This is a genomic window from Bradyrhizobium sp. (assembly GCF_035484855.1).
In the GTDB taxonomy this organism is placed as follows: domain Bacteria; phylum Pseudomonadota; class Alphaproteobacteria; order Rhizobiales; family Xanthobacteraceae; genus Bradyrhizobium.
Genome location: NZ_DATHOP010000113.1, coordinates 1 through 57033, shown reverse-complemented (window position 1 = coordinate 57033; position 57033 = coordinate 1). Strand labels below are relative to the sequence as shown.

Below are 57033 nucleotides of genomic sequence, written 5' to 3'. Positions count from 1 at the left end.
GAGGCGGAAAATTTTCCGGACTGTTTTGCGATCCTGCGCGCCGGCGACTTTCCCTGGCACGACCAGGATTTCGTCACGCCGGATTTTTCCGACATGATCGCCTACCAGCTGCATGTCGGGACCTTTGCGATCCGCAAGCCAGGGGTCTGCTCCAACTTCCTCGACGTGGCGCTGAAGATTCCCTACCTGGAAAATCTCGGCATCAACGTGCTGCAGCCGCTGCCGGTCGACGAGCAGGAAAACAATCCGAACATGGGCTATGGCGGCGCCGACCTGTTCTCGCCGGACTTCCCCTACGTCGCGGCCACGGATTTGCCGTTCTATCTCGAACAGCTCAACGCGCTCTACGCGGCGAAGCAGAAATCCGCCATCGCGCTTGCCGACATCGCTAGCGGACCCGGCCAGCTCAAGGCGCTGGTCGACCTTTGCCACGTCCACGGCATCGCCGTGATCTTCGACGTGGTCTACAATCACGCCGGCGGATTTTCGGTCGATGGGAAATTCGACGACAATTGCCTGTACTACATGGACCGCCGCGCCGATCGCGGCGACAACAATGACAGCCTGTATTTTACCGACCAGGATCGCGGCACCGGCGGGCTGGCGTTTGCGCTGTGGAACGACGACGTCTCGAAATTCCTGATCGGCAATGCGCGCTTCTTTCTCGAAGAGATTCATGCCGACGGCTTCCGCTATGACGAGATCTCGACCCTGATCTCCACCAGCCAGGGCAGCGGCTGGGAGTTCTGCCGCGCGCTGACATCGGAACTGCGAGCTTTGCGCGACCGCTGCCTGCAAAACGCGGAATTCTGGCCCGGGCGTTTTGCCGACATTCCGGCCACTGCCGCGCCCGTGGTCGCGCCGGCGGAAACCGGCGGCATGGGCTTTGACGTGGTGCAGCACGATTATCTGCGCAGCGTGCTGCGCGGCGCGGTAGGCGCCGCGTCGGGCGGAGCGAACGCGACCGTGCAGGTGTCGTCGATTGCGGCAGCACTTTATCCGCCGGGATTCGACCACGCCTGGCGCGCAGTGACCTGCGCCGAGAACCATGACCTGGTGATGGCCGGCCGCGAGCCGCGGCTGCCGGTGCTGGCCGACTCCTCGAACCCCCGCTCCTGGTACGCGCGAAGCCGCAGCCGGGTTGCGAGCGCGATCCTGTTGACCGCGCCCGGCATTCCCCAGCTCTTCATGGGTCAGGAATTTCTGCAAGCTCTGCCCTGGGACGTCCTTCCCAACGGGCCCAACCTGTTGTCATGGGACGGCCTCGATACGCCGGGGGACTCCAGCATGCGCGATCACCTGCGCTTCAGCCAGGACCTGATCCACCTGCGCCGCGAGCTGCCGGCGCTGCGCAGCGACAACGTCCGCGCCTTCTATTGTTCGGACCGTGACCGCGTGATCGCCTTTCATCGCTGGCGCGAGCAAACCGGCGACGACGTCATCGTGGTCGCCTCCTTCGCGGAGACGACATGGACCGGCTACGGAATTGGGTTTCCGTTCTCCGGCCGCTGGCAGGAGCGTTTTAACAGCGACGTCTACGACCATTTTCCCAATCCGCAGGTTTCGGGCAATGACGGCGGCATCGTCGCTTCGGGGAGCGGCCTTCACGGATTCGCGGCGTCGGCGGCAGTCGTGATTCCGGCGAACGGGGTGGTGGTGTTTACGAGGGGGTAGGGGAGGCTGCTGCACGGCCGGCACCAGGACAAAAGACGTTTTCAACAGTGTCGACCCGCAACGGACATAGTGACGCGAGTTAGATAGCCAATTAAGATCCTAGCACTGGACTTCAGGTGCCGATATTAAATACCTCAATCGGGTAACTGCATTTATAATCATTTAGCTTTGGAGCCGTCCCATGGCCGACATGACTGGAGCCCGCATTTTTGATTGCGACTGGAGCGTTGCGTCGACCGCCAATGCGATTAAAGCTGCTGGAATAAAATCCGTCATCCGGTACTACTCTGTCAGTGGCGCCCACCCGACAAAGATATTATCGAAGGATGAACTCGCCGCTTTAGACAATGCGGGTCTCTCGGTTGCGGTCGTATTCGAAAACGGCGGCCAAGCAGACCTTTTCTATGATCCTCAGAAAAAGATCGACGACATTTCGGCGGCGCTCTCTTGTGCGGACACCATCCATCAGCCAACGGGAACCCCAATCTATTTCGCCGCGGATTTCGACATTGCATATCGGAGAAAGAAGAACGCAGATGGCAATTATTACAAGGTTGGAGGCGATTGGGCGCTTGAAACTTCGGCCGATATAAGAGCGGAAAACGAGCAGGCTATTTACGAATATTTCCAGTACGCTTACGAACAGCTGACTCCGAAAAACTACAAGGTCGGCGTTTATGGCTGCGGGAGGACGGCTGACCTGGTCGGAGGCGCCGCGGAAGGAAGAGCCAAAGTCGCCGAATTTTTCTGGCTTTCCGCCTCGGTTTCTTACTCCGACACTGCCGGCGTCTACAATTCCGGCAAATGGCATCTGTTTCAGAACATGACTGAGGTCCCTAGTCATCTCATCCCGGCCAGTTACACAGATGAAGACGGCGTCGTCCACACGATCGATGAGAGTTCGCGCACGATTGATACTGACCTCCTCAACGATCTTTATGAGGACTTCGGTCAGTGGCGGAAGGATGGTTCAAGGCCACCGTATCCAAGCGCGGACTCAAAACTGGTTCTTGCAAATAGAGCTTTTTCCATTCAAAAGGTTGCTGCCGTATTCTCGACACCCGATCCCGGGTCAGCAACCATCACTAGCATTCCGTATGGCCGGAATGCTCGAATTCTGGAACGGCGCCAAGATGGAATTGTTGGTGTCGGCCTTCACGAAAGTAGCAATATCGTGGGTTACTGCAAAGCCTCCGACCTGACCGTGGATTTGACCAAAATGCCTGTGTGGCCCACCGTCGACGCTTGATTGCAAATTCCGCTCCGTAATGGACTTCTGGGGCGTCTTCAGTTTACAGGCGTTCGGCACCTCGTATCCAGGCAAGCCTGCTTCCGAATTCGGCTGCTCGCCGCCTTCACCAATACCTCGCCGGTTCAGCTCTCATCCTCGTCCTGTTCGGCCGCCGCCGCCATCGTCTCCCTGGCGTGGGCGACGAACCGGTCGGCGTCCTTCTTGGTCTCGCGAATGAGGCCCTCGATATCGCGACCAAAGCGGTCGAGATCGAGTTTGAGTCCGCCACCGGAGGGTTTGGCAGCATTCGCCATGTAGCCCACCATGCGCGTGGTCAGTGCGAGCCGGAGCAGCAGCGGCCACAGCATTTCCTCATCGATTTCTTCCTCGTCGGCGAACTCGAGGACGCGCTGATTCAGAATCTCGGTTAGCCGGTTGAAGTCGTCGACGGCTTCATTCCCGTCCTCGCTGAAAAGATCATCCTGGTCGTCGGGCATAGGACCCCACTCTGCCTGTCTGGATTGGTGCGGGCGGTGGGACTCGAACCCACACGACGTTGCCATCGAGGGATTTTAAGTCCCTTGCGTCTACCAGTTCCGCCACGTCCGCTTGTGTCACGAGATCAGATAGTTAGCGCGTTTTCCTGCGCGATGGAATTGGGGTAGGCTTGAAGGAAACGCTAGCGTTTCTTAGGCGAGCCTGCCGGCTTTGGCAAAGCCTCAATCCGGTCATGCCCGCCTGCTTTACGCAACTTCAAGCTTGTCGGTTTACCAAGGTCGCATGATCGTTCGAGTTTCCCAGGGCCATCCGCAGCGCGGCGCCGTCGTGGCGCTGGCGCTGCTCGTGCTCGGCCTGACGCTTGCCGGCTGCGCCGACATGAACGACACTATGCTCGCGGGTTTCGCCGATCCCGCCCAATTCGAGCTCTACGATTGCAAGCAGCTGGAGGGCCAGCGCAAATCGCTGGCCTCGCGCGCCGCGGAACTGGAAGGCCTGATGGCCAAGGCCAATACCGGCGTCGCCGGCCCCGTGGTGGCCGAGCTCGCCTATCGCAACGAATACATCTCGGTCCGCGCCCAGACACGGCTGGCCAATCAGGCCTGGGAACGCAACAAATGCCATCCCTCCACGCCCACGCCGGGCGTGCCGCCGGCACCGCCTCCCGCCGCAAAGAGCGTGCCGCCGTCGGCGTCGGGCAGCGCGGTCTATTGACGGCTCGCGGCCTCTGCCGCCGACTTGCCCGTCGTGCCAATATGCCGCAGGCGCGCTATGCTGAATTACGGAAAATAATTTCAAAATTACATAAATGACGCTTGCGGCCGACCCAAATCACTTTTATATTCCCCGCCGTCCCGCCCCACCAAAGGGGCGTTTCGCGGTCGTCACTAAACGCGGGGCGGGATGCGGTGGACGCCGAGGGTGCTCTTGACGAAGGCATTTGAGGCGGACGGCGAAGCCGTGTGGTCCTGGCACCTCGACGCTGGTGTCAAGTTCTTGAGAAGCAAGCTTCTCAGGGGTGACGGTGGCCAAAAAGCCCGAGCACCGGGGAGATCACGGAGTAAGCCGTAAACCATTGCGTGGGGAATGCCGGGTGATTCCGGTGTGACCTGACAACACGTGTGCGTTCTACCACTACCCGTTGCACACGTGGCTATTGGGCGCATCGGGCGCCCGGCATTCCCTGCGCCCTTTGTTTAAAGAGGGCGGGAAATAAACGAATACCTCGCGCGACGCTCGCGGCGAGATCGCGAACGTATGTCTGATCGTCATTGCGAGGAGCCCTTGCGACGAAGCAATCCACTCTTTCTTTTTGTTGCGCGATGGATTGCTTCGCTTGCGCTCGCAATGACGGTGTTTAGCCGTTCGCGATGCCCGGCTTACACCCGCCAATCGTAGATCCAGTTCTGCTGCGCCAGCACGCGTCTTGGACCCATCGCTCTGATCGCGAGGTCGCGCGCGAGCGCCGCGGGGCCGGTGAGGTGATAGATCGTGCCGTTCCGTCTTGCCGTGTGCTGTACGCGCGTCACGCGGGCGCGGCGCAGCCGGGCATAGCGCTTCAGCGCCGCCGTGATCGCCTCGCCGGAGTCGGCGGCGCCTGCGAGGCATTCGGCAAGCACCGCGGCATCCTCGATTGCCATCCCTGCGCCCTGCGCTGCGAACGGCAGCATGGCATGGGCGGCATCGCCGAGCAGCGCAATGGTGCCGCGGGTCCAGTCGCCGCCCTCGGGCAGCGTGAACATCGCAAATTTCATCCAGGCATCGACCGCGCCGATCACCATCCGCGCCGGGCCCGGCCATCGCGGCGAGCCAAAAATGTTCTTCAGTTCGTTGCCATCGCCGGGCGTGCTCCAGCCCGGCCGATTCCAGCTGCCGGGCACCACCGCAACGACATTGATCTGGCGACCGCCCGAAATCGGGTACACCACCAGATGGGCGTTCGGGCCCATCCAGAGCTGCACCCGCCGCGAGGCATATTCGCGGGGCAATTGGGTGGCCTCCAGCGTGCCGCGCCAGGCGATCAGGCCGGAGAAGACAGGCTTCACCTGCGGGAACAGATGCTGGCGCACCGTGGACCAGATGCCGTCGGCGCCGATCAGCGCCAGCGCCAGATCCGGCTGCCGTATCATGCCGCTGCGATGGACTACGGTCAGTCCCTTGGCATGGGGCGCCGCATCCTCGAACTGGCAGCCGAGCCGCAGCTCGATATCGGGATGGTCGGCGACCTCCGCCTGCAGCGCCGCCTGCAGGTCGCACCGATGCAGCACCCAATAGGGCGCGCCGGCGGCAAGGGTTGCGGCTTCGCCGAGCGGCAGGCGAGCCACCTCGCCGCCGCTGCGCGCGCTCATCAGGCTGACGGCGTCCGGCGTTACCGCGCGGGAAGAAAGCCGCTCCCGCAATCCCAATCCCACCAGCACGCGGCTGGCATTGGGCGACAGCTGCAGGCCGGCGCCGATCTCCTCCAGCCGCTCGGTCTTCTCGAGAACGACGACGCGAAACCCCTTTGCGGCGAGCGCCAGCGAGGCCGTCAGTCCCCCGATCCCGGCACCAGCGACGAAGATGGTGCGTGAGGTGGCCACCGCAGGATCAGGCGACCGTGTCCTTCACCACGCATTCCGGCGGCCGGGCTTCGCCGGCCTTCAGGTCGGCTGCGAATCGATAGAGCGTCGAGCAATAGGGGCAGATGATCTCGTTGTCGTTGCCGAGATCGAGGAACACATGGGGATGATCGAACGGCGGATTGGCGCCCACGCACATGAATTCCTGCGAGCCGATCTCGATCACGGAGACGCCGGCATCGTTGTGGAAGTGCGGAACGACATGATCGGACATAATATCTTCACCTTGGGTAGCAATCGAGGCGGGCGCAATCGATACGACGCGGCAAAGTCGAATTTGCTGCGCAACCTTACTGGCGGGTTCGGTCGATTCCTAGAGCCCCCCAGCCGCTGATTTGCTCATGGAAATTCGACACAATCTTGTCCTCCCAGAGAAGCCCTTCTTTCGTCGGGGCCGTTGTGTCTTAAAAGCGGCACACATGTTGAAGCAGGCGAGAACGCCGTGTTTCCAGGATGAAACAATTGAGAAGAGGCACCAATTGAGAAAAGTTTTCGCATTGGCTGCGATGGCGGCAAGCGCGGTTGCGCTGGCCGTGGTGTCGCCGCATGCGCGCGATGCGTTTGCCGTGCTGTCGGCACAGGACGATCCTGCAGAACTGTCGGATGTCCGACTCAATTCTGCCCTGCGAAATAGTCAGAAAATAGTCATCGAGAATATCGAGGCGGCGCTCGCCGCCGGTGACGCCGATCTCGCGCACAGCTTTGTCGAACTCGCCAGGGAAAGAAACGTCGCGCTCGACGAAGCGCTTTCGCGCCGGGTCAGCGATGCCGTCGCCGGCCGCGGCGCGCTATTGTTGGCCGCCGGCGCCTTTGATCTCTCGCTCTGGGTGTCCGGCGCGCTGTTCGCCCTGTTCAGCCTGCTCGCCTCGATCAAGGCCACCACCGAGCGCTTGACGCAGTCCTGGCTGATCCGCAAAAAGGCGCGGCGGCTGCGGCAGCAGCCGGCGGCGCAACCCGCGCTGGCGATATCAGGCGCAACCGGCTAGCGTTGGACAATCGCGCAATCTCCTCCAGGACATATGGAAAATACTTGATGCCGAGTTTCAACAACGGCGACGTTGAAATTGCCTATCTCGACCAGGGCGAGGGCGAGCCGATCGTGCTGGTGCACGGCTTTGCCTCGACCAAGAACGTGAACTGGATCTATCCGGCCTGGGTTTCCGAACTGACCAAGGCCGGCCGCCGCGTCATTGCGCTCGACAATCGCGGCCATGGCGAATCCGCAAAACTCTACGATCCCGCAGCCTACCGGATCCCAATCATGGCCGGCGACGTCGCCGCATTGATGGATCACCTCAAAATCGAGCGCGCCGACATCATGGGCTATTCGCTGGGCGGGCGGATGACGGCGTGGCTTGCGCGCTACCAGCCGCAACGGCTGCGCTCGGCGATTTTCGGGGGCATCGGGATCGGCCTGATCGAGGGCGGCGGCCCCGGCGAGAATGTCGCCGACGCACTGGAGGCGGCCTCGATCGATGAGGTGACCGATCCGGTCGGGCGGACGTTTCGCGCCTTCGCCGACCAGACCCACTCGGACCGGCTGGCGCTCGCCGCCTGCATGCGCGGCTCGCGCGGCCTGATGACGCGCGAGGAGGCCGGTGGCATCGCGGTTCCGGTGCTGATCGCGGTCGGCACGATGGATGAGATCGCGGGCTCGGCGGAAGCGCTCGGAAACATCATTCCGGGCTCGCAGGTGCTCGACATCCCCAACCGCGACCACATGCGCGCGGTCGGCGACCGGGTCTACAAATCAGGCGTGCTGGATTTCCTCGCGCAACGGCAATGAGTCTTCCTCCACCTCGTTGTCGTCGTCGAATTGCCTGAAGGCGGCGATCATCACCGTCAAGGTTGCGACCCAGACCATGCGTGCGCCATAGCGATCATGCGGCCCCGATATCACCCCGCAAATAAAGGCGTTGCCGAGCAGCGCGAACGACACGGTGGCGGCAAGCAGCCCGAGGTCGTCGAGCCGGCGGCGCCAGATCGCGGCCGCGAACAGGCCGAACACCGCGAGCATCGAGCCAAGGGCGACCGGAACATGGATCCAGTTGACGGGCGCAAAATCCAGCCCCCAATGCTGCTGGCGCGCCGCCTGCATCGGCTTGGTCTGCGCGGGGATGTAGCGCTCGATAATCCCGTAGGTATGGGGGATCCAGTCGCTGGAGCCTTCGCCGGTGGCGACGTCAGCCAGTTGCTGGGCGGTGGCGGCGAGGGCGGCCTCCGCCTGCCAGAGCGGATATTCGGCCAGCGAATGGGTGACGATGAAACCCATCTCGTCGTCCATGCCCTTGAAGCGGCCGAGCGTGTTGAACATGCTGTCGCCCCACAGGAAGGCGTCGGCGGTCGCAGGCAGTTCGTCGCGGTAGGGGCAGAGCTTGAGGCGGGCTTGCGGGCAATGATCGCGCAGATAGCGCGCGACAATGCCATCCTGCAGCATCCGCCCAAAGGCGACCCCGGTGCCGCCGGGCGTCCACGCCCATTGTCCCGACAGCGCGAAATTGGCGGCCAGCAGCATCAGGGCGCCGGCGGCGATCGTCAGCGTGCCACCCACGAGACACGAAATGTCGAACCGGCCGGGCAGCAGGAGCCGCGCGATCCAGCCGAGGCAGCACAGTCCAAACAATACGCCGAGCGTGGCGCTGTGGGTTGCCGCGGCGAAAGCGGTGAAGGCGAACAGCGCAAATTTCTCGACCGCCGAAATCCTGTCGCCATGCAGCACCAGCAGATACAGCGACAGCACCGCGAGTCCTGCAAAGATATCGGTCAGGAGCATGCTGGCGAGCCAGGGCAGCGCCGTGGTCAGGATCAGCGCAAGGCTCACGCCCAGCAGCCGCCATGGCCGTGCCATGCCGAATACCCGCAGCGTCAGCTGCAGGATCCAAAGCGTGGCCAGCGCCTGAATGCCGAGATCGAGCCAGAAGCCCGAATCCTCGCCATAGTGCAGATAGAGACCGAACACGGTGGATCGGCTCGGGACCAGATAGCCCTCGTACCAGCGCGCCAGATAGCCGCCGGTGTCCCATTGCAGCAGCGGGTAGCCGTTCCAGAACGCCGGCGCGAGCAACAGCAGGGGGATGGTGACGGCCGATACCCAGACCCGGGCCTGGTCGGTGACGCGTGCGCGTATGATCTGCGTAGAAATTGCGGCTTCCCCCAATGTCGGGCCACCATGCCCGGACCGGGCGCGGTTCGGAAATCCCCAAATAGTCGGACGCCGGACGGCTTGATTTCCTCAAATTGCAGACCATTTTGAGCCGACGCCGGTGGCGGAGATGGATTTCGGCTGTTTGAATAAATTGTGCCGCTTCAATGTCTTGGCGGGGCAATTCAAGCCAAAGCCTGAAATTCACCTTCGCTTGAGCCGGCGGGACAGAAGTGCGCTTGTCATGCTATATTACAGCGCAGAAACTCCAGAAAATCGCGGGAACAATCCATGGCCGTGCATCAGATCAACCCTCAGGGTGCAAAACTTTCGGCGCTCGATCCGATCTGGGATCGCATCCGCACCGAAGCGGAAGACATCGTTCGCCGCGAGCCGGAATTGGCCTCCTTCATCTATTCGACCGTGCTGCATCACGAGCGGCTGGAGGACTCGGTGGTGCATCGCCTCGCCGAGCGGCTCGACCATTCGGCGTTGTCGGGCGATCTGATCCGGCAGGCCTTTGACGAGGCGCTGCGCGACGAACCCGATCTCGGCAACGCCTTCCGCGCCGATCTGGTCGCCGTCTACGACCGCGATCCCGCGACCTCGCGCTTCATCGATCCCTTGCTCTATTTCAAGGGTTTTCACGCGCTGCAGACCCATCGGCTGGCGCACTGGCTCTACCAGAAGGGCCGCAAGGATTTCGCCTGGTACCTGCAGAGCCGCTCCTCGGCGGTGTTCCAGACCGACATCAATCCGGCAGCCCGGATCGGCCGCGGTATCTTCCTCGATCATGCGACCGGCTTCGTGGTCGGCGAGACCGCCGTCATCGAGGACGACGTCTCGATCCTGCACGGCGTCACGCTCGGCGGCACCGGCAAGGAGAACGAGGACCGCCATCCAAAAATCCGCCATGGCGTGTTGATCGGGGCGGGCGCTAAGATTCTCGGCAATATCGAGGTCGGCCATTGCGCCCGGATCGCCGCGGGCTCGGTGGTGGTGAAGCCGGTTCCGAATAATGTGACGGTGGCGGGCGTGCCGGCCAAGATCGTCGGCGAGGCCGGCTGCGCCGAGCCGTCGCGCACCATGGATCAGATGCTGAACGCGATCGGACTGTGATTTCCGCGCCCAGCTCGCCGCTACGATTTCTGCAAGTTGGGCTGGCGGTCGGCTGCGTCTCGTCCTAAAACTTCCTCGAAACCCGATCCGATTGGAGACTGCCGTGGACGTTCAGGAAGTCAGGAAGCTCGACGCCTATCTCAAGCGCCTGTTCGGCAATCCCAGGATTCGCGTCGTGCCGCGGCCGAAGAAAGACGACTCGGCCGAGGTCTACATCGGCGAGGAATTCATCGGCGTGCTGTTTGTCGACGACGAGGACGACGACCGCTCGTTCCAGTTCCAGATGGCGATCCTCGAGGACGATCTGGTCGAGCAGGGCTGAGGGCTCCCGGCCGCTACCCTTTCGGCCCGTGCAATTGCGCCGTCAATCGGTCCATCGCGCCGGCGACATCGCGCCATTGCGCCAGCCAGCTTCGCGGAAAACGGAACGTCAGGTCGGCATCGTCGATGCGGCGCTCGCTCAGGCACATCCCCGGGGTCGCGGCGTCGCGGGTGCAGCGCGCGGTGAGATCAGGGGTATTGGAGAAAAACAGATCCTCGCCGCTGTAAGGCGTGCCGTCGCGGAACGCGCGCATCGCCAGCCCGTCGTCACCGGGCGTCGAGGCCTGCTCGAGGTAGCGCGGGTAGATGGTGCGCACCAGGATATCCGGCGCCAGCGTATCGTGATGGGCTGAAATCGACAGGAAGAGGCGGTCGATCGGCTGCACCCCTTCCTCCACGACCTCCTCCGCGCTGACATGCTTCGGCGCCTCGGCGGGCTCCAGCGACGGATAGGCGAACGACAGGTCGATGCGTTCCTGCGATCCGGAGTGGCGCTGGATTTTCATGCGGATTGCCGCTGTCGGTACATTGAAGAGGGTGGCGCCGATGCTGACCGGCAGCCGCGCCGGACTGCTGGAGCCGTCGGCGCCCCAGGTCGGCCACAGCAAATAGGCGACGAGCGCCAGCGCGGCCGCCGCGACCGCACATCCCAGCGCGATCGGAATGAGGTGGCCGCCGCGGGCTCCGCGCGAACCCCGGGCGATCTGCTGGGCCGTCGAGAAGAATGTCATGAACGAGCTACCCAAAAGGCATCAGCCGAATCAGTTTTCGAATATGCCACGCGCCGTGGCTTTTTTTGCAGCATTCCGAACGGCTGGAACCTGCCCGCGCCATGTCCGAGAAGCGGTTCCGGCCTCGGCCATTAACCTTTCCTTAAGGATGATGTGGCGGCGGCCTGCCAATTCTGCGAAGCAATGGCAGTTGCCGTGTAGCGGAAGTGTGTTTGATGTCGCCGGATGCGTTGAATTCCCTGTTCTCCCTCTGCATCGGCTTCGCGCTCGCCGGCGCGCTGTCGAGCGGCTATCAGGCGCTGCTGCAGCGGCCTGCGGGATTCGGACTGCTCGGCGAGGGCGTGGCGCCGAAGACCTTTGCGGCGGTGCCATTCCTGGTGTTCGCGGCGCCCTTCATCATCATGCGCAATACGCTGCGCGGCGCGCGGATCGAGCGGCGCCGGTTCGAATTCGTGATGCTGGCAACCGTCCTGGCCGGGTTCTGGAGCATGATGTCCGGCACCTTTTTCCTGATGACGCTACGCGCTGCGGGCCTATTGGCCTGAACGCTGTCGCTGTGCCAAAGTCTCCGCGAACAGGAGACTGACAGGATATGGCGATCTACGAACTCGACGGGCAGGGCCCCGATCTTCCCGCTGACGGCAACTATTTCATCGCCGACACCGCCACCGTGATCGGCAAGGTGCGCCTGCACAGTTTCGCGAGCGTTTGGTTCGGCGCGGTAGTGCGCGGCGACAATGAGTGGATCGAGATCGGCGAGAACGCCAACGTGCAGGACAATTCGACCTGCCATACCGACATCGGCTATCCGCTGACGATCGGAAAGAACTGCACGGTCGGCCACAACGTCATCCTGCACGGCTGCACGATCGAAGAGGGCGCATTGGTCGGCATGGGCTCGATCGTCATGAACGGCGCCCGGATCGGGCGCGGCAGCATCGTCGGCGCCGGCTCTGTCATCACCGAGGGCAAGCAATTTCCTGAGCATTCGCTGATCATCGGTGCACCGGCGCGTGTGATCCGTACGCTCGAGCCGGCGCAGGTCGCGGCGATCGGTGAGACAGTGGGTTTCTACGTCGGCAACGGACCGCGCTTCAAGAAGGGCCTGAAGAAGATCGGCTGACCCCGATCGCTTCAGTCGTTCCCGGAGTCGCCCGCTTCGCTGTCGCCTGCGATGCTTTCGTGCCCGGCGGCCCAGAGCGAATGCTGCTCGCTGCCGTCCTGATACGGGTTGGCTCCGGCCGGGAGGCCATTGCGCGCAGCTTCCTCGCCCTGCTCGAACGGATCCGGATCAGTCGTCATGGTTTCGTTTCCTTGATGCAGCGGCCTTCGCTGTTTTCGGCAGCGCCGCGCTCTTGCGCAGCGCGTCCTTCAGGTCGACCGGAATGCCGTGCTTCCTGAGCAGGTCGGCGAACGCCTCATCCGCCAGTTCCTGAATGGTCGCCATCCGGTCGCGCCCGAGTTGCTTCAGCTTGTCGAATGTGTCGTCGTCGAAGGCGATCAGTTTACGCACGCGTGCGCTCCTGCGGTTCTCGTCGGTTCCAACTACGCAACCGCAAATGGCTTCTCCGAGGTCAGGACGCGCGCGACTGCGCGCACCCGCCATACTCAATCAACTCAGCACATTATATTTCTTGAACCAGGCCTGCATCTGGTTCCAGCCATCCTCGGCGGCTTCCTTGCGGTAGCTGGCGCGGTAGTCGGCATGAAAGCCGTGCGGCGCGCCCGGATAGATCTTGAACTCGGCTGTCTTGTGGGCCGCCGCGAGCGCGGCCTTCAATGCCTCGACGGTCGCAACGGGAATGCCGGTGTCCGCCTCGCCATAGAGGCCCAGCACCGGCGCCTTCATGTCGGGAGCAAGCTGGGTCGGGCTCTTCGGCCAGAGCGGGTTCGGCGGATCGACCGGTGGACCGTAGAACGCGACCCCCGCCTTCAGCGCGTCACTATGGGCCGAATATTCCCACACCGTGCGTCCGCCGCGGCAGAATCCGATGATGCCGAGCCGGCTGGTATCGCCGCCCTGCGACTTGGCCCAGGCCACCGTGCTGTCGAGATCGGACAGCAATTCGGCGTCCGGCTTGGAATTCACGATCGGCAGCAGCTGCGGGATATCCGTGATCTTGGTGAGATCGACGCCCTTGCGGAAGTAGTAGTCCGGCGCGACCGCGAAGGCGCCGAGCTTGGCAAGCCGCCGCGTCACGTCCTTGATGTATTCGTGCAGGCCGAAAATCTCCATCGCCACCAGCACGACCGGCGGATCCTTGACGCCGCTCGGACGCGCGAAATAGCCGGGCATTTCGCCGTCGGCCACCTTGATCTTCGCATCACCCGCGGTGAGGCCGTTGGTGTCGGTGGTGATGACGTCGGCGCGGACCGGTCCGGCGGCCAGCGTATAGCCTGCGGTGACGGCGGCCGAGGCGGTCATGAAGCCGCGGCGCGACAACGGCGCGACTTTTGTCAATCCGACGACATCGGATGTCAGCATGGGTTCGGCGCTCATATTGGTTTCCCCTCGGTTGTTGGCGCGCGCATTGAGCAAACAATCGCGGTGGAAGGCAAATCACCAGCCTGCGAGGACCGCCGAAGCCCTGGCCGATCAGCTGCCGGGCTTGAAGTAAAAATCACCGGTCAGGGAGGAATGATCCCACGGCACCTGCTGCTCGTTGGTCGCCCGGATGACGTCAGCGCGAACCCGCGTCAGCATCGAGCGGATCTCGAGCCCGGGGGTGCGGATGTATCGCAGCATCGCCGCGGTGAACGGGCTGTTCTTGCCGGAGCCGTCGAGCGCCACGGTGTCGGGGCTGGTGGCAAAGGTGATCAGCGTGCCGATACCGGCGTTGAGCTGGGCGAGGCCCTGGCCGACGGAGGCCGAGCGCGACGCTCCGAGCGATCGCGCCAGCGTTCGCGACAACGGATTGTCACGGCAGGCATCGAGGAATACCAGATTGACGCGCTTCTCCGCCTCCATGTCGGAGATCACGGTGGAGACCTCGATGGCTTCGACGCCGAGCGAGGAGGGACGTTCGAGTTTCGCATCGACCGGAATGAGATAATTCTTGCCGGCCACCTGCATGCCGTGGCCGGCGTAATAGAGCAGGCTTACGCCAGCGCCGGGAAGCGCTGCGCCGAATTCCTCGATCTTGCCGCGCATCGCGGTGCTGTCGAGGTTGTAGCCTTCGATCACCTTGAAGCCGAGATCGCGCAATGCGCCGGCCATGTCGCGGGCATCGTTGGGCGGATTCGGCAGCGAGGTGACGTTGGTGTAGGCGCCGTTGCCGATCACCAGCGCCACCCGCGGGCCGCGAGGGGAATCCTGCGACGTGCCGGCTGCTGTGGCCGGCCGGTCCGGAGAAGGCAGTGCTGCAACCGGCGCCGTTGCCGTTGACAATGCCGCCAGCCGTTCGCGCGCGGTTTCGAGGGAGGCTTTCGTGGTGGTGTAGTTTCCGGGCGGACGCTTCAGCGCGGCGTCATAATCGGCCTTGGCCCGTTCGATATCGCCGCGCTTCTCGTAGGCGAGCCCGCGATTGACATAGGCGGGCGTCAGGGTCGGATCGAGCCTGATGCCCTCGTTCAGATCGGCGAGTGCGCGATCCATGTCCCCCCGCCGGCGCCAGGCCTCGCCGCGGTTGGAATAGGCCGCGGCGAATTTCGGATTGATCCGCAGCGCCTCGTCGAGGTCCCGGATCGCGCGCTCATAGTCGCCTTGCATGCGATAGATGAAGCCGCGCGTGTTGAAGGCAATGGCAGCCTTGGGATTGATCCGGATCGACTCGTCGAGATCGCGGACGGCGCGCTCGTTCTCGCCCTTGGCCAAATCGGCAAGGCCGCGGCCGTAATTGCTGTACCAGTCGTTCGGATTGATACGGACGGCCTCATCGTAGTCCTGGATCGCGCGGTCGTAATCGTTCTTCTCGCGGAAGGCGTCGCCGCGGTTGGAATGGATGCCCGAATCCTTCGGGCTGAGCCGGAGCGCCTCGTCGAAATCGCGAATCGCACGGTCCAGATCGCCCTTGCCCTTGTAGGCAAGCCCCCGACCGTTGATGGCGAAGGCGTTTCTCGGCTCGATCTGCAGAACGTCGTCGAGATCGCGAATGGCGCGATCGTAGTCGGCCTTGGTGCGATAGGCGTTGCTGCGGTTGACCAGCGCGACGGTGTTTTTCGGATTGATCCGCACCGCTTCGTCATAGTCGCGGATCGCCCGATCGGGGTCGCCCTTGCGTTCGAACGCAAAGCCCCGGTTGTTGAAGGCAACGGAATTTCTCGGATTGAGCACGATGGCGTCGTCGAGATCGTGGACGGCGAGGTCGTAGTCGCCCCTGGTGTTGTAGACGAAGGCCCGGTTGACGTAGGCGGCGGCCCGCTTTTCCTCCGACTCGCGCCCGCCCCGGTCGAGAATCCGGCCGCAGGCGGCGATCCGGTCTTCGCCGTCGCCTCTGCTGCAGACGGCCTGATCGCGATCGCCACGCGCGTTCGCCGACGAAAGCGTGCCGGCACCGACAAGCAGGAAAAGCGCCGCAAAGCCGGCAAGCCGAGAACTGGCAAGGAAAGGTTTGCACATCGAAGCTGCCCCAATAGCATGGATGTCCAAGAGTAACGCGAGATTAGCAACCCGCGACTCCCTGACAATCGGTAGCAGCGGTTGAGCGGCTGCTTCTGTGCGTTTGGTCACAGTCGATGGGGATAAAAAAACAAGGCCGTCGGCGCAGTATAACGCTAACGGCCTTGCCAGCCCCGGACATTGAAATTGGCTCGCGCCATCCGGTGAACTTCACACTGCCCCGGGAATTCATGGGCGCATGTGATCCATTTCACATTCGACGCAAAAAAATGGCGATGGGCCGCTCTACTGCCGGGAACGAGGCCCGGCGATCGGCATGGGGCCGAGCCCCCGGCCGCGTTTCAGCCGTGCGATCCGGTGTGCCTGTGGCGGGCCGCCGCCCGAGATCGGGTTCTGAGCGGCTTGTTGCGGGTCGAGGCGGGCGCATCGGGGCCCTGGACGCTTGCGAAAGACTGCCGCAGGCCGTCGATCGCCTCGGTGAGGCCCGAGACCTGCTCGGAGAGCCGCCGGGTCTCGGCCTGCTGCGCGGCAAGTTGGCGCCTCACGGTCTGCAACTGATCCTGAACGATCTGCAATTGGTCGATCGATTCCTGCTGGGTGACTTCCAGGCCCTTGGTCTTCTCGACCAGCTGCTCGGAAGTTTGCGCGGTCCTGGCCTGCAACTGGCGGGCGGCAACGACGCGATCCGGTTCAGGGGTCGTGCCGGTGTAGGCGCGCCATAACGTGATGGCGCCGATGCTGAGCAGGAGCACGACCAGCGCGCCCGCAGCCAGCGCGATCGGCTGGGCGCCGATATGCGCGATGCTGCCGGTTCTCGTATCCTGAGGTGTGACTTCGATCATGCCCTCAAAAGCCCGCCGGACCCGAAACTCCACCATACCTAGCATAATGGCCGGCGCCAGGCCCAGCCAAAACAGTGGCCGTGGCAGCGCAAAAAGGTTGTCGGCGGCCAACGGGAAGGGATAAGCCGTGGTCGAATTCCTCCAAGGCTTCATCTCGCATGAGGGGCGCGATTCGGTTGGAACGGCAATCCAGAAGAAGCTGCGGAAGCTGCACGGCATGCTGCGACGGCTGGTTGCAGATTGAGGTGCGCGGACATCGCGTCCGGCGCGGCGAGCCGTGTCCGTTCAGTGTCGAACACCGGTGTTCGATCTACAGCGAACGGCCGCAGCATCCGTGCCGCGAATTCGTGTGCGGGTGGCTGGCCGATTCCAGTCCGCTGCCGGAATGGATGCGCCCCGACAAGTCCGACATGATCATGCTGGCCGCCAACTTTTTCTGGCACGGGCTGCCGGTCGACGTCATCGTCGCGGCCGGAGACCGTCCGAAGAAGAAGGCGCTGGACTGGCTGATGAAGTTCAGCTCGGAAAACAAGCGGTTATTGATCTATCAGATCGAGGAAGACTGGTTCGCCTTCGGACCGCCGGCGTTTCAGGCCGAGATCTCGGAGCTCTTCGCGCGTGGTGAAAAACCGTGGATTGACTGACCGCTCGATCGCGGATCGACCGCTCGCACGTTCCACAACTAAAAATTGTCGCTGGGCGCAGTGGATTTGGCTTTGCACATCAAGACCGAAGGCGCGGCTTCGATGGCATGTGTAATTCAGCATGAACGCGCAGGAAATCGCGGCATTGTGATGGGATGTTTCTAATTGTTGCAATGCAGCAGTACCAATGTACCATTTTTGCGACACGTTACGAATATTTCATTAACCAAGCTCCGCCGCCTTCCATTTGGCATTTGGTATACACTACGCTTCCCCTCGCACAGAAGTTGAATGGACTTCAAGCGTGGGGGCACATCATGCGGAATAAGCTTCTTTCAGGGACGGCATGTGCCGCTCTCTGCCTGGTCTCGTTTGGCAGCGCGGCGCGGTCGGCGACGCTCGATGACGTGATGGCGCGGCTTGACAAGATCGAGAAGGAAAACGCCGAACTACGCGCGAAGGTCAAAGCCCTGTCCGCTGGAAGGCCAGCCGTGGTGACGCCGGTAGCCGTTGCGCCGGCTTCCACGGATCCAAGCAAATTCACGGGCAATCCGGTTCTGCATGGCGCCGTCGCTACTTCGCCAGCGCCGCTCCCGCCGCCGGGTCCGAGAATTGCCGGCATACCGGTAAAGGCAGGTCCGCTGACGCCATTGATCGACAACACCACGGTCACGCTTTACGGGTCGATCGACGTCTCCGGGGACATCTTCAATCCGTCGGTTTACGATCAGGGGACAAAACTCGGTATCGCCAGCAACATCTCGAGCTTCGGCATCCGTGTCAGGCATAACCTCACGCCCTACGGCTGGGATGGCTGGGCGGTCGTGGCCCAGTTGGAATCCCAGGTCGATATCGCTTCAGCTCCAACCGAAAAAGCCGCGCTGGGCACACGTGACAGCTTCGTGGGGCTGGAGGGTCCGTGGGGTTCCCTCAAGGCCGGCAAGAGCGATACGCCCTACAAGAAGGCCACAGCGGCCATGGATCCGTTCTCGCGAACGCTCGGCGACTATAATTCGATCATGGGCAATACCGGCGGCGACAACCGCGCCGAGTTCGACTGGCGCATGGACCACGCGGTCTGGTACGAATCGCCGATCTGGAATGGATTGCAGTTCAGCGCGCTGTTCTCGCCCGGCCAGAATTATGCGCAGGACAACAGCGACTACTCCTACGGCGACGCCTACCAGTGCAACGGCGCGTCGGCGCGCGGCAGCGGCAGCAACTTCCCCAACTCGAGCGGCGCCATTCCCGGTCTGATCGGCGGCAACGGCTGCACCGACGGCTCCTATGGCAACGCCTACAGCGCCTCTCTGACCTACAAGAACGGTCCGTTCAACGCGCTCGCCGCCTATGAGCTCCACGAAGGCGTCAATCGTCACGGCGACGACGGACTGGAGCCGGGCCTGATTGCGCCCGTCTTCCTGGCCGACGGTTCGCAGGTCTTCACCGGCGTTCACAACGAGTGGGCCGCGAAAATCGGCGGCGGTTACCACTTCAATGATGGCCTCGGCGATCTCCAGCTCAATGCCTTCTACGAGTGGCTGCGTCGCGACGTGACCCCGATGGAAGAACCGTTCAACGAACGTTCCCGCGATGGCGTGTTTGCGAGTGCGACGCAGCGGATCGGGAAGTGGGCCTTGAGCGCGTCTTACGCCCACGCCTTCCGAACGCCCGGCAATCCGGCGATGTTGAGCGTCAACGATCCGGTTCTTGCTCCCGCCGCGACCTTGCAAGGGAACCTGTTCGACGACTCCGCCAACCAGTATGCGGTCGGCGCCCGCTACTACTTCAACGATTGGGCCAGCTGGTACATTGTCGCCTCCCAACTCACGCAGGGTCCGGGTGCGCACTACTGTCTCGGCGCCAGCGGCCATGGTTACCAGGTCTGCTCTCGCGATGCTCTCAACGACACCATCGGCGGCGCGACGATCAGCGCGGCGACTACAGGCATGACGTTCAATTTCTGAACGCTTGCGAATATTGGATGAAGGGGGGCCTGGTGACAGGTCCCTCTTTTCTCGTCTCTATACAATGCCACCGCGAATTTCGATTCCCGCGCTGTCGGGTCGTGGCGCGGAAAGCCCTGATAAATTGATTTGGCCAGCCTCCTAGCCAGGGATAAAACCCCGGTGGACGCAACAAGTGTTATGGGGGAATCTGACGATGGACATGCACCCGCCGCCGGCCATCGTGCAACTTGCGCAGGCCGAGGTCCCACCCCAGGCGCCAGTCGAGCCGACACCGATCGAGGTCGACGTTTCGAAATATATCCCGGATTCGGCAACCGCGGTGACGATGATCGTGACGCTGACTCCGCCGACCGGTCAGGCCCTCGTTTATGCCGCCGGCCGCGAGAAGGACGGGACCGTGTTCAAGGGGCCGCGCTCGATCGACGAAGTCAAGCTCTCCGGTCCGACGATATATGTGAAGCTCTATGGAGCGACGAGTTTCGATATCCAGTACACCAACTATCGGCTGCCATCTAACTAGATGCTGCGAGCTTTCGCTTGAAAACGGATGACGCCGTGGGACATCCGACGCCGGAACAACTGCTGCGAGAGGCCCTCGCCGCGCAGCGCAGCGGCGCGATCGGAGATGCGAAGCGGCTTTATTCCTCGGTCCTGAGGATTGACCCGACCAACGCGGCGGCCTTCGGCAACCTTGCGATCATCGCGGCACAGCAGGGCGATCTTGCCGGCGCGGAGCGGATGTTCCGTCACGGCATCAAGCTGCAGCCTGATGATGCGGCGGGTCATAACAATCTCGGCTCGGTGTTGCAGCAGCAGGGCAGGCCGGTCGAGGCCATCGTGGCTCACCGGCGGGCCCTCGATCTCAAGCCGAACTACGCCGAAGCCTATTTCGCAATCGGCAATGCCGAGAGGCAGCAAGGCCGGTTCGAGGAGGCGATGGCCTCCTATCGCTCCGCTATCGCGGCGAAGCGCGGCTATGCCGAAGCCTACAACAACCTCGGTGTGCTGCTTCAGATGCAAGGCCAGCTCGAGCAGGCCGCATCGGCCTATGGCGAGGCGGTCGCGCTGCGGCCGGTCTATGCGGAGGCCCAATTCAACCTCGGTTGCGTGCTGCATCTTCGGCGGGAACTAGATGACGCCGAAGCCGCCTACCGTCGGGTAATCTCACTCAATCCCGGGATCGCCGCCGGCTACAACAATCTGGGAACCGTGCTGAAGGACCAGGACCGGCCCGAGGAGGCGGTCACGGCCTTTGACAATGCGATCGGGTTGAAGGCCGATTTCGCCGAGGCTTATTACAATCGCGGTACGGTGCTGCAGCAGCAGGGCAGGCTGGAGGAGGCGCTCGCGGACTACGGCCGGGCCGTCGGGCTTCGAGGCGATTACGCCGATGCGATCAACAATGCCGGGATCCTGCTGCAGGAACTTGGGCGCGCCACTGAGGCGATCGATCTCTATCGGCAACTGCTCGAGCGGATGCCCGCGCATGCGGACGTCTGCAACAATCTCGGCACCGCGCTGTTGGCGGATGGCCGGCTGGACGAAGCGCGGGTCGCGTTCGAACAGGCGCTGGCGCGCAAGCCGGATTTCCCGGAGGCCTCCTACAATCTGGGGAATGCCTGGCGCGAACTCGGCAATCTGAGCGAAGCGATCGAGTGCTACCGCAACGCGTTGCGTCTGCGACCCGATGACACCGATGCGTTCAGCCAGCTGACCTATCATCGCGCCCAGGCCTGCGACTGGCATGATTACGACGAGGACCAGGAAAAACTGCTCGAGATGGTGCGGCGAGGGGTTCGCGTTCCGCCGTTTTATCTGCTGTCGACGCCGGCCTCATCAGCGGATCAATTGGTTTGCGCCGAGAACTGGATCGCGCCGATCCGCCCGCCGCGGCAAGCTGTTTTCCAGCATCGGCCCGCGGCTCCGCGCGAACGCATCCGTCTCGGGTACCTTTCCGGGGATTTTCACCAGCACGCCACCGCGCAGCTAATGGCCGAATTATTCGAGCGCCATGATCGCGACCGTTTCGAGGTCATCGGATATTCCTACGGTCCCGACGACCACGGCCCGATGCGCGCCCGGCTTGCCTCCGCGTTCGACCGCCTCGTCGATATCAGCGCGCTGCCTCACCGCGAGGCGGCCGCGCGCATCCACGCCGACGAAGTGGACATCCTGGTCGACCTCAAGGGTTATACCCATCAGGCGCGTCCGGCGATAGCGGCGCACCGGCCGGCGCCGGTGCAGATCAGCTATCTCGGCTATCCCGCCACCATGGCGGCCGATTTCATCGACTACATCATCGTCGATCCGTTGGCAGTGCCCACTAGCCAGCAGCCTTTCTTTTCGGAGAGTCTGGTCCATCTACCCGGCAGTTATCAGGCCAATGACAGCCGGCGCGAAATCGCGACCAAACCCACGTCGCGACGGGATTGGGGACTGCCGGAGGTTGGGCTGGTGCTTTGCAGCTTCAACAACAGCTACAAGATCTCGCCGGCATTTTTCGATGTCTGGATGCGGCTGCTCGGCTCAGTACCCGGCAGCGTCTTGTGGCTGCTGGAGACCAACGCGCTGGTCGCGGGCAATCTGCGCTCGGAAGCGAGACGTCGCGGCATCGATCCGGCGCGGCTGATCTTTGCGCCACGCGTAGCGCCGGCCGAACATCTCGCGCGTCACCGCCATGCCGATCTGTTTCTCGACACCTTGCCCTGCAACGCGCATACGACGGCCAGCGACGCCTTGTGGGCGGGATTGCCTCTCCTGACCTGCAGCGGAAACACGTTTGCGGGCCGTGTCGCGGGCAGCCTGCTGACGGCGGTCGGCCTGCCGGAACTGGTCACGGAATCGTTCGAACACTATGAACGGCTGGCACTGAGCTTGGCCCGCGATCCGCAGCGCCTGATCGCGTTGCGCGAGAAATTGCAGAAAAACCGCGACGCCAGTGCTTTGTTCGACGCGCCGAAATTGACGGCGAATATCGAAGCGGCGTACTTGCGGATGTGGCAAGCTTGGCTTGCCGGCGAGGCGCCGGCCGCATTTTCCGTCGAAAGCGCGTGAGCGGGAAAGGATGACGACCATGTGGATGCGAACCATCGCCGCGCTGGCGGCCATTTTCGTGCTCGGGTGCGGCAACGGCTGGGCGAGCGCCCATCACGCGCCAAGACATCATCGCCATCAAGCGGTTGTCCGATATCAGGAGCCGCCGGTGTTGCCGCCGCCCTATTATGGCGGGCGGTTGGTGATGCATCCCGCCGAGAACATCGCCTGCGGCACGCCGTATCGGTCCACGCGCGCGCTGCCGTGCGATCAGCCGGTCTGGGTCTATGGCAGTCCCTGCGAGGTCGATCTCGGCCTCGGGCGCTATCGGTCGTGCGATTGGCACTAGCTGGACGAGGATCCGTCGTTTTCGGGATATCGCCATGAATGCGGGCCGCTTGGAACAGACGCTCGCAGCGGCGATCGCGCAGCATCGCGCCGGGCGTCTCGCCGAGGCCGAGCGGCTCTATCGGCTGGTCTGCGATGCCGATCCGAACAATGCGCGCGCATTCCATCTGCTGGGCGTGGTCGCCCATCAGCTGAAGCGCGCGGACGCGGCATCGCTGGTCGGCCGCGCCATAGCGCTCGATCCGAACTCCGCCGAGGCGCACAACGACCGCGGCGTGATTCTTGCGGCCAACGGATTATCAGCGGATGCCCTGTCCTGCTTCGAGCGTGCCGTGGCGCTCAACCCCTCCTACGGCGAGGCGCGCAACAATCTGGGGCGGGGATTGTGCTCGCTTGGGCGCTTCAATGAGGCGCTGGTGCAGTTTGAATGGGTCCTGAAGAGCGCGCCGGATTCGCCCGCCGCGCACTTCAATCTGGCTTCGGTGCTGCAGCCGGCCGGGCGGGCGTCGGACGCCGAGGCGCATTTGCGCCGCGCCATCGCGCTACGGCCCGATTTCGTCGATGCGCACCTTCATCTCGCCTCGCTGCTTCAGGAGATGGGCCGGCAGCCCGAGGCGTTCGTGCATGCGGAACGCGCGGTCGCGCTGCGGCCGGACAGCGCCGGCGGGCGCAACAATTTCGGCAATATCCTGCGCGCGCTTGGCCGGCGCGAGGAGGCGATCGCGCAATACGAGGCGGCGCTCCGGATCGATCCCGACTTCTTCATGGCGCACTATAATTGCGGCATGGCGCTGCGCGGCGAGACCATGATCGCGGAGGCGCGCGCCCATTTCGCCCGCGCTCTTGCGCTGCGGCCGGATTTTCTCGAAGCCGAGCTCGCGCTGTGCATGGCGGAGCTTCCGGCGCTTTATGAAAATGAATCCGAAATCAACGAGCGGCGCGACGCTTACGCGAGCCGGCTTGCCGCCTTCAGCGCGGACGTCGAAAGCGCCCGCGCGCCTGCCATGCTGTCGGAAGCGATCGGTTCCCACCAGCCGTTCTATCTGCCCTACCAGGGACGCAACGATCGCGAGCTTCAATCCCGGTATGGCGCGCTGGTCTGCGAGATCATGGCGGCGCGATATGCCGCGCCGGTCTTGCCAAAACCGCCGGATTCGCATGAGCCGATCAGGCTCGGCATCGTCAGCGGATTCTTCAGGCAGCACTCGAACTGGAAGATCCCGATCAAGGGATGGCTCAAAATGCTGGACCGGGAGCGGTTTCACGTGTCCGGCTACTACACGGGCGATGAACGGGACGGCGAGACCGATGCAGCGGCAGCCCTGTGCCGGCGTTTCGTGCACGGCCCGATGTCGCTCGACGCCTGGCGGCGCACCATCCTGGACGACGCGCCCCATGTCCTGATCTATCCCGAAATCGGCATGGACAAGGTTTCAGCGCAGCTCGCAGGCCAGCGGCTCGCCGCCGTGCAATGCGTTTCCTGGGGTCATCCGGTCACCAGCGGATTTCCGACCATGGATTACTTCATCAGCAGCGACCTGATGGAGCCCGCGGGCGCCGCCGATCATTATGGCGAGCAGCTGGTCCGGCTGCCCCATCTTTCGATCCATTACGAGCCGTCGGAGGTCCCGCCTGCGACGACCGACCGGGCCCAGCTCGGGCTGCGCGGCGATGCCGTGGTGTATTGGTGCGGCCAGTCGCTGCCAAAATACCTGCCGCAATATGACGGGGTGTTTGCGCGCATCGCCGCCGAGGTGCGCGGCAGTCAGTTTGTCTTCATCGAATTCGCAGGTGGCAGCCGCGTCACCGCGATGTTTCAGTCCCGGCTCAAACGCGCCTTCAAGGCGGTCGGCCTTGACGCCAGCGACCACTGCGTCTTCCTGCCGCGGCTCGCGCCGGATGGTTTCGTTGCCGCCATCGGGCAATGCGACGTCGTGCTTGACAGCATCGGCTGGTCGGGTTGCAACTCGATCCTGGAGAGCCTGATCCACGATCTTCCGATCGTAACGCTCGCCGGCCAGTTGATGCGCGGGCGGCACGCCGCCGCCATTTTACAGATGATGGGCATCGGTGAGACCACGGCGAAAACGATCGACGATTACGTTTCAATCGCCGGGGCGCTCGGCCGCTGCCCGGACAGGCGGAGCGAACTATCGGCCCGGATCGCCGACACTAAATATCGGCTTTATCGCGATCGCGATTGCATCGCGGCCCTTGAGGCTTTCCTGGAAAGCGCGGTGCGCGGCGGCGGCGCGGCGTAAGGTTGCGGCCGGCCTTTGGGGGAAGAAGGTCCGCTGGTTCTGAAGCCGATGCGAGGTGAGGCGAATGTTCGATTCGGTAACGGAGAGTGATTAGCGGTTGCTAGTTCCGTATTAATATTGGTAGGGTTGTAGTGATTTCGGAAGCCTGCGTTTCTCGCAATAGTTCCCGGACTGGAACCTGGGAACTTCCGCCCTCGTGTGGCCTAGGAGGGCCGATTGCGAAACGGGTCAGGGTCAACCCTCATCACTCTGTGCAAAGCACTGGGCGTGAGCGCATGCGGTTTGCTCGCCGTCTATTTTGGATGGATCGGAATCTATCCCACCACACCCTCCGACCCGGACCTGACAGAGCTTGTTCAGCAGGCGCGCTCGATTGCTGCCGCCTGGCGCCATCTGGCGGCGGAGCCTGGTCGCAATCCTTATCTACTGAAAGACCTCGCCTGGTGGGACGGCGCTGACGATCTCACCCCCTACCTCGGCACATTGCCGGTGCCTCCTGGTCGGGTGGTCTCCGCTTCCACGGGAGTCACGCGTTGGTTTCCCGTTCTTCTGGAAGATCCCGCCATCCTGACAACCAACGAAGGCCGGCGGCCACCCGAGGGCAGGGAAGTATCGGGCTTCGTAGCCCCACTTGAACCGTCGAATCCCTCGCTTTGTCGTGCAATTGCTGCGGCCGCGGGCAAAGCGTGGGAATCGCCGCGAGAAGTCTCGAATTACCGTAAGTGGGGGGAGGCTGCCGGTCTGGCGCCCGGCGAATTCGCTTGTATCTGGTTTGATACAATGAAGGTTGGCAAGTTCGTTCCCGGCAATCCCGCGTACTTCATCATGCGCGTTCTCTAGAACGATGCTCTTTAACAGCTACCCGTTTGTTGCGGTTTTCCTGCCGATTACTCTGGTCGGCTATTACCTCCTGGGACGTCTCAATCATTCTGCCGGCCTGGCGTGGCTCGCCGGGGCGTCACTCGTATTTTATTACGCCGGAGCACAAGCCAATCTTTTATTGATCGTCGCATCCATCGTCATCAACTTCCTAGCAGCGCTTGCAATTTCCCGCGCGGCCGAGCGCGTTCGTTTCTGGCTCGCGACGGTTACGATCGTTGCCAATGTTGGCCTGATCGCCTTCTTCAAATATTCCGTACTTTTCGTCACCACGTTGAATGCGCTGACAGGTGAGCAAGTTGCATGGCCTGCGATCGTGCTTCCGCTCGGCATCTCGTTCTGGACGTTTCAGAAGATCGGCTATATCGCGGATACATACCGATCTCCGTCATCCGCGATCCGGAATGTGTTAAAATACATCGTATTCGTGCTGTTTTTTCCCCAGCTGATTGCCGGCCCCATCGTTCACCACAAGGAGATTGTGCCGCAGCTCACGCCGCAAATCACCTCACGTATCGACTGGAACAATATCGCTGTCGGCCTCACCATTTTCATCATCGGCCTGACGAAAAAGGTTCTTCTGGCCGACAACGTCGCCGCTTATTCGACTCCAGTCTTCACCGCTGCATCCGATGGGATCGATCTGACTGCCTTGGAGGCGTTGACCGGGGTGCTTGCGTGGACCTTGCAGATCTATTTTGACTTCTCGGGATACTCGGATATGGCAATCGGCCTGGCTCGACTGTTTGGGATCAAGCTTCCGCTGAACTTCAATTCTCCTTACAAAGCCGCAAGCATCGTCGAGTTCTGGCGCCGGTGGCATATGACGTTATCGCGCTTTCTGCGCGACTACTTGTATATTCCCCTCGGTGGCAATCGTCGGGGAATGATCGACCGCTACGCAAACCTCATGCTGACAATGCTCATCGGGGGTTTGTGGCATGGCGCTGCCTGGACATTTGTGGTCTGGGGCGGTTTGCACGGGTCGTATCTGGTCGTAAACCACCTTTTTATCGCCGCAAGGAAACGGCTGTGGATTCCGCAGGTCTTGCCGCAATCGGCGTCGCGCCATGCTGGACGAGTTCTGACGTTCGTGGCGGTCGCGTTCTCCTGGATATTTTTCCGCGCTGAAAGTTGGGCTGGCGCGCTCAATCTGGTAGCGGCATTAACGTCCCGGAAGACCGCCTTTCCCAATCACGTGATAGCAAATCCGAGCATCGCATGGACATGGATCTGCGCCCTTCTCTTGCTGGTGTGGCTTGCGCCCAATACCCAGGAATTCATGCGCCATCATGAGCCTGCGTTCGGTTGGCGTGACTTCAAGGATTCTCGCCACCTACTTGCTTGGAATCCAAGTATCGGATGGGCGGCCGTTTCGGCCTTGCTGGTCGTCGCTTGTCTGCTGAGCCTGTCCCAGCCGTCCGAATTCATCTATTTCAACTTTTGACCCATGAGCCAATCAGGACGATACGTTGTGAGCTTGCTGGCATTCCTGGCATGCGTGATTGCCGCGGGCGAACTCTATTGCCGATTCTCCCCGCGATTCCTCGAGGAGCATCAGGATTATATTCGTGAAATCATGAATGCAGACGCGAAGAATGCCGTATTCGGGGATTCTCACGTCGGCTACGTGTCGCGCATCCCCGGCTATGCATTTCTCGGTTTTCGGGGACAGGATCCCGAAGAGTTGTTGATGTTGGTGAAATACCTTTATACTTACAATCGCCCAGGAAACATCATCGTCATCGCGTCGCCGCAGTGGTTCGGTCGCTATCACAGCGAGAATGCGCCTGTCCTCTCGGAGGGCTCGCTGCCCAACAGGTGGCTGCCGATTCCGCTGTTGATCCTTTCAAAGAATTTTTTGGCCTCGATTCGCGCCAATGCTCAGGCAGATCTTCTGAATTTGGCAGTTCAAGCCGTCAGAGCAGATGAGCCTGAACAGATGCTCGATCCCAAAGCAGCTCTCGCGATCCTTGGGAGAATGCCGCAGGGCTCCGATTGGTCGACGGTTCCCAAGGACGTTCGATTCGCTTTCACATCGACGAGGGTCCAGGCCCATAACCCCACCGACAATTTTGCATCAAGTGCCGCTGCAGGAGCCTATGAAGAAGCATTGCGTTTTCTGATGACGCGCGGCGCCAAACTGTGTCTCTACCGCACGCCTGTCACGAGCCTCTACCTGGACTTGGCGTATCGCATCCCAGGTACGCGATTTGCCGAGTTTGACGACTATGCTGCTCAGCTGGCCAGCCGGCTGGGTGTCAAGCGCGTCGATTTTCACTCATTGCCATATTCTTTTGCCGATCGCGCCTTTGCCGATCAGGATCACCTGCTGGACGCCAGCGCAACCGAGTTATGGCCCTTGGTCGAGCAAGCTTGCTTCCATTGATTGAGGGGCGGTCGTTGGCATATTTCATCGTCGAATTTTTCGGTGCCGTCGCCAACGGTCATCGGCGGATTCCGCGAAACTTTTGAAACATAACGATTTCGCGGTTCTTGCGGGGGCACAAGAAGTTGCGGCCAGCTCTTGGGGGAGAGCTGGCCGCGCGCGAACCGGTCTGGGACGGGGAGGGGTGGGGATGTGACCGGGTCGCGTGTCCTTATGTTCCGTTGCCTGTTATCGGGCGCTGGCGGTCGAGACCGCCGGGCGGCTGTCGCCGAGCGAGACCCAGACGTTCGGATCGCCCTGCGACTGACGCTTGACGAAGCGGTATCCGGTCTCCGTCCAGGCCACGACCTCCTCGTTCTGGTTGTCGAGAATGAACTCGCCCTTGTCGGTTTTCACCGTCAGCACCGCGTGGCCTTCGCCTTTCTTGTCGCGCACCACCGTGATCAGCAGCGCCTCGCGCGGCCAGCCGGCGTCGATCAGCATCTTGCGCTTCAACAGCACGTAGTCCTCGCAGTCGCCGTAACCGTCGGTCGGGATCGACCATTTCTCGATCACGCCCCAATGATCCATATCGGTCATCGGCTTGATTGTTTCGTTCACCCAGCGGTTGACCTTCAAGAGATCGCGCCATGCCGCCTGCGACATCACGATGTCGCGCGGCTGTGACGCGCCGCCGCGGCACTCGCCGGGAGTTTCGGCGCAGAATTCGACCCAGCCGATCGGCGCCCGCGTGACGTCGCCAAGGCTGGCATAAAGTACGCGATCGTCACCGGCCTTCGCCGACGCAGTCAATCCGATCAGGACGGCGGCGATCGCCAATCCTTTTCCCTGTCCCCTGAACCCGAACATTGTGGCCCCCGTTTCTTGTTGGGACCACGTTTCACACAAAGGTTTTGCGTCGCCGCTAAGTTATCCAAGTACAATTGAGACGAACACAAGTAAAACTATTCGACAGTTCGATCTATACTTGAGTAAAATTCGAATAGAATTTTAAACAACTGCAATTGATTCAAATTTTAGGGGTTAACGCGGCAAAGCCCGCCGCTACGGAACTTGCGGTGCCGAAGGCTCGCCGCATTAACTCTGGAAGCGGTCGCGGCAAGCAACCACAGGCCGCCGCCTTCGACGCAGATACGCCGTTGGTCCGTCAGAAATGCGGGAATTTGCGGTCGTCAGCGCTTTACCTTGCGGTAACGCTGACTTCGGTGAGGCGAGGGAAGCCTGGCGGGATGCGAAGTTCGTGCATCCATGGCGGCGAAGTGCGGGCGAGTGAGGGTGGGTCGATCTACCGCGCGGTAACGCTGTCTTCGAGCGTGTCTTCCAGCTGCGGGTGGACGAATTCCAGTGCAAAACCTTCCTCGAGGTTTCGCACCACCCGCGCCTGGACCTTGCCGAGCATCACCAGCGATTTCAGCGGCGGGCGGTTTTCCGCGGCGATCGCAGCGCCCGACAGCGACATGTCGATGATCCGGCAGGTCATCTTGGTGCCGTCTTCCAGCGTCAGCAGCGCGATCGGGTTGCGCGGGATGATGCGGTCGTGGCGGCGGTCCTCGGGGAGGTTGAGGATATCGCGGTTGGCAAGCCAGGTCAGTTGGGCTGCGAGCTTGTCGCGCTTGCGGGCGGTGGCGCCGACCGTCATGGCAAAGCCGTTGTCGATGATGCGGGTGATCTTGCCCTCGACCCGGCCGATATGGTCGAGATAGGCGATCACGCGGTCGCCGACATTGCCGATGCCGGGCGCCAGCAGCGCCAGCCCACCGGGCGACATGTTAATAATCTGGCAAGGAAATTCGCGCCGGTCGGGGAGCATGTAACGGCCGAGCAGGTGCACCTTCACCCGCTGAAAGCGCCGACGTTCCTCGGCGGCCGGAAGGATCGATTTCTTGCTGACAAACGCCATCTTCGCCACCCGACAGCCGGCTTTTCGGTGTCGCCCGACCCTACGGCGGACAAGGTTAATGAGGGGTTAGCGGGAGGTGCGGCAAGTATGGGCAATCACGCCGGGCCAGGGATAGTTGCCCGAATGCGGTTGAAGGCCCACAGCAGCGGCGGACACGCCAGCAGCACCGCCGCGCCGTAATCGAATGCCGCGCTCGCGCTGCCGGTCCATTTGGCACAGGCTCCGCCGACAATCGGGCCCAGCATCATCGTGGCATAATAGAGCGTATAGAAGATGCCCATGCCGATCGCGCGCGTCGCGGGCGCCAGCACGCGGGCGGGCAGGCTCAGGATCGGCCCGGCGGGCTGGCCGCACACCAGTCCGAGCGCGACAACGGTTGAGACCACCGCGCCGCTGCGCGGCAGCGCGATCATCAATATCGCGAACAGGATACAGCCGCCGACCAGAACCCATTCGGGCCGCCCGCTGCGATCGGCGAGATAGCCGCCGGCGGGGACGGAGATCACCGCCAGCCACAGCACGATGCTGATGATCGATCCCGCTGCCGATATCGACCAGCCGCGCTCGACCAGCAACGAGGGACCGAACGAGAAGATCATCGCGAAACCGACATTGTAGAGGCCCCAGATCAATCCCGCCGCGACGACGGCGATGACCGCCTGCCGATTGAGGCGGGCGGATGGCGCGGCTTGAGTCACGGAACTTGCCGGCGACTGATACGTCGCAGCCAGCAGGACGAACGCCAGTCCGATCAGGGCGGCGACTGCGAGATACACCGCGCCGACACCGTCAGCCGCGCCGATCGAGGGCAGCGTCAGCAGCGCGATGGCGACGCCGGCCGGCCACGAGTTGACGAAGATCGCCATCGCGGTGGCGATCTCCTTGCCGGCAAACCAGTCGGCGACCATTTTTGTCATTTGCACATTGAGCAGGACGCCGCCGGCCCCGGCGATCAGCCGTCCCGCGATCTGCACTGTCCAGGCACCGGACAGCGCCATGGCGAGACCGCCGATCAGCATCAGCTGCAGGGCCGCGAGCACCATTGGCTTGTCGCCAAACCTTCTTCCGATCGCGCCGCCCGGCAACGCCAGCGCCACGCCGGGCGTAAAATACAGGCCGATCAGGATGCCGATGTCGGCAAGGCTGACGCCGAACGTTTGCCCGAGCAGAGGTGCTACCGCGGCGACGCTTTGAAACTGAAAACCCATGGTGAGGCGAACCGTGAACAGCACGGCAAGGATGAACCAGCGACTGCGCAACGCCTCACTCCCGATGAAATGGCCGCGCAACCTGAGGCGCGGCGATGCCGCTGTCAATCGCGGCACGACGGCAGGCCCGCGCATTGGCATTGCCATCGGCTTCACATAGACTCGCTTCGCCCACGTACTGAAAATAAGTGTATCCCAACAAAGAGCCCCCCATGCTCCCCTCGCAGCGCGACCTTTTCGAGATGCCGCGCGACATCTGCTATCTCAATGCGGCTTCCTGGAGTCCGTTGCCGCTGCGCAGCCTGGAAGCCGGCCGAGTTGCGGTTGGGCGCAAGGGCACGCCGTGGACGCTCGACGCTGGCTTCGCCAATCGCCAGCACGAGCGCGCGCGGAGTGCCGCCGCCCGACTGATCAATGCCGAACCCGACGACGTCGCGCTGATTTCCTCGGTGAGCTATGGCGTTGCGACGGCTGCAAAACTGTGCGCGGTGGCCCGCGGCGCCCGCGTCCTTGTGCTGGAAAACGATCATTCCTCGCCGGTGCTGGAATGGCGGACGCGCGCAGACGCCGGCGGTTTTGCCGTCGAGACGGTTTGCCAGCCGGACGATGGCGACTGGACCTCGGCGGTGCTCGCGACAATCGAACGACCGGGCGCGCCACCGATCGGCCTTGCATCGATCTCATCGGTGCACTGGTCGGACGGCGGACTGATCGATATCGAAAAGGTCGGTGTGGCGTTGCGCCGGCAGGGCACCATCTTTCTGATCGATGCGACCCACGGCGCAGGCGTGTTGCCGATGAACGTCAAGCGCCTTGATCCGGATTTTGTGATTTTTCCGACCTACAAGTGGCTGCTCGGTCCCTACGGCCGCGCTTTTATCTATGTCGCCAAACGTCATCAGGGCGGTCTGCCGCTGGAGCAGACGGCGTTCGGCCGCCTTGACGTGCGCGCCGAGAATAAAATTTATTTCGCCGACACGCGCTATGTCCCCAATGCACGGCGCTTCGACATGGGCGAGCGCGATCATTTCATCTCGATGGAGATGGCGGCGATCGGCATGGAAATGGTGACCGAGTGGGGCGCGGACGCCGTGGTGCAGCGGCTCGCCATGCTGACGGACCGTATCGCGGAGGGGCTGCGTGATATCGGCGTCGGGCTGCCGGACCGTCGCTTGCGCGCCCCGCATATCCTCAGTCTCGGCTTCAAGGAGGGGATGCCGGCGGGACTGGTCGAGGGACTTGCAACCAAGGGCGTCCATGTCGCGGCGCGTCTCGGCCGGATGCGGATTTCGCCGCATGTCTATAATGACGAGGCCGATGTCGACCGCTTCGTTGCTGTTTTGGCGGAGCGGCTGCGGTCCTAAGCCAGTCCCTCATAGACCATGAAGCCGCGCGCGATCTTCAGTTTGCGCAGCGCGCGGGGAACCAATGCTTGCGGGGGATGGTCGAGATAGCGCCACGAGGTCAGTGTGAGGCTCCCTAGCCTGGCGTGTTCGCTGTCGAATGGCGCCAAAAGCCCGGTCAGGCTGATCGGCGTGTGGGCGCGGGCGTTGAACGGCAACAGCAGCAATTCCAGATGCGCCCGCGAACCGTCGTCGGCGGTCGCGGTGATGCCGGCTACCGCCGCCAGCATTTCCTCGGCGACCACTGCGATGATCTCCTCGATCTCGCGGCGGCCGCTGCCCTCGAACAGCGCTGAAAAGCTCTTGTCCTTCAGGTCGCAGCCGAGCAGGGCGCAAACGCGGGTGCCGGCGACGCGAAACGGGTGGCCTGAATTGGCGTCATAGGAGAGGACAAAGATGTCGCCAAGCAGTTCGCGCACCGCGCCGGGCTCGATCTCGCTGCGGTCCGGCGCCCGCGCGCCGGCGCGCTTGCCGTCCCAATAGGCGAAGAACGCGCGATTCGACGGATGTTTCATGCTGCAGCCTTGCCCCGGTGCCCGTCTGGCGGGACATATCTGTCCCGCTTTCGAGCACGCCTGTTCCCTTCACTGTCTTGCAGGAGGTGCTTTGCAGCGTCCATGCCGGAGCCGCATTTCGGGGGGCGAGGCGGCCGGTTTGCGCCGTTAAGGTTAAATTAACGATGTTGTTTCCCCTGCGCGGGGGGATGGCTAGTGTCCGCAGCGATCCCTCGCCGGTTCTCTCCAGGTTGCGGCGGGGTCGTTACACAGGGTTGCGCTCAGACAGTTTGGTCATCGCGCGGGGAGGGGTGGGGATGTCACCCGGGGCCCGCGCAGCAAGACCGACACGATCGAGGGAGGGCTTTCTCAGAGCCCTCCCTTTTTCCTGCGCGCTTGTTGGTTGGCCTTCATTCCGCGGCCTCTCTCAAATCCTGCTCCGGCTCCGGATGGGCCTGCACCTGCCGTGGCTGCCCCATCAGCAAGGGCTGGAACAGCACCGCGGCGGCCATGGTGCAGGCCAGCGCCAGGGCCATCAGCTTGCCCATGCTCGACATGCCGGGATAGCTCGATGCCCACAGGCTGCCGAACGCGACCGCGGTCGTCATGGCGCTGAAGACCACCGCCCGGGTCAACGTCGATTGCAGCAGGTGGGTTTTTCCGGCACGCCACGCCATGATGTAATAGATCTTGAAGGCGACGCCGACGCCGAGCAGCAGCGGAAGCGCGATGATGTTGGCGAAGTTGAGCGAGAGGCCGTCCAGCGCGCAGATCTCCAGCGTCACGACGCCTGCGAGCAGCAGCGGGATCAGCGTCAGCAACACGTCCGTCAGGCGTCGCAACGCAATGAAGAGCAAGATGGCGATCGCGACGATGGCGAGAGCGCCGGCTTCGATGAAGGCCGTGGTCACGGTCCTGGCGGCTTCATAAAGGCTGACGGCGCCCCCGGCCGCCATTGGCTCGGCCGCAAGCACGGCGGTTGCGAATGTGCGCAGCACGCCGGTGTCGTTCGGATCGCCCTTCGGCAAGGCCTGCACACGGGCCCTGCCGTCCGGCAATAGCCACTCGCGCACCAGATCCTGCGGCAGTGTCCTGACCGTGACTTCTTCAGGATCAAGATTTTTGCGCAGAAGATCCAGGTCATGGAGCAGCGGCGGCACGATCGCGGCATCGGCCCTGGTCCGCACCCCGCTATCGGCGCTGGCGAGCTGTTTCAACAAGCTCGAAACGTGCCGTGCGGAATCGGCAGCAGGACCGCTCTGGTTGCCGGCGATGGCCGAGAGAACATCGGCTGCGTGCTGGATAGCACCGACATTGTCCTGATCGCTTGGCGCGGGCTGCCGCGCCGGAGGGTTGAGAGCCGGACCAAGGCGTTGCGAAGCGCCCCTCAAGGCTGCAATTTTCTCGCGCTGATCGGCTGGAATGAGGCTGCTGAGGGTCAGGGTGCGCGAGACCTGCGGCAGCGCCGCCAGACGCTTTGCGGCTGCGTTGGCCCGTTCCAATGACGGCGCCAGGATTTCGGCACCGTTGCCGCTGGTTGCCGGATCATTCTGCAATTGGCGATAGGTCACGACCGAGGGAGAATTCGGACTTTGCAGATCGACCGGATTGAAGTCGAAGTTCAAATGCGACAACAGCGGCGTTCCGGCAAGGACGACAGTGAACACGGCCACTATCACCGCGATGCGATGGCGCTGCAGGAAATCGTCGAGCGGCGCCAGAAAGCGAAAACCTACCGGCGCCGGTTCGCCCGGCGGCTTGAGCCATGCCAGTGCCGCCGGCACCAGCGTGATGGAGCAGACGAACGCGATCAGCATGCCGCAACCGGCGATCAGGCCCAACTCCGAAAGACCGCGGTAGCTGGTCGGCAGAAACGCGAAGAATCCCACGGCCGTTGCCACGGCCGCCAGCGCCAGCTGATTACCCGCCTTGCGGGCGGCCCAGCGCAGCGCTTCAAACATATCCGGATGGTCGTGGCGCTCGGCGCGATAACGCACGCTGAGCTGGATGCCGAAGTCGACCCCGAGTCCCACGAACAGCACGAAGAAGGCAACCGAGATCAGATTGAATGCACCGACCATCGCCAGTCCAAGGGCCGCCGTGACCGCAAGCCCGACCACCAGGCTGAAGAAGACTGCCGCAATAATCTTCCAGGAACGCAGCGCCAGAAGCAGGATGATCAAGACGCCGAACACCGCCGTCAGGGTATCGCGCACTGCGCTGTACTGGATGACCGAAAACTGGTCGTCGTTCATCGGCACCTGACCGGTCAATTCGACGGTCGCGCCGAACTTGCCTTGCAGGCCGAGATCGGCAGCCGTTCGGCGAATTGCGTCGTCCGCCTTGCGTCCCGGCTGAAGCTTCGCAAAATCGAGTGTCGGCTGAATGCCGATGAAATGCCGCAGCTGCTTGTCCGCAGGCGGCTGGCCCTGCACCAGCCCCTGCCAGGAGAAGGTTGCGGGCTTGCCGGACAAAACGTCACCGAGGGTTCGATCCGCCAGCGACAGCGTCCAGGCAAGCTGCTCGAGCTTTATCCGGCCCGCCTGCACGGCCTCGGCCGCCGTGGTGAGCGCCGACATGACGCCGCGGAGGCTCGGGTCGCCGGCAAGCGATGCGATGAAGGGCTGAGCCATGGCCAGGCCCTCCGCATTCTTCCTCACCTCCGCTACGGAGCCGTACAACAATCCGTTGCGGTCGAAGAATTCGCCGCTGTCGAGCTGCTCGACCACGGGAAACAGGTCGTGATCCCTCGACAGCGCCTGCGCCAGCGCGTGGGTTGCCTGTTCGGCACCTTCCGGCGTCGGCGCCTTGACGACGACCAGGATGCCTTTTTTCGGAAACGCCTTGTCGAGTTCGAGCTGGCGCTGATGCCAGGGCAGGTTCTGCGAAATCAATCCCTCGATATCCGTATTGATCTTGAATCGCGTGACATCGAAGGCCACCGCTGCAAGCAGCAACAGCGTACCCACGATGACGATGGCCCAGCGGTGGCGGGCGCAGATATTGACGATCCGGACAATGGCTGAATTGATCATGGCAGGCGACGCTCGAAAAAATGGAACCGCCGCACCGATGTCCTGGCCGGCAAAGTCGTTCGATTCACCAACTCGAATATAGAAATCGCAGAGTTGACGGATGTCGTTGCTCACGGATTTGTTACGCGCATGGGATGAATGTTTCCGTGGCGAGTTGCCGCGGCGCCCGTCGTCCCGTTCGTTGATCGGCGGCGGCTTCGAGAGCTGCGGCGTTGCGACTCCGCGCCGCATCGTCCTTGCAAAACATTAATCCGGTGAACATGAGCTCGTAATGTGCGGCCTCCATGTTTGTGCGAGGGATTTTCTCCCCATTCAAACACCGGAGACGCCATTATGAATGATCAATCAAACACCCCACCTGTCGCGCCACGCAAGATCCTCAGGCCGCGGCGGCTGGCGCTGCTTGCATCCGTGGCCGGCCTCAGCATGGCGGTTCTCGCCTTCGGGGCCGGCGGCAACCTGCCGCTGACGGCGTGGAGCACGCCCGTGCATGCCGCGGAAGCCGCGCAGGCGCCCGCGGGCTTTGCCGATCTCGTCGCCAAGGTGAAGCCGGCCGTGATCTCGGTCCGCGTCAAGATCGACGAGGACAACGGCAACAGCTCGTTCGTTCAGCGTGAGCGCAACGACAATTCGGATCAATCCGGCTCGCCGTTCGACCAGTTCTTCTCCAGGCAATTCGGTTTCCGGGGCCCCCAGGACTTCCGTGGCCAAAACATGATGCCGCAGGGTCACCAGGTGATCACAGGCGAAGGCTCGGGCTTCTTCATCTCGCCGGATGGCTATGCGGTGACCAACAATCACGTGGTCGACCACGCCAAGTCCGTGCAGGTCACCGCTGATGACGGCACGATCTACACCGCCAAGGTGGTCGGCACCGATCCGAAGACCGATCTGGCGTTGATCAAGGTCGACGGCAAGAGCGACTTCTCCTATGTGAAGTTTGCCGATGCGCAGCCGCGGATCGGCGATTGGGTCGTCGCCGTCGGCAATCCCTTCGGTCTCGGCGGCACGGTGACCGCCGGCATCGTTTCCGCGCGCGGCCGCGATATCGGCGCGGGACCGTATGACGACTACATCCAGATCGACGCGCCCATCAACAAGGGCAATTCCGGCGGTCCGGCGTTCGACATGAACGGCAACGTGATCGGCGTGAACACCGCGATCTATTCGCCGTCGGGCGGATCGGTCGGCATTGGCTTCGACATCCCGGCAGGCACGGCAAAACTCGTCGTCGCCCAGCTCAAGGACAAGGGCTACATCACGCGCGGCTGGCTCGGCGTGCAGGTGCAGCCGGTCACGGCCGACATCGCCGACAGCCTCGGCCTGAAGCAGGCCAGGGGCGCGATGGTCGACAATCCGCAGGACGGCAGCCCGGCTGCGAAGGCGGGCATCGAGGCGGGTGACGTCATCACCTCGGTCAACGGCAACACCGTCAAGGATTCACGCGATTTGGCCCGCACCATCAGCACGATAGCGCCGGGAACTCAGGTGAAGCTCGATGTCCTGCACAAGGGTGAATCCAAGACGATGACATTGACGCTTGGCGAGATGCCGAATGACCACCAGGCCAATGCGAGCGAGCAGGGGTCGAATGAAACCGCCGGCACCCCGCATCTGGGCCTCAGCCTCGCGCCCGCGGGCGAAGTCGATGGCGCCGGCCAGAAGGGCGTCGTCGTGACCGCGGTCGATCCGGACGGCCCGGCCGCCGATCACGGCTTCAAGACCGGGGACGTCATCCTCAATGTCGGCGGCAAGGCGGTTGCCAATGTCGGCGACGTCCGCTCGGCGCTGAAGGAAGCTAGCACGAGCGGCAAGCACAGCGTCCTGATGCAGGTGAAGACGGCAGATGCGACCAGGTTCGTCGCGGTGCCGCTCGCCAAGGGCTGATCCAGCACCGACAACAAGGCCGGGCCAAGCGCCCGGCCTTGTTTTGGATGACGTCTGTGCAAGTGCCGCAGGCGAGGGCCTTTACCCCGCGGCGAATGAAATCGTGGCCTGGTCGTAATCTCCCGATCCCATGCGGCCTTCGGCAAAAATCTCGTGCTTTGCGATCCAGTCAAAGGACTGCTCGTACACTTCTCTTGAATAGGGCTCGAAAACGATCCGCTCTCCGGGACCCCAGCCCCTGGTATCCATCAACGCATGGAAGCGCTCGGGGAATTCGTTCTTGTAATAGTGTGTGTAGAGCTCCGGCCGCAGATCGATGTCGCGCTGCGCCGATCTCAGGGCGCGAAAATATCGTCTGACATCTTCCGGATCCGGCGTGCCCTTTATCATGGCGGCGATCATGAAGGTGGTGTCGATCACCTTGCGGAATCCGAGTTGTTCGGCGAGGTAATAGGGGCCGCTGAACAGCGCCGCCGCGGCGCTCTTCCGCTCGACCAAGAGCTCCATGCGGTGGAACAGCATACCGTCTTCGAAGGTGAGGTTGATTTGACCGGTTGGAAGGTACTGTTCCAGCGCCTGGATCGTCGAATAGTGGCTGCCGGACTGGAATCCGACTGAAATCGGGACGCCCGCCAAATCGGCCGGGGTCCGCACCGGCGAGTCCGCGGGGACGAAAATCCCGGAAGGCGCGACCGAATAGACATCCGCGAAAAGCTTGGCGTGACCGTTCGAGGCCGCCACGTTGACCGTCCAGTGGCAGGCGCAGCTCACATTGGCTTCGCGCCCTTTCTCTATGCTTTGGAAGGCGCCCTGGTTTGCCTTGTCGTGATGCTTTCCATCGGTCGAGCGGATCAGCTCGCGAAACTCGTAGTCGAGACCTTCGGCGCGGAAATATCCCTTTTCCTCGGTGACCCATTCCTGCAGGCGGAAATGCGGCTCGACGATGAATTTGCCCATGGATGCGCTCCCTGAAATCTCCGCCGACATTTTGATATCTGACATCAGCCGATCTGGCAAAGTTGCCAGTCGGGCCGCATTACGCGCTTGCGTAGCCTCGCCAAGCCGCCTAATTGGGCGCAATCGCTGGCGTCAGCCGCTTGCTTCAGGTCCCAAAGCCCTTGGAATCCCCGACAGAACCGCCGCCGGACATTCCGCCGGATCCCCCGCCGGTGACCCCGCGCGAACCGATCCTGACGCTGCCGGGCGCGCTGACCGCTTATATCCTGCTGCTGGCGGTGATTCACCTGCGGGTGCTGTTGCCGCTGGAATGGGAGAACTGGACCATCGACGTCTTCGGATTCATTCCGAAGCGCTACGATGCGACGTTGCTGGCGATCGATTTTCCCGGCGGCGCCGGCGCCAAGGTCTGGACGTTTGTCACCTATTCGCTGCTGCACGCCAATCTCAGCCATATCGGATTCAACGTGCTGTGGCTGTTGCCGTTCGGCAGCGCGCTGGCGCGCCGCTTCGGCGCCTTGAGGTTCTTCCTGTTCATGGCGGTGACGGCCGCCGCCGGCGCGCTCGCCCATCTCATCACCAATGAGCACTCGATGGCGCCGATGATCGGCGCCTCGGCGTCGGTGTCCGGCACCATGGCCGCGGCGATCCGCTTTGCCTTCGTCAAGGGCAGTTTCCTCTCGTTCAGCCGCGGCGACGCCGATGCCGCGGCACGGGTGCCGGCGCTTTCGCTCTGGCACGCCTTGCGCAATCCGCGCGTGCTGGCGTTTCTCGCGATCTGGTTCGGCGTCAACATCATCTTCGGCGTCGGTTCGATCGCGATCGGCACCGACGGCGCCAGCGTCGCCTGGCAGGCGCATATCGGCGGCTTCCTCGCCGGCCTGATCCTGTTTTCGCTGTTCGATCCGGTTCCGCGCGGCGCCGTCGATGCTGCAGATGCGTCGTCGCAGGATGCATCGCACAGCGGCTGATCGCCGCTTGCGGCTCAACGTGATTTCATCCATCATCGCCATCGTTATGAGGCAAGGCATAAGCCCGCAACCGTGCTTAATTGGGCGTGCTTGATCGACAATGCCTGCCCGATGCGCCCGCAACGAAACCGGCGCCAAACTGTTGATTGAAGGCTCTAACGGAACAAAAACGCGCTCGCTCAAGGGCGCGATCGGCTTCAGGGAGACGACAATGACGGTACGAGCAATTCTCGATTCCAAGGGACATCAGATCCAGAGCGTCGAGCCGGAGGCAAAGCTCTCGGCCGCGGTGAAGGTTCTGGGCGAGCGGAAGATCGGCGCGGTGCTGGTGATGAGCAAGGGCCGCATCGAGGGCATCCTGTCGGAGCGCGACATCGTGCGCGTGCTGGCGGAGCGAGGCGCTTCCGTGCTCGATGAGCCCGTCAGCGCCGTGATGACGCGCAAGGTCGTCAGCTGCCGGCAGAACGACACCGTTGCCGCCATCATGGAGATGATGACAACCGGAAAATTCCGGCATCTGCCTGTCGTCGAGGAGGGCCGGGTGGTCGGCCTGATTTCGATCGGCGACATCGTCAAGTGGCGGGTGCACGAATACGAGACGGAGCAGGAAGCGCTGCGCGAGTACATCAAGACCGCCTGAGCCAGCCGCGAAGCGCGGACTATAACGGCCTATTCGCCGCCGGGCTTGGCGGACGGCGGCGCCAGGATGTGGATCGCCTCCTGTATCGAATCGATGGCGCGCTCGGCGGCGCGCGCGCCATGCGCGATCAGGTCGGCGGCGCGATGGAAATCGAACCAGCCGATCTGGCCGACGCGCGGCGAGATCAGCATGTCAGGCGGATCGCCGGCCAGCCGCGCGCGGGTGATGCGGTCCTGCATGATGTTGAACGCATCGACCATGACGCTGGAGATGCCCGGCCGGCCGCCGCCGCCGAAGAATTCGCGCTTCATAGTGCGCTCGGGCGAAAACAATTTGCCAAAACCGCGTTTCGGCGGCGCCGGCGCGATCACGGGCTCCGGCGCATCGGCCGCGGCGCCATGGGAGTAGATCGTCGTGGCGTGGGTAAAGACGTCGCTGGAGAGGTTGGCGGCAATCACGATTTCCGCGCCGAGTGCGCGCGCCGCCGACACCGGCACCGGATTGACCAGCGCGCCATCGACCAGCCAGCGGTCGCCCACCAGCACCGGTGAAAATATCCCGGGCAGCGCATAGGAGGCGCGCATCGCGTCGACCATGCGGCCATGGGTCAGCCAGATTTCATGGCCGGTGCGCACTTCGGTCGCTACCGTTGCGAATTTCAGCGGCAGCTCCTCGATCAGGGCAGGCCCGATCGCCGCCTCCAGTTGCGAAGCCAGTCTGTCGCCGCCGATCAGGCCAGAGCCGTTGAGGCGAATATCGAGATAACCGAGAATGTTGCGCGGCTGCAGGCTGCGCGCCCATGCCTCGAGCGTATCGAGCTGGCCTGCCGCATAGGCGCCGCCGACCACCGCGCCGATGGAGGTGCCGACCACGACATTGGGGACGATGCCATGGGCCAGCAGGGTGCGGACGATGCCGATATGGGCAAATCCCCGCGCCGCGCCGCCGCCGAGCGCAAGCCCTATCACCGGCCGCCGGATGCTGCCCAGCCCCACCTTGTCGCGGTCGTCGGCGCCGTTCGGGCTGCGTCCGATCAAAATATCCAACACCTGAACTCTCCTGGCAGCGAGAAACTAGTCGCTGCCGGTTCGGCCCGCCAGAATGAAGCACAGGCATGGTTTATGCCGCACTCCGGAGGCCGGGCCAGGCAGGGATTGTGACGGGATCGCGGCTTGGACGATAACACGCCGGCCTGCCGCCGGTTCCCCGGCGCCTTTCCGACTGTGCAGGCTTGAATTTGCCGCGTTTTCGGTGAAAAGCATGGGCCATGATTGCAGGGGGTCATGGCATCGGGCGGGGCGGGCGTTTGCTGCCGGCGCTTGCGCTTCTTTTGACCGCAGCCTTCGCTGCTCCAGCCTCTGCCCAGATGTTCAGCGACCGGCCGCCGCCGGTGCCGCCGGCTTCCGTCCCCGAACCGCCATCCGGGCCGGCGATGAATCTGGCGCCGCCGTCCGGGCCGGCATCGATTCCGAGCCTGCCGGCACCGCTGACGCAACCGGCGATCGCCGCGGTACCGCCGGTGGTCGCCCCGCCGAGCGCCGCTGTTCCCGGTCAGGCGGTGCTGGCGCTGACGGCGCGTTACGGCAAGGACCTTCCGGTCATCAACAGCGGCCTGGTGTGGCGGGTGTTTGCGGACCGGCCGGACGAGACCGGCACCTTCAAGCTGATCCGCGAGGATCATGGCGCCACGCCCAACATCGTATTGCCGCCGGGTGGCTATGTGGTCCATGTCGCCTTCGGGCTGGTCAGCGCGGTCCGCGCCGTGACCCTGAAGTCCGAGACCGACCGCGAAGCCTTCCTGCTTCCGGCCGGTGGCCTGCGCATCGAAGGGCGCGTCGGCACCAGCAAGATCCCGCAGAACCAGATATCGTTTGCGATCTACAAGGGCAGCCAGTTCGAGGTCAGCGAGCGCGCCTCGCTGGTGCCGAGCGTTGCCGCCGGCGACGTCGTGCTGCTGCCGGAGGGCACCTACTACATCGTTTCCAGCTACGGCGACGCCAATTCCGTGGTGCGCTCGGATATCCGCGTGCAGGCCGGCAAGCTGACCGACGTCATCATCACCCATCGCGCCGCCGTGATCACGCTGAAGCTGGTCAGCGACAAGGGCGGCGAGGCGCTCGCCAACACCGCCTGGTCGGTGCTGACGCCCGGCGGCGACATCATCAAGGAATCGATCGGCGCCTTCCCGCGCGTCATCCTGTCCGAAGGTGAATACCGCGCCATCGCCAAGAACGAGGGCAAGGTCTACGAGCGCCCGTTCAACGTCGTCAATGGCGTCGACGGCGAGGTCGAGGTGGTCGCGCACTGAGCGCGGGCGCAAGGATTTCGAATTTCAAACAGCCCAACACCGTCATTGCGAGCGCAGCGAAGCAATCCATGGCGCGGCAAGGCAGTAAGCAAGAGTGGATTGCTTCGCTGCGCTCGCAATGACGGTGAGACACACCTTCGCATTCTCGCCGCATGTTTTTTTGCGCGAGGTATTCGTTTACTTCCCGCCCTCCAATCAAAGGGCGCAGGGAATGCCGGGCGCTCGATGCACCCGCAGCCTCGTATGTAAAATTGAATTGAACATACGAGTGTAGTCACCACAGGTCACACCGGAATCACCCGGCATTCCCCACGCAATGGTTTTAACGGCTACTCCGTGCTCGCCCCGGCGTACCGGGCTTTTTAGCCACCGTCGCCCGCGCTCCTTGACGCGAACTTGACACCAGCGTCGGGGTGCCAGGCCCACACGGCTTCTCCGTCCGCCTCGAGTGCCCTCGTCTTGAAGCACCCTCAGCGTCCACCGCATCCCGCCCCGCGTCGATGACGTTGCGCAACGCCCCTTTGGTGGGGCGGGACGGGAGCAATATAGGATAATCCGAATATTCGGTAAAGCAGAATATTTTTGCAAACGGGGCTTGACAGCTCCGGTTCGCGATGGCACGGCCACTTCGGAAGTGATTTGCCCGACGGGGTATCGCTTCCGCCTCACGTCAAACGGACATTGATCCGGTAACGGTCGATGTCCGTTGTCGGGGCTCGAGCGGACCTTCCGAAACCCCACTGCAAAGTGCTAGTCTTGGCTATTGCGCAAGGCATGTTCTCGGCTGGGTCATTTGCGACGACGCGGGTTCATCACGCTACTCTGCTGCGCGGTCGTCGCCGGGCCCAAGCCGTTTTTGATCAACGGAAATGCGCCATAGCTTGGGGACAGCAACCATGATCAACCGCCGCCGGCTCGTCGCGCTTGCCGCGACATCTGTGCTTGCACCAGCTGTCATCCGCCCGGTGTCTGCCCAGGCTTGGCCTAGCCGCCCTGTGCACGTCGTCGTCCCCTATGCACCCGGAGGATCTACCGACGTGGTGACCCGCGTTGTCGCCGAGCGCCTGTCGAGGATTTGGGGCCAGCAGGTGGTAGTCGAGAACAAACCGGGTGCCGGTACCAACTTCGGAGCCGAGGCGGCGGCAAAAGCCGACCCCGACGGCTACACGATATTGATGGGCAGCTCCGCCCTTGCGTCGAGCCGCAATCTCTATCGCTCGCTGCACTACGCTATCGCCGATCTTGCGCCGGTCACGCTCGTGTGCACGTTTCCCTTGCTGATGTTGGTGCCGAACTCGTCGCCGGCGAAATCGGTCGCGGAATTCATCGCATTCGCGAGGGAGAACAAGGGCAAGGTTACGTTTTCATCCCCTGGCGTCGGCACCACGCCGCACCTGGCGGGTGAACTGTTCAAACGCATGTCCGGCGTCGAGATGACACACGTTCCCTATCGGGGCGACGCGCCCGCGCTCGCCGATACGATGGCCGGGCGGGTCGACCTCCAGATTGGCGGCACCGCAATGCTCGAGCAGGTCAGGGGCGGCCAGGTCCGCGGACTTGCCGTGACCACCGCGCAGCGGAGTCCGGCAGCGCCGGAGCTGCCGACCGTCGCGGAGACTGGCGTTCCCGGCTTCGACGTGGCGGGATGGTATGCGTTATTCGTTCCAGCCAAAACGCCGTCAGCGATTGTCGATAAAATTCACATCGACACGGTAACGGCACTCGGCGATCCCGTCGTCAAGGCAAAACTCGAACAGGTCGGCATGGTGGTTTCCAGCTCGACGTCGGAAGAACTTGCCGCATTGCTCCAGTCCGAAATAGAAAAATGGGGCGCGGTGATCAAGGATGCAAAAATCACGCTGGACTGATGGCTCGTTGGTTGTCGTGCCTCCGCGCGCTCTTGAAAGTTTGAGCTTCGACCGGCTCGCCGGGGGATGGTTTGGCATTTCTCGCTCGCAGCCCGGACGGAAAATGCTAGGCTCGGCGATTGCGAAGGCGTCTTCTCGGGGGACCTGCATGCAACGGCGCATGTTCATCACGCTTCTCGGCGGTGCGGCAATCGCGTGGCCGCTCGCGGCGGAGGCGCAGCAGCCGGAACGGATGCGGCGGATCGGCGTGTTGATGGCGCTTGATCCCGATGACCTTGAGGGTCAATCCGAAATGAGCGGCCTCAAGCAGGGTCTTCAGGAGTTGGGGTGGGTCGAGGGCCGTAACCTCCAAATCGAATATTCCTGGCCTGGCGGTGAGCCCAATCGCATCCAGGCCTTCGCGAAAGCTCTGGTCGGCCAGCAGTGTGAGGTCATTGTCGCTCGCTCCACGCCTGTGGTTGCCGCGCTGCTGAGGGAGACGCGCAGCATTCCGATCGTGTTCGGGTGGGTCGTCGATCCCGTGGGCAGCGGCTTTGTGCAGAGTTTTCCGCACCCCGGAGGCAATGTGACCGGCTTTCAAAATCTGGAATTTTCGATGGTCGGCAAGTGGATCGAGCTGCTGACGAAGATAGCGCCGGCGGTGCGGCGGGTCGTCTATATTTATAACCTGGCAACCGTCCCTACCGGGTTTTTGCGCGCGTTGGATGCGCTGGCTCCTACAATTCCGGTGCAGCTTGTCGCCGCCCCCGTTCATAGCTCCGCAGAGATCGATGCCGCCGTCGCCGACTTCGCGCGCGAACCCGGCGGAGGGCTGATGATGATGCCCGACACGTTTAACGAGGCCAATCAGGCGCAGATCATCGCGCTCACTGCAAAATGCGGCTTGCCGGCAGTTTACCCGCATCGCTTCAATGACGGCTTGATCTCTTATGGTCCGGACCTGCCCAGCCTGTTCAAGCGCGCGGCGTCCTACGTCGATCGCATCTTGCGCGGTGAAAAGCCGGGCGAGCTTCCGGTACAGGCACCGACCAGGTACGAATTGATCATCAATCTCAAGACCGCCAAGACACTTGGCCTTACCGTTCCACAGTCGCTGGTCGTCGCAGCCGACGAGGTGATCGAATAGGGCCAGCGACGTCGGTCGTTGGCACCTTTCGCGCATCATGCGGGTGGCAGGTCGAGGTAAACATAGAGCGCTGCGATCTTGCCGTCCCGCGCGATGATGAAATCGACACCGGTGTAGGCGGGTGTTTCGCCTTTCGGCCCCGAGCCCCAGGCCAGGCGTCCCGAATTGTGCAGAACCTGCGGCGGGCCATGAGGCGTGTAAACATAATGGGGATGGGTTGCTCGGAGATCGCCGGCGAACTTGTCCAGTGCGTCGTGGCCGACGAAGGCGCCGGGCGGCACGTACAGCACACAGTCCTCGGTATAGAGTTCCCCGATTGCGCGCCTTCGGCGCGCCGGATCACCTTCACCGAATACTTCCGGAAGATTGCGGTTGAGCAGCGTCTCGATACCACTCGCATCTGCGCCCACCGACGGCGGGACGCCATTCTTGCCGGCATGCTGGTTCATGGGAGCACTCCTTGTCCGTCGCGGGAAGATATGGTTGCCGGCTCAACCGGCGAAACAGAAATAATCGAAAATCATCGTTTCAGTTTTTTCATGGATGGGGGCGATGGCTTGCCGCGCTTCGAGGTGTCCGGTCCTTGGGGGTACAACGGAAGTCGGAATTCGAGGACGGCAGGTCCGTTGTTGACCCAACACAGACAATTTGCCGGCTTCCGCTAAAAAGGTATTTTGTCCATTAATAGCTGTGGCCTTGAATAACACCGGGCCCTTAAACGCATCCAGGTGATGTTTCGATGGATACAGATCGGCTTCAGGCCAATTCTCTGAGAGATTTCGCGACGGCGGTCTATGCGTCAATCGGCATGCCCGAGGCGGATGCCTGGCTTGCGGCAGATACGTTGGTGCAGGCTGATCTTTGGGGACACCAGTCGCACGGCGTGATGCGTCTTTCCTGGTACGTCGCTCGCATCAAATCCGGCGTTTGCGGCGCAGTGGCGCGACCGGAATTTGTCTCCGACTTTGGGGCGCTTGCTGTCATCGACGGAGGCGACGCGATGGGCCAGGTACTGACGGCCCTATCAATGAAAGAGGCAATTCGACGAGCCAAACTTCACGGCATCGGCGCCGTCGGTTTGCGCAATTCCAATCATTTCGGAACGGCAATGTACTTCACCCTAATGGCTCCGCCGGAAGGATGCATTGCGTTTTTGTCCACGAACGCAAGTCCCGCAATGGCTCCCTGGGGTGGCCGAGTCAAGACCGTCGGGACCAATCCGTGGTCTTGGGCGGCACCGGCGGGTAAGTATTCGCCGATGGCTCTCGATATAGCCAACACGGGCGTGGCGCGGGGGAAGGTTTATCTGGCGAAACAGAAGGGGCAAGCTATCCCCGAAGGGTGGGCGATCAATGCGCAAGGCTTTCCGACGACTGACCCGATCGAAGCGATTGACGGAATTATCCTTCCGATGGCCCAACACAAAGGGTACGCCATCGCTGTGATGATGGATATGCTTTCGGGGGTTGCCACAGGCAGCGCGTTCGGCTCGCGAGTTCGTGGACCCTATCAAAGCAAATATCGCAGCGGCGCAGGGCAATTCATGATCGCGATAAATATCGAGGCCATGCAGCCCCTGATCGACTTCAATGCACGAATGGAGCAGATGATTTCAGAACTAAAATCCGTACCCCTCGCGCATGGTTTCGATGAAGTCGTTTATCCGGGCGAGTTGGAAGCACGCAACCACGAGACGAATACCAAGCTGGGTATAAAGCTTCCGGAAGATACGATGGCTGATCTCCTCAAGTTGGCGCGCGAAACCGGGCTTCAGGACAAGCTGCCGTTCTAAGTCCGGTATTGGCGGCGTAGAAGCCATTGGAAATCAGGTTGAGCAAAGCGCGGGGGAGATCGTACCGCCCAGGGCTACGCAAAGATAACCCGCAACGCCGATTTCACCGGCTACCGGCACCAATTGACGCGTCTGATTGTCAAGGTCCTCGGCGGCGTTGAGCCGAAAGACCTCCCGGTCGAACAGCCGACCAAGTTCGATCTCGTCGTCAATCTAAAAACCGCCAAGGCGCTCGGGCTGACCATCCAAAAATCCTTCCTCGCCCGCGCCGACGAGGTGATCGAATAACGATGCCATTTGCTGCACTGCGTGAGTCCGGAAGTGGCACGAACCGGAAATGCCGCCGCAGCCGCTACATGTCCGCTATCGAAAGCAACGCGGAAGACTGCTCGCAGCGAGTATCTCGACTTTTGACCAGCTCGGACATGGTTCCGGCGGAACAGCCCTCGGTGATGGTCGGCCCCAGGACTCTCGTCGGCTCCCGCCGGTTCATGCCGACGGGTTTTTCTTTCGATCATCCAGGAGCGCCGGCGGCGGCATCATTCTGGCTTTGACTTGCAAGTAGTGATGTTCGCGCTCGCGCGCCATTTTTTCCTGATGGGCTCTGAACGTGCTTACGCGTTGCCTGATTTCGTCGCGCTCTGACGTCGGTAAGACGATTGGCGTGATGTTGGTGCGAGGTGCGACCGGTTTTGGAGTTTCGGCCAACGCTTGTTCAGCTGTCTGCAAGGCAATGGACAAGTCCGGGACAGGTTTGCGTTTGACCTGATTTGCAAATGCCATCGTGCTCTCAATCAGCGCGTCGAGCTCCAGCTTCCAATCCATCACGCAGCCCCTCACCAACGGACGCTAAAAATATGCCTAGCGGCCCACCGGACTCAAAATTGTTCAGGAAATTGAAATACTCCGCCCGGGGACCATGAGCATATCCGCGGCTGGTCGCCAGTGTGAAGTCCAAGATCTGGCTGCGCCTAAGGAACATCCAGCCTGTTGCTGAGAAGACACAAATCAGCGGCTGGTCCAGGCAAGCACTTGCGCCGCGTGCCTCTCGCTCGACTTACGTCCCGGTTTGGCATTTCCCGGATCTCCCGCGATGTCCGCTTGATGCCTGCTTGCAGGAGTAGATCGGAAGTCACGCTTGCGTCGCCCGACTTCCGTTTTGCCCCCAAGGCGGGCGTCGATGCTTCATGCATGCATGGAATGAAAAGATCGACATCGCCGACATCGAGCGCCTATCAAGGATGACTCGCCCATACCCTGCGTCTGGCGCATGGCTGCGCGAAAAAGCCAAGCTGACATCGGGCTCGACAGGCGTTGGCGCTGCGCTAACCTCCCGCGCAAGGACGTGGCGGCGGTCGAAGGCCGCGCGACCCGTCGTCACGGGAGGATGCTCATGAAGGCGGTAGCGGCTGCGGCCGTGCTGGTTATGCTTGGCTGCGCGGCATCGGCGCAGACGCTCGACGATCTCAGGAACGACGGCAAGAACCCCGACAACGTGCTGACCTATGGCATGGGCTATAGCCTCAACCGCTATAGCCCGCTCAAGCAGATCGACAAGGCGACGGTCAAACGCCTGGTGCCGATCTGGAACCTCAGCCTCGACAATCCATGGGGCGAGCAGGCGCAGCCGCTGGTGCTCGACGGGGTGATGTATGTCACCAACGCCAGGGCGACGGTGGCGATCGACGTCGGCACCGGCAAGCAGATCTGGAAAACGCCGGTCGACTGGCTGCCGGAGACGCCGCGCATCGTGTGCTGCGGCGTCTCCAACAAGGGCGCCGCGATCCTGGGCGGCAAGCTCTACCGCACCACGCTCGATGCCCATGTCATCGCGCTCGACATGAAGACCGGCAACGAGATCTGGAACCAGAAGGCGGCGGAGTGGAAGGAGGGCTATTCCATGACGGTCGCGCCGCTGATCGCCGACAACGTGCTGATCACCGGCATCTCCGGCGCGGAGTTCGGCATTCGCGGTTTCATCGACGGTTGGGATCCGGAAACCGGCAAACATTTGTGGCGCCGCTATACGATTCCGGCGCGCGGCGAACCCGGCAACGAGACCTGGCCGCAGGACACCGATGCCTGGAAGACCGGCGGCGGCTCGAGCTGGATCACCGGCTCCTACGATCCCGACCTTGACCTGACCTATTGGGGCACCGGCAATCCGGCGCCCTGGGCCTCGCAAACGCGGCCCGGCGACAACCTCTTCACCGCCTCGGTGCTGGCGATGCGGCCGAAGACCGGCGAGGTCGTCTGGTACTACCAGTTCACGCCCAACGACCAATACGACTACGACGGCAACTGGGAAATGATCCTCGGCGAGCTGAACGTCGACGGCGTCAGGCGCAAGGTGCTGATGCAGCTCAACCGCAACGGCTTCCTTTACGTGATCGACCGGGCCAGCGGCCAATTGATTTCCGCAAAACCGTTCGAGCGGGTGAACTGGGCGAGCGGCGTCGACATGGAAACCGGACGTCCGATCGAGACCGACATCGCCAAAAAACTGCGCGCCGGCGAGCAGGTCGAGCTGTGGCCGACGCAGCGCGGCGCCAAGAACTGGCCGCATGCCGCGTTCAACCCCGAAACCGGCCTGCTCTATGCCAACACCATGCATTCGGCGCGGTTGTTCAAGCATCTCGCCACCGGACCTTACGTGCAGGGACAGCGTTTCCAGTTCGTGGAAAATCTGCCGGCCAAGCAGCCCGACGGCGAGCCGGTCGGCCATGTCGACGCGATCGAGCCCTTGACCGCCAAACAGGTGTGGCGCGCGCCGCTGTGGGACCATCCGCAATGGTCGGCGATCGTGGCGACCGGCGGCGGATTGCTGTTCACCGGCAAGGAAACCGGCGAATTCGTTGCGATCGACGCCTCCGACGGCAAGACGCTCTGGCAGTTCCAGACCGGCTCCGGCATCAATGCGCAGCCGATCACCTACACCTACAAGGGCCGGCAATACGTCACCGTGCTGTCGGGCATCGGCGGCGTGTACTGGAACCAGGCGCGCGAGGCGCTCAAGAGCGTGCCGCCCGGCGGCTCGGTGTGGACCTTCGCCCTGATGCCGGAGTGATGACGCGGGCTGAAGGTTCAGGCATGACAGGACTGACGACAGGCATCAGTCTCGCGGCGGCCATTGCGCTGTGGGGCGTGACGGCCGCCGCGCAAGACCAGAACTTTCCGCCGCAGCAGATCGCAGCCGGCGCCGAAATCTTCGCCCGCAACTGTTCGCCCTGTCATGGGCCGCGGATGCAGGACCCGGAGAGCGCCTTCGACCTGCGCAAGTTTCCGCCTGGCGAGCACGACCGCTTCGTGCGCTCGGTGACCAACGGCAAGAACCAGATGCCGGCGTGGGGCGACCTGCTCAAGGGCGACGACATCGAGGCCCTGTGGGCCTATGTCACCACGGGCGAGAAAAAATAAACTGAACAGGCAAGGCTCCGTGCGAGAAGGAGCAATCCTGTGGCAATGCGAGAGCCGGTCAGATGGCGAATGTGCTGATTGCGGGCGCGGGGCTTGGCGGGTTGACGGCGGCTTTGGCTTTGATGCAGCGGGGCCATCAGGTGCGGCTGTTCGAGCAGGCCTCCGAGTTGCGGGAGGTCGGGGCCGGGGTGCAACTCGGTGCGAACGGAACGCGGTTGCTGATTGCGCTGGGGCTGGAAGCGGCCATGAAGCAAGTCGTTTGCGCCGCGACCGGCAAGGAAATGCGGCTGGGAAGCAGCGGGCAGAGTTGGCAGACGTTCGATCTGGGGGAGACCTCGGTCGAACGTTTCGGCGCGCCTTACTGGATGGTCCATCGGGGGGATTTTCATCGGGTCTTGCTGGATGCGGTGCAGGCGGCTGCGCCGGATGCAATTCAGCTGGGGAATGGGTGTGTCGGGTTCGAGCAGTCGGATGATCGCGTTGTGCTGCATCTGGCCAATGGCGAGCATGCGACGGGCGATGTGCTGATCGGCGCGGATGGGGTGCACTCGAAGGTGCGGCAGCAGATTTTCGGGCAGGGGTCGGCCCGGTTTACCGGCCTCGTGGCCTGGCGCGGGCTGGTGCCGATGCAGCGCTTGCCGCTGCATCAGCGTCGGCTGGTCGGTGCGAACTGGATTGGCGTGGGTGGGCATGTCGTTACTTATCCGCTCCGGCGCGGCGAAATCCTGAACTTCGTTGGCGTGATCGAGCGCGATGACTGGCAAGTGGAGTCATGGACCGAACCGGGGACGCATGAGGAGTGTCTGCGTGATCTTGCGAACTGGCATGACGATGTGAAGACGATCATTCGCAACATCGATACGCCTTATAAATGGGCACTTCTGGGACGGGAGCCGCTGGACCATTACGCTCAGGGACGGGTCTGCGTGATGGGCGATGCGGCCCATCCGACACTGCCGTTTCTCGCGCAGGGGGCAAACATGGCGCTGGAAGACGCCGTCGTGATCGCTCGCTGTCTGGACGGGGCCGATGTTGCGGCGGCGTTGAAAAGTTACGAGGTCGCTCGATTGGAGCGGACGGCGGCTATCGTGCGGGGGTCATGGGACAATACGAAGCGATTCCACAATCCGGCGTTGGGAACTCCGGAAGGAGCGGCGGCGTATGTGGAGCGTGAGTTCCAGCCGGAGCTGGTGAAGCAACGATACGACTGGTTGTACGAGTATGATGCGCTGACAGCGCCTTTGTCGTAGCCGGGATTCGGCGGCCGTTAACCTCGGGGGTGCCGACACTGGTGCTCCTGCAACCCTGTGGCTGTTCAAATGGATCGAATGACCAAGGCAACACTATGGGTCGTTTTTCTTGTATTGGGGTCCTACTTCGTTTGGCTCTTCCTCGATTGTGCGATGGATGACACTTGCCATCGTAGCTGCCCGTCGACCTCCGGAATAATGTTGCCGCGCGGCGTGAATGGCTGCGCCTATTCAAAAGGCCGCCCCTGAAGCGATCAACGTCCCTCCAGCCCTTCCGGATGACCAGTTTCGCCGATACATTCTCCGGTCTCGGACCTGGGCGTGGCTAACGAGGCGGCGGGCTTTGGGAGGATGATGTGACGACAATATCCATGGCGAAAGAGGGGGATCGCAATCCCGGCACCATCGAGGAGTGCCGATCCTTCGTCGCCTACGTCGAGTCGCTGTTCATGCCGTGGAACGTCGATGCGCTGGTTGACGGATTCACCGACGACTGTGTCGTGCGGTTCGGCATCGTTCCCGAATTCAGGGGACGCGAGGCGCTTCGCGCCTTCTTCATGGCGCGCAGCGCCAGGCAGAAAGGATATCGCCTGAAGAAACAGTTTCGCACGCTCATGCACGACAAGATGACGAACATCTGGGACGGAGAGTGGGAAGACTCCGCGACAGGACGGCGCATGAAGGGATTTGGCGTAGAGGTCTGGACCATGCGCGGCGGCCAGATCGCCGTTTGGGAAACTGCGTTCAATAGTGGGCCGGCCGACGAGGCGCTGGATGTCAGCCAGATGTTCAAATGACAAACCGGACAATACGCGCAACAACGCGGATCGGGAATAGTTCGTGGCACAGGTGAACGTTCTGATCTCAGGCGGATTCAGCGGCGCCTATGAGGAATTGGTGCCGCGGTTCGAGCGGACGAGCGGCATCAAGGTTGCGACCGGATCGGGTGCGTCGCAGGGAACGGGGCCGCAGACGATTGCCGCGCAGCTTGCCCGCGGCGTGCCCTCCGACGTGGTGATCCTGTCGAGGGAGGGCCTCGGCGAGCTGATCGCGGCGAACCGAATCCTCGCCGGAACGGACGTCGATCTTGCGCGCGTAGGCGTCGGCGTGGCGGTGCGCACCGGGGCTCCGAAGCCCGACGTGAGCACCGTCGAGGACTTCAAACAGATCCTGCTCAAGACCAAAACGGTCGCGGTCCCGGGAAGCACCAGCGGTATCTGGCTTACGACCGAGCTTTTCCCGCGGCTCGGCATCGCGGAAAGGATCAACGTCGCAGTTACGCCCCGCGGCACCGGCGCGGCCGCGATGGTCGCCGCGGGAGACGCCGATCTTGCGGTCTTGCCGACGAGCGAAATCATGCATGCCGCGGGTGTCGACTTCGCGGGCAACATCGCACCCGAGATCCAGTTTATTCAGACCTTTTCAGCCGCCATCGTGGCCGGCTCGAGCGAGATCGAGGCTTCCAGACGGCTGATCGAATTCCTGACGTCCCCGCGCGCCGCCGAGGCCATCCGGAAAAGCGGCATGGAGCCGCTCACGGCCGGACATGGCGATGGCGGGTGATTTTCCGAAAGCATGGTAGTCTCCCGCGGATTGATCGGTCCCAAGCGGTCGTCTTGCGATGTCCCAAAACCTCTTCCCGGTCACGCCGACCACGCGCCGCAAGCTGACGTCGGCGCTGGTGGCGATGGCGATCTTTACATGTCTTGGCGCGCTGACGACGGCCGCGGTCGGACGTCCCGTCGAAATAGGCGTGACCAATGCCGCCCTGATCGGATTGGGCGTCGGGCTCTTCGAGGAATTCTATGTCCAGAGCCGGCGCGGCGACTGGCTGCGCGCGATGCACCCGCTGCGTTCGATCCCGGTTTATGTCGCCGTAGTCATCGTGCTTTATTTTGTTTCCCTCCATGTTGCCCATCTCGTTCTGGGGCGTCTCGACGACCTGCCGACCGCTTACCGGCGCCTGCCATACGGACTGACCATCTTCACCATTTTTTCGATGGTCGGTATCTTGATGATGCGGGTGGTTCACTTTATCGGACTTGGTACGCTGTTTCATCTGATGGTCGGCACATATCATCGCCCGGTGGGAGAACGAAAAGTCCTGCTTTTCCTCGATATCAACGGCTCGACAGAACTTGGCGAGAAACTTGGCGCGCTCCAGATGCGCCTGCTGGTCCGCAAATTTCTCTCCGAGGTGACGCAGCCGATCATCGACCGTGGTGGCGAGATCTATCTCTACAAGGGCGATGGGTTGATCGCGATGTGGGACTGGACGGCGGCCATCGAGGACGACGCAATCCTGCACGCCGTGGATGCGATGCTGGCCCGTGTTGCGGGCGAGCGCGACACCTATCGTCAATTGTTCGGCGTCGCGCCGGATTTCCGCATCGGTATCCACGGCGGTGACGTCATCGTCAGTGAACAGGGCGACACCAGGCGTTCGATCGGCATCTACGGAGATACCATCAACATCGCGGCTCGCATGGAGGAAGCGGCGCGGGCCCACAATGCTGCCTGCGTCATTTCCCGCGTCATCGCCGATGCACTCGCGGACCGAAGCCGCTTCGATGAGATTGGACAGGAGAGCGTCAAAGGCATCTCGGCGCCAATCCGGATTTTCAAGCTCAGGACGGGTGCGTGTGGGCCCGCCTGACGATGTCCGATCATCGGGGTGGATCCGAACCGTCTTGCCGGCGGGTGGTCTTGAAGTCACGGCTTGCCCGGCGAGCGCGTAGCTGCGTATGGTTGTGACCTTTCAAACCTTTTGGGGGAGGATCGAATTGAAAGCTTCCGTTTTATGCTTCCGCGCCGCCGTGCTGCTGGTTATCGCAGGCATGCTTTGGGGTATCGTGATGGGGATCAGCGAGGATCATTCCACGATGCCGGCCCATGCCCATCTCAATCTCCTGGGTTGGGTGTCCTTGTTCCTCTTTGGCATCTATTATCACTTGCACCCAACCATCGACCGCAACCGTTTGGCTACTTTGCAGGTCTGGATTTGGATTGCAGGTACGATCATCATGACGATCGGCGTAGGTCTGGTGCACTCAGGCCATGAAATTGGCGATCCTATAGCCGCGGTATCCTCGCTGCTGGTTCTTGCCGATATGTTGCTCTTTGGCTGGCTGGTTTTCCGCCGCGAACCGGTTGAACAGACGAGCCAGCGATCCACTGTGCCGGCCGAGTAAGGCCGGCCCCGTAACTCGGGCACCAAACGTCTCAGCCAGCTTTGCGAGCATTTCTGCAGCGTTCACCTTACGGTACGCCATCAACGGCCGGCCGTTTGAAACCCATCGCGATCCATGCACCGAGCAACTTCAATATGAATTTGCCGGAGTGGCCCGGATAGTTGGTGATGTCGTCAGGCAAAATCACGCCCTCCGGCCGTTCGGCAGTCATCATACGCATGGTCGCCGGCGGTATATCGGCGGGAAGGCGGCCGCGATAGATCGTGAGCCAGTGCCCCTTGGTAAAGTCGAGGAACATAGCCGTGCCACAACAGCGCGCGTACATCCGTCTTGTGGCGAAGCTGGTTTCAGCCGTCGCTCCTCAAAAAGCTTCGCTCCCTGGACGCAGCGCACCCGATCCTTGCGGTACAGCACGTAGTCCGTACCGCCATCTTCGGCCAAGACGGAATCGGCGCCGGGCGTTTCCTGATGACGACGACCTGCTGCCTGGCAACTTGAACAATAACAAATTCCCCGCAAAATTGGAGCGCAGGCAACCTCAAGCGCTACTTTTCCGCAGCGGCAGGATGCCAGAATATTCTTGTCATTGCGCATCGCCCACAACCCGCGTTCGACCGTCGGACCGGCAGCAACAATCCTTGCTGCTAGAACCGCGTCACGATATCGCCGAGCTGCGGCCGCGGACGGTCCTCGCTCGGCTTCGACGGCGTGCCGATGTGAATGAAACCGGCGAGTTTTTCGTCGGCTTTCAACCCCAGGCCGTCCAGCACGTCGCGGTCGAACGCGAACCAGCCCGTCAGCCAGCACGCGCCATAACCGAGCGCGGTCGCCGCGGTGACGATGTTCATGGCGCTGGCGCCGGCCGACAATTCCTGCTCCCACGGCGGCACCTTGGGATGCGGCTTGGTGAAGCTGACGATGCCGATCACCAGCGGCGCATCGGTGAGCCGCCGCTTCTCGATATCGATCTCCGCCGGCGTGGCGCCCGGATTTTTCCGTGCGAACACGTTGGCGATCACCTCGCCGGCGCGTGAGCGCGCATCGCCCTCGAACACGATGAAACGCCACGGCGTCAGCTTGCCGTGATCCGGCACCCGCGAGCCGATCGTGAGGATGGTCTCGAGCTCAGCCGGCGAGGGACCAGGACCGGTCATCTCGCGCGGCTTCACCGAGCGGCGGGCTTTCAACAGTTCGATGGCGTCAGGCACGAGAGCTTCCTTGCGTCGGGATACTGCGACAAGAGATAGGACGCAAAGTGCACGCGCGGAAGGCAGTTTAGATCGATTATCGACGATCAGGCTGCCGCCCGCGCCCGCAAGACATCCGGC

General features: G+C 62.5%; 55 protein-coding genes and 1 tRNA gene (1 of these 56 only partly in view). 34 read left to right on the top strand and 22 right to left on the bottom strand.

The genetic code is table 11. The features are described from left to right. Together VK804_RS13575 and VK804_RS13570 are read left to right on the top strand one after the other, a co-directional pair. A protein-coding gene (locus VK804_RS13575; RefSeq protein WP_325371333.1) for an alpha amylase C-terminal domain-containing protein crosses the window boundary here: on the top strand, positions 1-1674 show its 3' portion. It extends 288 nt beyond the left edge of the window; 1674 of the gene's 1962 nt are visible here — the last part of the coding sequence; its start codon lies off the left edge, out of view; it ends in the stop codon at positions 1672-1674. A gap of 181 nt (positions 1675-1855) precedes the next feature. After that, positions 1856-2923 (top strand): glycoside hydrolase domain-containing protein, encoded by a 1068-nt coding sequence (locus VK804_RS13570; protein WP_325371332.1) that lies wholly within the window; start codon positions 1856-1858, stop codon positions 2921-2923. A 125-nt stretch (positions 2924-3048) separates the two neighbouring features. Here the strand turns inward: VK804_RS13570 and VK804_RS13565 are convergent, their stop codons facing one another. Both VK804_RS13565 and VK804_RS13560 read right to left on the bottom strand, forming a co-directional pair. Next, entirely contained in the window at positions 3049-3402 is a 354-nt protein-coding gene (locus tag VK804_RS13565; protein WP_325371331.1) for a hypothetical protein, read from the bottom strand. Between the two features lie 25 nt (positions 3403-3427). Then, positions 3428-3514 (bottom strand) — tRNA-Leu (locus VK804_RS13560). Positions 3515-3685: 171 nt separating this feature from the next. Between VK804_RS13560 and VK804_RS13555 the strand changes: the two genes are divergently transcribed. Next, complete coding sequence (locus tag VK804_RS13555; protein ID WP_325371330.1) at positions 3686-4117, top strand: twin-arginine translocation pathway signal; 432 nt, start codon at positions 3686-3688, stop codon at positions 4115-4117. A 665-nt stretch (positions 4118-4782) separates the two neighbouring features. On the opposite strand, the gene VK804_RS13550 is transcribed toward VK804_RS13555, so the two are convergent. Both VK804_RS13550 and VK804_RS13545 read right to left on the bottom strand, forming a co-directional pair. After that, positions 4783-5982, bottom strand: coding sequence for an FAD-dependent monooxygenase (locus VK804_RS13550; RefSeq protein WP_325371329.1), 1200 nt, complete (start codon positions 5980-5982; stop codon positions 4783-4785). A 7-nt stretch (positions 5983-5989) separates the two neighbouring features. Further along, a complete protein-coding gene (locus VK804_RS13545; protein ID WP_325371328.1) occupies positions 5990-6235 on the bottom strand; it encodes a zinc-finger domain-containing protein in 246 nt (81 codons plus the stop codon). Between the two features lie 265 nt (positions 6236-6500). On the opposite strand from VK804_RS13545, the gene VK804_RS13540 reads away from it, so the two are divergent. Beyond that, positions 6501-7007 (top strand): hypothetical protein, encoded by a 507-nt coding sequence (locus tag VK804_RS13540; RefSeq protein ID WP_414642775.1) that lies wholly within the window; start codon positions 6501-6503, stop codon positions 7005-7007. A 47-nt stretch (positions 7008-7054) separates the two neighbouring features. Then, positions 7055-7807, top strand: a complete 753-nt coding sequence (locus VK804_RS13535) for an alpha/beta fold hydrolase (RefSeq protein WP_325371327.1) — start codon at positions 7055-7057, stop codon at positions 7805-7807. Here VK804_RS13535 and VK804_RS13530 read toward each other — a convergent pair. Beyond that, the gene (locus VK804_RS13530) at positions 7772-9178 is read right to left on the bottom strand and encodes a hypothetical protein (RefSeq protein WP_414642774.1); all 1407 of its coding nucleotides are present in this window, start codon (positions 9176-9178) and stop codon (positions 7772-7774) included. The two genes, VK804_RS13535 and VK804_RS13530, sit on opposite strands and share 36 nt — an antisense overlap. Before the next feature lie 276 nt (positions 9179-9454). Between VK804_RS13530 and cysE the strand changes: the two genes are divergently transcribed. Further along, on the top strand, positions 9455-10282 hold the full coding sequence (gene cysE / locus VK804_RS13525; RefSeq protein WP_325371326.1) for a serine O-acetyltransferase: 828 nt from the start codon (positions 9455-9457) through the stop codon (positions 10280-10282). A 103-nt stretch (positions 10283-10385) separates the two neighbouring features. After that, complete coding sequence (locus tag VK804_RS13520; RefSeq protein ID WP_325371325.1) at positions 10386-10604, top strand: DUF3126 family protein; 219 nt, start codon at positions 10386-10388, stop codon at positions 10602-10604. Positions 10605-10617: 13 nt separating this feature from the next. Here VK804_RS13520 and VK804_RS13515 read toward each other — a convergent pair whose 3' ends face one another. Further along, positions 10618-11334 (bottom strand): hypothetical protein, encoded by a 717-nt coding sequence (locus VK804_RS13515; protein WP_325371324.1) that lies wholly within the window; start codon positions 11332-11334, stop codon positions 10618-10620. A 215-nt stretch (positions 11335-11549) separates the two neighbouring features. Here VK804_RS13515 and VK804_RS13510 point away from each other — a divergent pair, with 215 nt between their 5' ends. Then, complete coding sequence (locus tag VK804_RS13510) at positions 11550-11879, top strand: DUF6949 family protein (RefSeq protein WP_325371323.1); 330 nt, start codon at positions 11550-11552, stop codon at positions 11877-11879. A gap of 47 nt (positions 11880-11926) precedes the next feature. Continuing rightward, on the top strand, positions 11927-12457 hold the full coding sequence (locus tag VK804_RS13505) for a gamma carbonic anhydrase family protein (protein ID WP_325371322.1): 531 nt from the start codon (positions 11927-11929) through the stop codon (positions 12455-12457). 11 nt (positions 12458-12468) lie between these two features. Here VK804_RS13505 and VK804_RS13500 read toward each other — a convergent pair whose 3' ends face one another. The 5 genes from VK804_RS13500 to VK804_RS13480 all read right to left on the bottom strand — a co-directional run bounded on the left by VK804_RS13500 (position 12469) and on the right by VK804_RS13480 (position 16734). After that, positions 12469-12636 carry a hypothetical protein gene (locus VK804_RS13500; protein WP_325371321.1) on the bottom strand — a complete coding sequence of 56 codons (168 nt, stop codon included), beginning with the start codon at positions 12634-12636 and terminating at the stop codon, positions 12469-12471. Next, positions 12626-12847 carry a hypothetical protein gene (locus tag VK804_RS13495; RefSeq protein WP_325371320.1) on the bottom strand — a complete coding sequence of 74 codons (222 nt, stop codon included), beginning with the start codon at positions 12845-12847 and terminating at the stop codon, positions 12626-12628. The genes VK804_RS13500 and VK804_RS13495 overlap by 11 nt, the downstream gene beginning before the upstream one ends. Before the next feature lie 99 nt (positions 12848-12946). Further along, a complete protein-coding gene (locus tag VK804_RS13490) occupies positions 12947-13834 on the bottom strand; it encodes a dienelactone hydrolase family protein (RefSeq protein WP_325371319.1) in 888 nt (295 codons plus the stop codon). 96 nt (positions 13835-13930) lie between these two features. After that, a complete protein-coding gene (locus tag VK804_RS13485; RefSeq protein WP_325371318.1) occupies positions 13931-15892 on the bottom strand; it encodes a tetratricopeptide repeat protein in 1962 nt (653 codons plus the stop codon). A gap of 341 nt (positions 15893-16233) precedes the next feature. After that, positions 16234-16734 carry a hypothetical protein gene (locus tag VK804_RS13480; RefSeq protein ID WP_325371363.1) on the bottom strand — a complete coding sequence of 167 codons (501 nt, stop codon included), beginning with the start codon at positions 16732-16734 and terminating at the stop codon, positions 16234-16236. Positions 16735-16910: 176 nt separating this feature from the next. Between VK804_RS13480 and VK804_RS13475 the strand changes: the two genes are divergently transcribed. The 9 genes from VK804_RS13475 (at position 16911) to VK804_RS13435 (ending at position 28258) form a co-directional block, all read left to right on the top strand. Continuing rightward, entirely contained in the window at positions 16911-17378 is a 468-nt protein-coding gene (locus VK804_RS13475; protein WP_325371317.1) for a hypothetical protein, read from the top strand. A 173-nt stretch (positions 17379-17551) separates the two neighbouring features. Next, complete coding sequence (locus VK804_RS13470) at positions 17552-19345, top strand: porin (RefSeq protein WP_325371316.1); 1794 nt, start codon at positions 17552-17554, stop codon at positions 19343-19345. A 196-nt stretch (positions 19346-19541) separates the two neighbouring features. Beyond that, the gene (locus VK804_RS13465; protein ID WP_325371315.1) at positions 19542-19868 is read left to right on the top strand and encodes a hypothetical protein; all 327 of its coding nucleotides are present in this window, start codon (positions 19542-19544) and stop codon (positions 19866-19868) included. A 17-nt stretch (positions 19869-19885) separates the two neighbouring features. After that, on the top strand, positions 19886-22402 hold the full coding sequence (locus tag VK804_RS13460; protein ID WP_325371314.1) for a tetratricopeptide repeat protein: 2517 nt from the start codon (positions 19886-19888) through the stop codon (positions 22400-22402). Positions 22403-22421: 19 nt separating this feature from the next. After that, a complete protein-coding gene (locus VK804_RS13455; RefSeq protein WP_325371313.1) occupies positions 22422-22730 on the top strand; it encodes a hypothetical protein in 309 nt (102 codons plus the stop codon). Between the two features lie 34 nt (positions 22731-22764). Continuing rightward, the gene (locus VK804_RS13450) at positions 22765-24990 is read left to right on the top strand and encodes a tetratricopeptide repeat protein (protein ID WP_325371312.1); all 2226 of its coding nucleotides are present in this window, start codon (positions 22765-22767) and stop codon (positions 24988-24990) included. 282 nt (positions 24991-25272) lie between these two features. Then, positions 25273-25830 (top strand): hypothetical protein, encoded by a 558-nt coding sequence (locus VK804_RS13445; protein WP_325371311.1) that lies wholly within the window; start codon positions 25273-25275, stop codon positions 25828-25830. A gap of 4 nt (positions 25831-25834) precedes the next feature. Next, a complete protein-coding gene (locus VK804_RS13440) occupies positions 25835-27316 on the top strand; it encodes an MBOAT family O-acyltransferase (RefSeq protein ID WP_325371310.1) in 1482 nt (493 codons plus the stop codon). A 33-nt stretch (positions 27317-27349) separates the two neighbouring features. Continuing rightward, positions 27350-28258, top strand: coding sequence for a hypothetical protein (locus VK804_RS13435; protein ID WP_325371309.1), 909 nt, complete (start codon positions 27350-27352; stop codon positions 28256-28258). Positions 28259-28486: 228 nt separating this feature from the next. Here the strand turns inward: VK804_RS13435 and VK804_RS13430 are convergent, their stop codons facing one another. The 3 genes from VK804_RS13430 to VK804_RS13420 all read right to left on the bottom strand — a co-directional run bounded on the left by VK804_RS13430 (position 28487) and on the right by VK804_RS13420 (position 31417). Beyond that, positions 28487-29107: a transglutaminase-like cysteine peptidase gene (locus VK804_RS13430; protein ID WP_325371308.1), complete on the bottom strand. Its 621-nt coding sequence runs from the start codon at positions 29105-29107 to the stop codon at positions 28487-28489. Between the two features lie 436 nt (positions 29108-29543). Beyond that, a complete protein-coding gene (locus VK804_RS13425; protein WP_325371307.1) occupies positions 29544-30158 on the bottom strand; it encodes a PilZ domain-containing protein in 615 nt (204 codons plus the stop codon). Between the two features lie 95 nt (positions 30159-30253). Beyond that, complete coding sequence (locus tag VK804_RS13420) at positions 30254-31417, bottom strand: CynX/NimT family MFS transporter (RefSeq protein ID WP_325371306.1); 1164 nt, start codon at positions 31415-31417, stop codon at positions 30254-30256. Positions 31418-31578: 161 nt separating this feature from the next. On the opposite strand from VK804_RS13420, the gene VK804_RS13415 reads away from it, so the two are divergent. Beyond that, complete coding sequence (locus tag VK804_RS13415; protein WP_325371305.1) at positions 31579-32730, top strand: aminotransferase class V-fold PLP-dependent enzyme; 1152 nt, start codon at positions 31579-31581, stop codon at positions 32728-32730. On the opposite strand, the gene VK804_RS13410 is transcribed toward VK804_RS13415, so the two are convergent. Next, positions 32727-33284 (bottom strand): PAS domain-containing protein, encoded by a 558-nt coding sequence (locus VK804_RS13410; protein ID WP_325371304.1) that lies wholly within the window; start codon positions 33282-33284, stop codon positions 32727-32729. The genes VK804_RS13415 and VK804_RS13410 overlap by 4 nt on opposite strands. A 389-nt stretch (positions 33285-33673) precedes the next feature. Further along, entirely contained in the window at positions 33674-36298 is a 2625-nt protein-coding gene (locus VK804_RS13405) for an MMPL family transporter (RefSeq protein ID WP_325371303.1), read from the bottom strand. 333 nt (positions 36299-36631) lie between these two features. Between VK804_RS13405 and VK804_RS13400 the strand changes: the two genes are divergently transcribed. Further along, positions 36632-38185, top strand: coding sequence for a Do family serine endopeptidase (locus VK804_RS13400; RefSeq protein WP_325371302.1), 1554 nt, complete (start codon positions 36632-36634; stop codon positions 38183-38185). 81 nt (positions 38186-38266) lie between these two features. Here the strand turns inward: VK804_RS13400 and VK804_RS13395 are convergent, their stop codons facing one another. Continuing rightward, positions 38267-39142, bottom strand: coding sequence for a hypothetical protein (locus tag VK804_RS13395; protein WP_325371301.1), 876 nt, complete (start codon positions 39140-39142; stop codon positions 38267-38269). A 212-nt stretch (positions 39143-39354) separates the two neighbouring features. Between VK804_RS13395 and VK804_RS13390 the strand changes: the two genes are divergently transcribed. Both VK804_RS13390 and VK804_RS13385 read left to right on the top strand, forming a co-directional pair. Next, positions 39355-40113 (top strand): rhomboid family intramembrane serine protease, encoded by a 759-nt coding sequence (locus tag VK804_RS13390; protein WP_325371300.1) that lies wholly within the window; start codon positions 39355-39357, stop codon positions 40111-40113. A gap of 211 nt (positions 40114-40324) precedes the next feature. Further along, positions 40325-40753, top strand: a complete 429-nt coding sequence (locus VK804_RS13385; protein ID WP_325371299.1) for a CBS domain-containing protein — start codon at positions 40325-40327, stop codon at positions 40751-40753. Between the two features lie 29 nt (positions 40754-40782). Here VK804_RS13385 and VK804_RS13380 read toward each other — a convergent pair whose 3' ends face one another. Next, positions 40783-41802, bottom strand: a complete 1020-nt coding sequence (locus tag VK804_RS13380) for a patatin-like phospholipase family protein (protein ID WP_325371298.1) — start codon at positions 41800-41802, stop codon at positions 40783-40785. A gap of 218 nt (positions 41803-42020) precedes the next feature. Here VK804_RS13380 and VK804_RS13375 point away from each other — a divergent pair, with 218 nt between their 5' ends. From VK804_RS13375 to VK804_RS13365, 3 genes are all read left to right on the top strand, one after another. Beyond that, the gene (locus tag VK804_RS13375) at positions 42021-43061 is read left to right on the top strand and encodes a hypothetical protein (protein ID WP_325371297.1); all 1041 of its coding nucleotides are present in this window, start codon (positions 42021-42023) and stop codon (positions 43059-43061) included. Positions 43062-43957: 896 nt separating this feature from the next. Then, complete coding sequence (locus tag VK804_RS13370) at positions 43958-44929, top strand: tripartite tricarboxylate transporter substrate binding protein (RefSeq protein WP_325371296.1); 972 nt, start codon at positions 43958-43960, stop codon at positions 44927-44929. A 148-nt stretch (positions 44930-45077) separates the two neighbouring features. Further along, positions 45078-46055: an ABC transporter substrate-binding protein gene (locus tag VK804_RS13365; RefSeq protein WP_325371295.1), complete on the top strand. Its 978-nt coding sequence runs from the start codon at positions 45078-45080 to the stop codon at positions 46053-46055. A 35-nt stretch (positions 46056-46090) separates the two neighbouring features. Here the strand turns inward: VK804_RS13365 and VK804_RS13360 are convergent, their stop codons facing one another. After that, positions 46091-46504, bottom strand: coding sequence for a nuclear transport factor 2 family protein (locus VK804_RS13360; RefSeq protein ID WP_325371294.1), 414 nt, complete (start codon positions 46502-46504; stop codon positions 46091-46093). Positions 46505-46794: 290 nt separating this feature from the next. On the opposite strand from VK804_RS13360, the gene VK804_RS13355 reads away from it, so the two are divergent. Next, complete coding sequence (locus VK804_RS13355; RefSeq protein ID WP_325371293.1) at positions 46795-47847, top strand: Ldh family oxidoreductase; 1053 nt, start codon at positions 46795-46797, stop codon at positions 47845-47847. A gap of 123 nt (positions 47848-47970) precedes the next feature. Then, positions 47971-48135: an ABC transporter substrate binding protein gene (locus tag VK804_RS13350; protein WP_325371292.1), complete on the top strand. Its 165-nt coding sequence runs from the start codon at positions 47971-47973 to the stop codon at positions 48133-48135. Positions 48136-48336: 201 nt separating this feature from the next. On the opposite strand, the gene VK804_RS13345 is transcribed toward VK804_RS13350, so the two are convergent. After that, positions 48337-48672 carry a hypothetical protein gene (locus VK804_RS13345; protein WP_325371291.1) on the bottom strand — a complete coding sequence of 112 codons (336 nt, stop codon included), beginning with the start codon at positions 48670-48672 and terminating at the stop codon, positions 48337-48339. 568 nt (positions 48673-49240) lie between these two features. On the opposite strand from VK804_RS13345, the gene VK804_RS13340 reads away from it, so the two are divergent. From VK804_RS13340 to VK804_RS13310, 7 genes are all read left to right on the top strand, one after another. After that, positions 49241-50914 (top strand): PQQ-dependent dehydrogenase, methanol/ethanol family, encoded by a 1674-nt coding sequence (locus VK804_RS13340; RefSeq protein WP_325371290.1) that lies wholly within the window; start codon positions 49241-49243, stop codon positions 50912-50914. A gap of 23 nt (positions 50915-50937) precedes the next feature. Next, positions 50938-51264, top strand: a complete 327-nt coding sequence (locus VK804_RS13335; protein WP_325371289.1) for a cytochrome c — start codon at positions 50938-50940, stop codon at positions 51262-51264. A 62-nt stretch (positions 51265-51326) separates the two neighbouring features. Beyond that, a complete protein-coding gene (locus VK804_RS13330) occupies positions 51327-52514 on the top strand; it encodes an FAD-dependent monooxygenase (protein WP_325371288.1) in 1188 nt (395 codons plus the stop codon). Positions 52515-52870: 356 nt separating this feature from the next. Beyond that, complete coding sequence (locus VK804_RS13325) at positions 52871-53311, top strand: nuclear transport factor 2 family protein (protein WP_325371287.1); 441 nt, start codon at positions 52871-52873, stop codon at positions 53309-53311. A gap of 43 nt (positions 53312-53354) precedes the next feature. After that, the gene (locus VK804_RS13320) at positions 53355-54077 is read left to right on the top strand and encodes a substrate-binding domain-containing protein (RefSeq protein ID WP_325371286.1); all 723 of its coding nucleotides are present in this window, start codon (positions 53355-53357) and stop codon (positions 54075-54077) included. Positions 54078-54135: 58 nt separating this feature from the next. Next, positions 54136-55170, top strand: a complete 1035-nt coding sequence (locus tag VK804_RS13315) for an adenylate/guanylate cyclase domain-containing protein (RefSeq protein WP_325371285.1) — start codon at positions 54136-54138, stop codon at positions 55168-55170. A gap of 127 nt (positions 55171-55297) precedes the next feature. Next, on the top strand, positions 55298-55705 hold the full coding sequence (locus VK804_RS13310; RefSeq protein WP_325371284.1) for a hypothetical protein: 408 nt from the start codon (positions 55298-55300) through the stop codon (positions 55703-55705). 67 nt (positions 55706-55772) lie between these two features. Here the strand turns inward: VK804_RS13310 and VK804_RS13305 are convergent, their stop codons facing one another. Both VK804_RS13305 and VK804_RS13300 read right to left on the bottom strand, forming a co-directional pair. Next, positions 55773-56003 (bottom strand): hypothetical protein, encoded by a 231-nt coding sequence (locus VK804_RS13305; protein WP_325371283.1) that lies wholly within the window; start codon positions 56001-56003, stop codon positions 55773-55775. Positions 56004-56349: 346 nt separating this feature from the next. Continuing rightward, positions 56350-56913, bottom strand: coding sequence for a nitroreductase (locus VK804_RS13300; RefSeq protein ID WP_325371282.1), 564 nt, complete (start codon positions 56911-56913; stop codon positions 56350-56352). Between the last annotated feature and the right edge of the window lie 120 nt (positions 56914-57033).

What these genes read in the sequence shown, in the direction of transcription:
- VK804_RS13570 (WP_325371332.1), top strand. Translation starts at nt 1,856, where the DNA reads ATGGCCGACATGACTGGAGCCCGCATTTTTGATTGCGACTGGAGCGTT.
- VK804_RS13565 (WP_325371331.1), bottom strand. Translation starts at nt 3,402, where the DNA reads ATGCCCGACGACCAGGATGATCTTTTCAGCGAGGACGGGAATGAAGCC.
- VK804_RS13555 (WP_325371330.1), top strand. Translation starts at nt 3,686, where the DNA reads ATGATCGTTCGAGTTTCCCAGGGCCATCCGCAGCGCGGCGCCGTCGTG.
- VK804_RS13545 (WP_325371328.1), bottom strand. Translation starts at nt 6,235, where the DNA reads ATGTCCGATCATGTCGTTCCGCACTTCCACAACGATGCCGGCGTCTCC.
- VK804_RS13535 (WP_325371327.1), top strand. Translation starts at nt 7,055, where the DNA reads ATGCCGAGTTTCAACAACGGCGACGTTGAAATTGCCTATCTCGACCAG.
- cysE (WP_325371326.1), top strand. Translation starts at nt 9,455, where the DNA reads ATGGCCGTGCATCAGATCAACCCTCAGGGTGCAAAACTTTCGGCGCTC.
- VK804_RS13515 (WP_325371324.1), bottom strand. Translation starts at nt 11,334, where the DNA reads ATGACATTCTTCTCGACGGCCCAGCAGATCGCCCGGGGTTCGCGCGGA.
- VK804_RS13510 (WP_325371323.1), top strand. Translation starts at nt 11,550, where the DNA reads ATGTCGCCGGATGCGTTGAATTCCCTGTTCTCCCTCTGCATCGGCTTC.
- VK804_RS13505 (WP_325371322.1), top strand. Translation starts at nt 11,927, where the DNA reads ATGGCGATCTACGAACTCGACGGGCAGGGCCCCGATCTTCCCGCTGAC.
- VK804_RS13500 (WP_325371321.1), bottom strand. Translation starts at nt 12,636, where the DNA reads ATGACGACTGATCCGGATCCGTTCGAGCAGGGCGAGGAAGCTGCGCGC.
- VK804_RS13490 (WP_325371319.1), bottom strand. Translation starts at nt 13,834, where the DNA reads ATGAGCGCCGAACCCATGCTGACATCCGATGTCGTCGGATTGACAAAA.
- VK804_RS13485 (WP_325371318.1), bottom strand. Translation starts at nt 15,892, where the DNA reads ATGTGCAAACCTTTCCTTGCCAGTTCTCGGCTTGCCGGCTTTGCGGCG.
- VK804_RS13480 (WP_325371363.1), bottom strand. Translation starts at nt 16,734, where the DNA reads ATGATCGAAGTCACACCTCAGGATACGAGAACCGGCAGCATCGCGCAT.
- VK804_RS13470 (WP_325371316.1), top strand. Translation starts at nt 17,552, where the DNA reads ATGCAGCAGTACCAATGTACCATTTTTGCGACACGTTACGAATATTTC.
- VK804_RS13465 (WP_325371315.1), top strand. Translation starts at nt 19,542, where the DNA reads ATGGACATGCACCCGCCGCCGGCCATCGTGCAACTTGCGCAGGCCGAG.
- VK804_RS13455 (WP_325371313.1), top strand. Translation starts at nt 22,422, where the DNA reads ATGTGGATGCGAACCATCGCCGCGCTGGCGGCCATTTTCGTGCTCGGG.
- VK804_RS13450 (WP_325371312.1), top strand. Translation starts at nt 22,765, where the DNA reads ATGAATGCGGGCCGCTTGGAACAGACGCTCGCAGCGGCGATCGCGCAG.
- VK804_RS13440 (WP_325371310.1), top strand. Translation starts at nt 25,835, where the DNA reads ATGCTCTTTAACAGCTACCCGTTTGTTGCGGTTTTCCTGCCGATTACT.
- VK804_RS13430 (WP_325371308.1), bottom strand. Translation starts at nt 29,107, where the DNA reads ATGTTCGGGTTCAGGGGACAGGGAAAAGGATTGGCGATCGCCGCCGTC.
- VK804_RS13425 (WP_325371307.1), bottom strand. Translation starts at nt 30,158, where the DNA reads ATGGCGTTTGTCAGCAAGAAATCGATCCTTCCGGCCGCCGAGGAACGT.
- VK804_RS13415 (WP_325371305.1), top strand. Translation starts at nt 31,579, where the DNA reads ATGCTCCCCTCGCAGCGCGACCTTTTCGAGATGCCGCGCGACATCTGC.
- VK804_RS13410 (WP_325371304.1), bottom strand. Translation starts at nt 33,284, where the DNA reads ATGAAACATCCGTCGAATCGCGCGTTCTTCGCCTATTGGGACGGCAAG.
- VK804_RS13405 (WP_325371303.1), bottom strand. Translation starts at nt 36,298, where the DNA reads ATGATCAATTCAGCCATTGTCCGGATCGTCAATATCTGCGCCCGCCAC.
- VK804_RS13400 (WP_325371302.1), top strand. Translation starts at nt 36,632, where the DNA reads ATGAATGATCAATCAAACACCCCACCTGTCGCGCCACGCAAGATCCTC.
- VK804_RS13395 (WP_325371301.1), bottom strand. Translation starts at nt 39,142, where the DNA reads ATGGGCAAATTCATCGTCGAGCCGCATTTCCGCCTGCAGGAATGGGTC.
- VK804_RS13385 (WP_325371299.1), top strand. Translation starts at nt 40,325, where the DNA reads ATGACGGTACGAGCAATTCTCGATTCCAAGGGACATCAGATCCAGAGC.
- VK804_RS13375 (WP_325371297.1), top strand. Translation starts at nt 42,021, where the DNA reads ATGATTGCAGGGGGTCATGGCATCGGGCGGGGCGGGCGTTTGCTGCCG.
- VK804_RS13370 (WP_325371296.1), top strand. Translation starts at nt 43,958, where the DNA reads ATGATCAACCGCCGCCGGCTCGTCGCGCTTGCCGCGACATCTGTGCTT.
- VK804_RS13365 (WP_325371295.1), top strand. Translation starts at nt 45,078, where the DNA reads ATGCAACGGCGCATGTTCATCACGCTTCTCGGCGGTGCGGCAATCGCG.
- VK804_RS13360 (WP_325371294.1), bottom strand. Translation starts at nt 46,504, where the DNA reads ATGAACCAGCATGCCGGCAAGAATGGCGTCCCGCCGTCGGTGGGCGCA.
- VK804_RS13355 (WP_325371293.1), top strand. Translation starts at nt 46,795, where the DNA reads ATGGATACAGATCGGCTTCAGGCCAATTCTCTGAGAGATTTCGCGACG.
- VK804_RS13345 (WP_325371291.1), bottom strand. Translation starts at nt 48,672, where the DNA reads ATGGATTGGAAGCTGGAGCTCGACGCGCTGATTGAGAGCACGATGGCA.
- VK804_RS13340 (WP_325371290.1), top strand. Translation starts at nt 49,241, where the DNA reads ATGAAGGCGGTAGCGGCTGCGGCCGTGCTGGTTATGCTTGGCTGCGCG.
- VK804_RS13335 (WP_325371289.1), top strand. Translation starts at nt 50,938, where the DNA reads ATGACAGGACTGACGACAGGCATCAGTCTCGCGGCGGCCATTGCGCTG.
- VK804_RS13330 (WP_325371288.1), top strand. Translation starts at nt 51,327, where the DNA reads ATGGCGAATGTGCTGATTGCGGGCGCGGGGCTTGGCGGGTTGACGGCG.
- VK804_RS13315 (WP_325371285.1), top strand. Translation starts at nt 54,136, where the DNA reads ATGTCCCAAAACCTCTTCCCGGTCACGCCGACCACGCGCCGCAAGCTG.
- VK804_RS13305 (WP_325371283.1), bottom strand. Translation starts at nt 56,003, where the DNA reads ATGTTCCTCGACTTTACCAAGGGGCACTGGCTCACGATCTATCGCGGC.